General features: G+C 45.3%; 48 protein-coding genes and 1 tRNA gene (1 of these 49 only partly in view). 30 read left to right on the top strand and 19 right to left on the bottom strand.

The genetic code is table 11. The annotated features are described in order from the left end of the window. Positions 1–94: 94 nt before the first annotated feature. Positions 95–1,477 carry a phosphoglucosamine mutase gene (gene glmM / locus F1644_RS04065; protein ID WP_118302029.1) on the top strand — a complete coding sequence of 461 codons (1,383 nt, stop codon included), beginning with the start codon at positions 95–97 and terminating at the stop codon, positions 1,475–1,477. A gap of 58 nt (positions 1,478–1,535) precedes the next feature. On the opposite strand, the gene F1644_RS04060 is transcribed toward glmM, so the two are convergent. The 7 genes from F1644_RS04060 to F1644_RS04030 form a co-directional block, all read right to left on the bottom strand. Continuing rightward, the gene (locus F1644_RS04060; RefSeq protein ID WP_118302030.1) at positions 1,536–2,480 is read right to left on the bottom strand and encodes a hypothetical protein; all 945 of its coding nucleotides are present in this window, start codon (positions 2,478–2,480) and stop codon (positions 1,536–1,538) included. An 11-nt stretch (positions 2,481–2,491) separates the two neighbouring features. Beyond that, entirely contained in the window at positions 2,492–3,991 is a 1,500-nt protein-coding gene (locus F1644_RS04055; protein WP_118302031.1) for a RagB/SusD family nutrient uptake outer membrane protein, read from the bottom strand. A gap of 19 nt (positions 3,992–4,010) precedes the next feature. Continuing rightward, on the bottom strand, positions 4,011–7,445 hold the full coding sequence (locus tag F1644_RS04050) for a SusC/RagA family TonB-linked outer membrane protein (protein WP_118302032.1): 3,435 nt from the start codon (positions 7,443–7,445) through the stop codon (positions 4,011–4,013). Between the two features lie 17 nt (positions 7,446–7,462). After that, a complete protein-coding gene (locus F1644_RS04045) occupies positions 7,463–8,494 on the bottom strand; it encodes a hypothetical protein (RefSeq protein WP_118594272.1) in 1,032 nt (343 codons plus the stop codon). A 75-nt stretch (positions 8,495–8,569) separates the two neighbouring features. Further along, positions 8,570–12,214 carry a SusC/RagA family TonB-linked outer membrane protein gene (locus F1644_RS04040; RefSeq protein ID WP_158571857.1) on the bottom strand — a complete coding sequence of 1,215 codons (3,645 nt, stop codon included), beginning with the start codon at positions 12,212–12,214 and terminating at the stop codon, positions 8,570–8,572. Between the two features lie 120 nt (positions 12,215–12,334). After that, the gene (locus F1644_RS04035) at positions 12,335–13,468 is read right to left on the bottom strand and encodes a FecR family protein (protein ID WP_118302035.1); all 1,134 of its coding nucleotides are present in this window, start codon (positions 13,466–13,468) and stop codon (positions 12,335–12,337) included. A 379-nt stretch (positions 13,469–13,847) separates the two neighbouring features. Next, a complete protein-coding gene (locus F1644_RS04030; RefSeq protein ID WP_087422697.1) occupies positions 13,848–14,423 on the bottom strand; it encodes an RNA polymerase sigma factor in 576 nt (191 codons plus the stop codon). A gap of 168 nt (positions 14,424–14,591) precedes the next feature. On the opposite strand from F1644_RS04030, the gene F1644_RS04025 reads away from it, so the two are divergent. From F1644_RS04025 to F1644_RS04015, 3 genes are read left to right on the top strand one after another with little or no spacing between them, the layout of a single operon-like run. Beyond that, on the top strand, positions 14,592–15,956 hold the full coding sequence (locus F1644_RS04025; protein WP_087422696.1) for a TlpA family protein disulfide reductase: 1,365 nt from the start codon (positions 14,592–14,594) through the stop codon (positions 15,954–15,956). A 29-nt stretch (positions 15,957–15,985) separates the two neighbouring features. Continuing rightward, the gene (locus F1644_RS04020; RefSeq protein WP_118302036.1) at positions 15,986–17,065 is read left to right on the top strand and encodes a TlpA family protein disulfide reductase; all 1,080 of its coding nucleotides are present in this window, start codon (positions 15,986–15,988) and stop codon (positions 17,063–17,065) included. Positions 17,066–17,084: 19 nt separating this feature from the next. Further along, positions 17,085–18,479: a TlpA family protein disulfide reductase gene (locus tag F1644_RS04015; RefSeq protein WP_158571856.1), complete on the top strand. Its 1,395-nt coding sequence runs from the start codon at positions 17,085–17,087 to the stop codon at positions 18,477–18,479. Positions 18,480–18,513: 34 nt separating this feature from the next. Here the strand turns inward: F1644_RS04015 and F1644_RS04010 are convergent, their stop codons facing one another. Together F1644_RS04010 and F1644_RS04005 are read right to left on the bottom strand one after the other, a co-directional pair. Continuing rightward, the gene (locus tag F1644_RS04010) at positions 18,514–19,692 is read right to left on the bottom strand and encodes a class I SAM-dependent rRNA methyltransferase (protein WP_118258326.1); all 1,179 of its coding nucleotides are present in this window, start codon (positions 19,690–19,692) and stop codon (positions 18,514–18,516) included. Between the two features lie 149 nt (positions 19,693–19,841). Further along, positions 19,842–20,090: a DNA-binding protein gene (locus tag F1644_RS04005; RefSeq protein ID WP_087422692.1), complete on the bottom strand. Its 249-nt coding sequence runs from the start codon at positions 20,088–20,090 to the stop codon at positions 19,842–19,844. Between the two features lie 235 nt (positions 20,091–20,325). On the opposite strand from F1644_RS04005, the gene F1644_RS04000 reads away from it, so the two are divergent. Next, positions 20,326–21,630, top strand: coding sequence for a DEAD/DEAH box helicase (locus tag F1644_RS04000; RefSeq protein ID WP_118302038.1), 1,305 nt, complete (start codon positions 20,326–20,328; stop codon positions 21,628–21,630). Positions 21,631–21,879: 249 nt separating this feature from the next. Next, a complete protein-coding gene (locus F1644_RS03995) occupies positions 21,880–23,256 on the top strand; it encodes a tryptophanase (protein WP_087422690.1) in 1,377 nt (458 codons plus the stop codon). A 44-nt stretch (positions 23,257–23,300) separates the two neighbouring features. On the opposite strand, the gene tpx is transcribed toward F1644_RS03995, so the two are convergent. The 8 genes from tpx to F1644_RS03960 form a co-directional block, all read right to left on the bottom strand. Next, positions 23,301–23,804, bottom strand: a complete 504-nt coding sequence (tpx, locus tag F1644_RS03990) for a thiol peroxidase (RefSeq protein ID WP_118302039.1) — start codon at positions 23,802–23,804, stop codon at positions 23,301–23,303. Between the two features lie 166 nt (positions 23,805–23,970). Continuing rightward, complete coding sequence (locus tag F1644_RS22710) at positions 23,971–24,156, bottom strand: DUF6790 family protein (protein ID WP_373291461.1); 186 nt, start codon at positions 24,154–24,156, stop codon at positions 23,971–23,973. A 9-nt stretch (positions 24,157–24,165) separates the two neighbouring features. After that, positions 24,166–24,239: transfer RNA gene (locus F1644_RS03985), tRNA-Arg, on the bottom strand. Positions 24,240–24,933: 694 nt separating this feature from the next. Beyond that, on the bottom strand, positions 24,934–25,791 hold the full coding sequence (locus F1644_RS03980; protein WP_087422688.1) for a PhzF family phenazine biosynthesis protein: 858 nt from the start codon (positions 25,789–25,791) through the stop codon (positions 24,934–24,936). A gap of 103 nt (positions 25,792–25,894) precedes the next feature. Continuing rightward, on the bottom strand, positions 25,895–26,647 hold the full coding sequence (locus tag F1644_RS03975) for a methyltransferase family protein (protein ID WP_118302040.1): 753 nt from the start codon (positions 26,645–26,647) through the stop codon (positions 25,895–25,897). 58 nt (positions 26,648–26,705) lie between these two features. Beyond that, a complete protein-coding gene (locus tag F1644_RS03970) occupies positions 26,706–27,758 on the bottom strand; it encodes a sensor histidine kinase (RefSeq protein ID WP_229782484.1) in 1,053 nt (350 codons plus the stop codon). Continuing rightward, complete coding sequence (locus tag F1644_RS03965; protein WP_118302042.1) at positions 27,755–28,429, bottom strand: response regulator transcription factor; 675 nt, start codon at positions 28,427–28,429, stop codon at positions 27,755–27,757. Before F1644_RS03965 ends, F1644_RS03970 begins: the two co-directional genes overlap by 4 nt. Then, entirely contained in the window at positions 28,426–28,842 is a 417-nt protein-coding gene (locus tag F1644_RS03960) for an EamA family transporter (protein WP_118302043.1), read from the bottom strand. Before F1644_RS03960 ends, F1644_RS03965 begins: the two co-directional genes overlap by 4 nt. 211 nt (positions 28,843–29,053) lie before the next feature. Here F1644_RS03960 and F1644_RS03955 point away from each other — a divergent pair, with 211 nt between their 5' ends. From F1644_RS03955 to F1644_RS03945, 3 genes are read left to right on the top strand one after another with little or no spacing between them, the layout of a single operon-like run. After that, positions 29,054–29,350 (top strand): ArsR/SmtB family transcription factor, encoded by a 297-nt coding sequence (locus tag F1644_RS03955; RefSeq protein WP_087422711.1) that lies wholly within the window; start codon positions 29,054–29,056, stop codon positions 29,348–29,350. Between the two features lie 59 nt (positions 29,351–29,409). After that, positions 29,410–29,712 carry a thioredoxin gene (gene trxA, locus F1644_RS03950; protein ID WP_087422683.1) on the top strand — a complete coding sequence of 101 codons (303 nt, stop codon included), beginning with the start codon at positions 29,410–29,412 and terminating at the stop codon, positions 29,710–29,712. Between the two features lie 19 nt (positions 29,713–29,731). Beyond that, positions 29,732–32,182 (top strand): DsrE/DsrF/DrsH-like family protein, encoded by a 2,451-nt coding sequence (locus F1644_RS03945; protein WP_118302044.1) that lies wholly within the window; start codon positions 29,732–29,734, stop codon positions 32,180–32,182. A gap of 226 nt (positions 32,183–32,408) precedes the next feature. Here the strand turns inward: F1644_RS03945 and F1644_RS03940 are convergent, their stop codons facing one another. Next, a complete protein-coding gene (locus F1644_RS03940; RefSeq protein ID WP_118302045.1) occupies positions 32,409–32,939 on the bottom strand; it encodes a C40 family peptidase in 531 nt (176 codons plus the stop codon). A 145-nt stretch (positions 32,940–33,084) separates the two neighbouring features. Between F1644_RS03940 and F1644_RS03935 the strand changes: the two genes are divergently transcribed. The 3 genes from F1644_RS03935 (at position 33,085) to F1644_RS03925 (ending at position 36,396) form a co-directional block, all read left to right on the top strand. Beyond that, a complete protein-coding gene (locus F1644_RS03935) occupies positions 33,085–33,678 on the top strand; it encodes an acyl carrier protein phosphodiesterase (RefSeq protein WP_118302046.1) in 594 nt (197 codons plus the stop codon). Positions 33,679–33,700: 22 nt separating this feature from the next. Continuing rightward, positions 33,701–34,549 (top strand): mechanosensitive ion channel family protein, encoded by an 849-nt coding sequence (locus F1644_RS03930; RefSeq protein WP_087422679.1) that lies wholly within the window; start codon positions 33,701–33,703, stop codon positions 34,547–34,549. Positions 34,550–34,752: 203 nt separating this feature from the next. After that, positions 34,753–36,396: a B12-binding domain-containing radical SAM protein gene (locus F1644_RS03925; protein WP_118302047.1), complete on the top strand. Its 1,644-nt coding sequence runs from the start codon at positions 34,753–34,755 to the stop codon at positions 36,394–36,396. Positions 36,397–36,576: 180 nt separating this feature from the next. Here F1644_RS03925 and F1644_RS03920 read toward each other — a convergent pair whose 3' ends face one another. Further along, positions 36,577–37,176, bottom strand: a complete 600-nt coding sequence (locus F1644_RS03920; RefSeq protein ID WP_118302048.1) for an anthranilate synthase component II — start codon at positions 37,174–37,176, stop codon at positions 36,577–36,579. A 110-nt stretch (positions 37,177–37,286) separates the two neighbouring features. On the opposite strand from F1644_RS03920, the gene F1644_RS03915 reads away from it, so the two are divergent. The 18 genes from F1644_RS03915 to ftsZ (F1644_RS03830) form a co-directional block, all read left to right on the top strand. Then, complete coding sequence (locus tag F1644_RS03915) at positions 37,287–38,513, top strand: MFS transporter (RefSeq protein ID WP_147344458.1); 1,227 nt, start codon at positions 37,287–37,289, stop codon at positions 38,511–38,513. Between the two features lie 2 nt (positions 38,514–38,515). After that, on the top strand, positions 38,516–39,271 hold the full coding sequence (locus F1644_RS03910; protein ID WP_118302050.1) for a lysophospholipid acyltransferase family protein: 756 nt from the start codon (positions 38,516–38,518) through the stop codon (positions 39,269–39,271). Between the two features lie 14 nt (positions 39,272–39,285). Next, positions 39,286–40,275 carry an aminodeoxychorismate synthase component I gene (locus F1644_RS03905; protein WP_370818912.1) on the top strand — a complete coding sequence of 330 codons (990 nt, stop codon included), beginning with the start codon at positions 39,286–39,288 and terminating at the stop codon, positions 40,273–40,275. Positions 40,276–40,290: 15 nt separating this feature from the next. Then, a complete protein-coding gene (locus tag F1644_RS03900; protein WP_118302051.1) occupies positions 40,291–40,890 on the top strand; it encodes an aminotransferase class IV in 600 nt (199 codons plus the stop codon). Between the two features lie 422 nt (positions 40,891–41,312). After that, entirely contained in the window at positions 41,313–41,759 is a 447-nt protein-coding gene (mraZ, locus tag F1644_RS03895) for a division/cell wall cluster transcriptional repressor MraZ (protein ID WP_118302052.1), read from the top strand. A gap of 70 nt (positions 41,760–41,829) precedes the next feature. Further along, positions 41,830–42,744, top strand: a complete 915-nt coding sequence (gene rsmH, locus F1644_RS03890) for a 16S rRNA (cytosine(1402)-N(4))-methyltransferase RsmH (RefSeq protein ID WP_118302053.1) — start codon at positions 41,830–41,832, stop codon at positions 42,742–42,744. Positions 42,745–42,854: 110 nt separating this feature from the next. Next, positions 42,855–43,232, top strand: coding sequence for an FtsL-like putative cell division protein (locus F1644_RS03885; protein ID WP_118302054.1), 378 nt, complete (start codon positions 42,855–42,857; stop codon positions 43,230–43,232). A gap of 272 nt (positions 43,233–43,504) precedes the next feature. Beyond that, the gene (locus tag F1644_RS03880; protein WP_209279563.1) at positions 43,505–45,622 is read left to right on the top strand and encodes a penicillin-binding protein; all 2,118 of its coding nucleotides are present in this window, start codon (positions 43,505–43,507) and stop codon (positions 45,620–45,622) included. Between the two features lie 76 nt (positions 45,623–45,698). Next, positions 45,699–47,147 carry a UDP-N-acetylmuramoyl-L-alanyl-D-glutamate--2,6-diaminopimelate ligase gene (locus tag F1644_RS03875; RefSeq protein ID WP_118302055.1) on the top strand — a complete coding sequence of 483 codons (1,449 nt, stop codon included), beginning with the start codon at positions 45,699–45,701 and terminating at the stop codon, positions 47,145–47,147. A 3-nt stretch (positions 47,148–47,150) separates the two neighbouring features. Beyond that, positions 47,151–48,401, top strand: a complete 1,251-nt coding sequence (gene mraY / locus F1644_RS03870) for a phospho-N-acetylmuramoyl-pentapeptide-transferase (protein WP_087420588.1) — start codon at positions 47,151–47,153, stop codon at positions 48,399–48,401. 138 nt (positions 48,402–48,539) lie between these two features. Continuing rightward, the gene (gene murD, locus F1644_RS03865; RefSeq protein WP_118302056.1) at positions 48,540–49,883 is read left to right on the top strand and encodes a UDP-N-acetylmuramoyl-L-alanine--D-glutamate ligase; all 1,344 of its coding nucleotides are present in this window, start codon (positions 48,540–48,542) and stop codon (positions 49,881–49,883) included. A gap of 82 nt (positions 49,884–49,965) precedes the next feature. Then, on the top strand, positions 49,966–51,192 hold the full coding sequence (locus F1644_RS03860) for an FtsW/RodA/SpoVE family cell cycle protein (protein WP_087420586.1): 1,227 nt from the start codon (positions 49,966–49,968) through the stop codon (positions 51,190–51,192). 19 nt (positions 51,193–51,211) lie between these two features. Then, entirely contained in the window at positions 51,212–52,306 is a 1,095-nt protein-coding gene (murG, locus tag F1644_RS03855; protein ID WP_118302057.1) for an undecaprenyldiphospho-muramoylpentapeptide beta-N-acetylglucosaminyltransferase, read from the top strand. Between the two features lie 74 nt (positions 52,307–52,380). Beyond that, positions 52,381–53,748, top strand: a complete 1,368-nt coding sequence (gene murC, locus F1644_RS03850; protein WP_118302058.1) for a UDP-N-acetylmuramate--L-alanine ligase — start codon at positions 52,381–52,383, stop codon at positions 53,746–53,748. 150 nt (positions 53,749–53,898) lie between these two features. Continuing rightward, positions 53,899–54,555, top strand: coding sequence for a cell division protein FtsQ/DivIB (locus F1644_RS03845; RefSeq protein WP_229782483.1), 657 nt, complete (start codon positions 53,899–53,901; stop codon positions 54,553–54,555). 13 nt (positions 54,556–54,568) lie between these two features. Continuing rightward, entirely contained in the window at positions 54,569–55,735 is a 1,167-nt protein-coding gene (locus F1644_RS03840) for a cell division FtsA domain-containing protein (RefSeq protein WP_118302059.1), read from the top strand. A gap of 21 nt (positions 55,736–55,756) precedes the next feature. Continuing rightward, positions 55,757–57,127, top strand: a complete 1,371-nt coding sequence (ftsZ, locus tag F1644_RS03835; RefSeq protein WP_087420582.1) for a cell division protein FtsZ — start codon at positions 55,757–55,759, stop codon at positions 57,125–57,127. A 12-nt stretch (positions 57,128–57,139) separates the two neighbouring features. Beyond that, positions 57,140–57,671 carry the 5' portion of a cell division protein FtsZ gene (ftsZ, locus tag F1644_RS03830; protein WP_087420581.1) on the top strand. Its footprint extends 680 nt past the window's final position, so only the first 532 of its 1,212 coding nucleotides appear in the window; its start codon is at positions 57,140–57,142; its stop codon lies beyond the right edge, outside the window.

Raw genomic sequence — 57,671 nt, 5'->3', positions numbered from 1 at the left:
AAGGGGTAACGGATACAGTCCCTTTATTTTATTTCATGGTTGCAAAATTGAATGATCGTCATTTTCAATTTTCAATTTTCAATTCTCAATTGTTATGACATTAATAAAATCTATATCCGGTATCCGGGGAACTGTCGGTGGACGTCCGGGTGATAACCTAACTCCCTTGGATATTGTTAAATTTGTTTCGGCTTACGCTACTTGGTTGAAGACCGGGGCCGGGAAAACAAGAGCTAAAATCGTGTTAGGTCGGGATGCCCGTATTTCCGGGGAGATGTATGCTAAATTAGTGGAGGCTACTTTGTCCGGTCTGGGGCATGACGTGGTGAATATCGGTTTGGCAACTACCCCGACCACGGAGATTGCCGTTACTGCTGAACAGGCTGACGGAGGAATTATTCTAACGGCCAGCCATAACCCGAAACAGTGGAATGCTTTAAAATTATTAAATAACCGGGGGGAATTCCTCTCTGCCGAGGATGGTGCAAAAGTCCTTCAGATGGCAGAGCAGGAGTCGTTTGAATATGCGGAAGTGGACGAATTGGGTTCGATTACCCACAAGGATTACACGGATTATCATATTCAGCACGTGTTGGATCTAAAACTCGTGAACCGGGAAGCTATTGCCAAGGCGAATTTGAAAGTTGTCGTGGATGCGGTGAATTCCGTGGGAGGAACCGTGATTCCCGCTTTGTTGAAAGCTTTAGGTGTAAGAGAGGTGGTCGAGTTGAATTGCGAGCCCACGGGACGCTTTGCTCATAACCCGGAACCCATTCCGGAGAACCTGACCCAGATTTCAGAGAAGATCAAGGAGTGTGGGGCAGACTTGGGTATCGTGGTTGACCCGGATGTTGACCGTCTGGCATTAGTTTGCGAGAACGGTGAGATGTTCGTGGAAGAGTACACGCTGGTTGCGGTTGCTGACTACGTGTTGAAACATACACCGGGAAATACTGTTTCTAATCTTTCTTCTTCCCGTGCTTTGCGGGACGTAACGTTGGCTCACGGGCAACAATACAATGCCGCGGCCGTGGGGGAGGTGAACGTGGTGACTAAGATGAAAGAGACCAACACGGTGATTGGCGGTGAAGGAAACGGTGGAGTCATCTATCCGGAAAGCCATTACGGGCGTGATGCTTTGGTGGGTGTCGGTTTATTCCTTTCTCATTTTGTGGCAGAAGGAAAGAGTATGACCGCTTTAAAAGCAACTTACCCGCAATATTTTATCTCGAAGAATAAGTTAACACTTTCTCCCGATATGGATGTCGATAAGATATTGGAGGGATTGAAAAAGAAATATGCCTCGGAAGAAATTACCGATATTGATGGTGTGAAAATTGATTTCAAGGACGGGTGGGTACACCTGCGAAAATCCAACACCGAACCGATTATCCGGATTTATTCCGAATCAAAAGACGAGTCTGCAGCCAATCAATTGGCGGAAGATGTTATAAAAGTAGCGAAGAGCTTGTATTGATGGATAAAAAAGGAGCCTCGCAAAAGGCTCCTTTTTCGTTCTATTCTTTTCTCTTGAATTATAGTGTGATACCATGTTTTGCAAATGTTTCTAATAAATGATCACACTTCTTCTTAATCGGTGGATAATTTGTGTAAAGCGGGTTTGTATATAATTCCTCTCTTGTTTGTGTAAATATAAATTCTAAGAAAGAATAAAAATCATCGTCTTTGTCTGGTGCCGTCCAATAAAATGGTTCCCAGAAATACCAGTATGTGCCGTATTCTAAGAAACCTAATTGGTACAAGTCTTTTTCTTGATACCATCTATTCTTGCTGGAATAAGGATCTGTAACACCTTCTTGTGCAGATTGTTCTGATATAAGAGAATAGGCTCCGAATGTATTGATGATATTTTCATGATCTATTTTAGCGATAACATCATCTAGAGGGTTCATCAAAAATTGAATGAATGTTCGATTTATTGCAAGTTTCAATCTTTTCCTGTATTGAGGATTTTTTATTCGTTGGGCAAAATCTTTATCCACGTGGGGGAGAGTGATATGGTCAACACCTCTTACCATGTATCCTCTTTGAAAATCCAACCCTCCATCACTGATTGTATCCCAAAGTGGGACGTAGTTGTCTTGCGTGTATAGCATACCTGCCATCAGGATTTTAGATGGGAACAGATGTTTCTTAACTTCATCCGTATATAAATCAAAAAAATCCTCTTTTAAGAATTGTACAGCAGCACGAATTCCTTCTTCATCTGCTTCTTCACGAACATCATATTTTGCGTTAGACGTGAATTGGTAATTTATATCTGGATTGGAAAACTTATATAATACGTAAGTTCCATATTTATTATTCCATTCTACAATTTGATCATCAAAATCATGATTTCCTTGGGGAAGATCGAATCGATTTTCTTTTTTCTCGGAGATTACTACATCGTCTTCGTCATTACAAGAAAAGAGAAACAATGCACACAGTGCTAATATGTATAGATTTATTTTTTTCATAACTATCTATTTTAATTTAGAGCTGGATTACTTTCTTTATGTACCTGCATGATAGGTAATACCCATTTGGGGGTAGCTGTTCCAATTTCTACCGTGTATTCATCTCCGGTATTTGGAGATTCGTCAATATCGTGAGAAAAGGATTGCATTCCGTAACGTCGTAAATCGAACCAGCGATTTCCTTCAAAGCATAATTCCCGTCGACGTTCTGCCTTACACTCTTCGATAAGTTTGTCAGCATTGTGATTGAACGTACTGCTTGTCCAGGTTTGTGACGAATAGTTCTTGATACGTTTTTCTCTTAATGTATTCAAGTCGGAGATTGCCTTGTCCAAATATTCGCTCTGTCCTTCTTTAGCCATATGTGCGTAGGCTTCCGCTCTGTTTAAATAAGCTTCACTTAGACGTAAACATGCTCCGAATTCGAGATCGGTAGCGAATTTAGATGATTTTTCTCGCCCATTACGAGGACTAAGATAGCTTTTTAAGCGTTGATCGTCATTAGCGTAGCTATTTAATAATTCGTCTGATGCCATAAAACAATCAGAGCTGTAAATTGATTGTACCATACAATGTTCTGAATCTTCTGCATAAAAGAATAAGATTTCTGGATTATCCAGGGTAAATGGATGAGGAAAATCTAGACCATCTGTATTTGCCGGATAAGTTACTGTTGTAATATCAAAAAGGTAAAGATTTCCTCCCGGAATGGAAAATATCGCGTTAGCATGTTCAGCAGCTTTTTCCCAATTTTCCATGAAAAGGTAGTAACGGCTTGCTAATAAATGTGCTGTTCGGGTTCCGACACGAAATTTGGTTCCAACGGAACTAACTTCTGTCAATAGGTTAATACCCTTTTCAATATCATTAATAATGCTATTGTATACTTCAGCAACCGTACTACGTGAAACTGAATTTTGGTTAATAGCACTACTTAATTTTAACGGAATTCCGGCAGATTGTCCTTGAGGTGCATTAGGAGTATTATATGGGTAAGCGTAAAGATTTATGAGGTTAAAATAATAAAATGAACGTAATACAAGAGCTTCCCCCTCGACCCTTTTTTTCATGTTCTCCTCTCCATCAACCTCATTAATCATGTCAATAACGACATTACAACCGGCAATCATTTTGTAAAAGGTTGCGTATGAATCTACTTCAATGGATGTAATGCCGCTAGTTGGGTTGGGGAGATTGTTGAAATCTTCAAACATCTTTTCATTGCTTTCGGCAGAACGTCCACCCCATAAATATAAAGGGCTGTATTTCGTAACAATAGGATTTGCGTTACTGGATGTGATGTATTGGGTTACGTCATCATCTAGTAAATCCAGATATGGCATTAAGGAGAGATCTCGTCGGGGATATCCTTCGTATGCCAATAATTGATCCAAATCTTCTATTGTTGAGGGAATAACTTCGTCTTGTGATGACTCTTTAAGAAAGTCACTACAAGAGCATAGACTGATTGTAGCTAAGAGTATAATGCTTTTCTGTATAATATTTTTCATGGTAATTGAATTTTAAAATTTAGAAACCAAGACTTATACTTAACGAGAATTTGCGTTGGCGATCAACGACCGGAATGATTGTTGTTGCATCTGTACTCAAGGTCTCAGGGTCTTGTTTGCCAAGTCCTTTACTCTTGATGACAAAGGGGTCTGTAACAGTTAATGCAAATGTCAAGTTGGAAAGTCTTATCTGATCCAGAATATCTCGGGGTAAGGCATATGTTAGACAAATGTTGTTACACCTCAAGTGATTAGCTTTGACAACTCGTAGATCTGATAAATTATACATCTGGTAACGGTAGATTTCCCCGTTATTACTTAAACTAAGTGAATTGTCCGGAAGATAATTTGCCAGATTCTCGTCAGAAGATAATATTGCCGGTATATTCGTGTATTTTTCATCACCCGGTTGTCTCCACCGTTTATTGAGTTCTTTACTTGCATTTTTCTCTGGGTCGGGAATACGTAATTGTCCGATACCTCCACTTGTTGCTTGACTTCTCATGAAAGGGTTCAGGCGTTTGTGATGTCCTAATTGGAAATTGAAGGATGCTGATAACGTGAATTGTTTGTATCTGAAAGACGTGGATAACCCTCCGCTAAATACAGGATCTTTGACACCACTGTATATCATGTAGTCGAGTAGTGTTCCCGATTCAACCCTTGTTTTAGTTCCGGGAGTTTGGTCTATAATGGCGAATTTAGGTACACCTTGATCAGACAAGCCAATATACGGGAATGACCAGAAACTATTCAAAGCAAAACCATCAATAATGACACTTCCATTTGTAATTTTTTCGAGGGTTGCATTGTCTTCGTTATCTTTTACCTCGTTACGGTTAAAGCCGGAGGTTGCATTGATACTCCATCTCATATCTTTCGTTTGTATGGGGATAACAGTCAATGAAACATCGTAACCCTTATTAATGATAGAGCCGTTGTTGATTGCCATGTTGGGAGTTCCGTTTTCTATCGGAATGTTTACGTATGTGATTGCATCTATTGTTTTTTTGTAATAAAAATCAATACTTCCGTATATCCGGTCGTTTAGTATGGAAAGTTCAATCCCTCCGTTAAAGCTTTTGGTTTTTTCCCATTTTAAATCTTTATTCGGGAGATTTTTAATAGATAGAAATTGATCTCCGGTTAATATGTCCGGTGCAATATTGAAATTTGTAATTAAGTAAGGACTAATATCCGGAGCTTTCCCTTGAGAACCGTAGGATGCTTTCAAGGTCAAGTTGGATAACCAACCGAACTGACGCATGAAATTTTCTTCGCTTACATTCCATCTGACTCCGGCTGATAGCACGGGGTTAAAACGATTATTGGTGTTTTGTCCGAATTTATTGGATGCGTCTTGTCTAAAACTAAAAGATAACGTGTACTTGCTTGCATAAGAATAGCCTAATGTGGCGTAAAAAGACATATAATTTTCAATTTGGTCTGTAAGTGTAGTCGAATGACGATCATTATATGCCGGAACGTTAGCGGTTTCCCTGTAATTACAGTCTTTATAAATACTTAGAACGTAATATTTGTTTGCTTGTTGACTATAATTATAATCCACGCTTTTGCCTCGATTGGGCATATATCCATATTCAACTCCACTTTGGCCGATGTAGCTATTTCCCCTGACCTCATGACCTAATGCTACATTAAGAGCATGGTCACCTTCTCTATCAAGAAGTTTTCCATAGTTAAGTTGATTACGAACCGTGTAGCTTTGTTGGTTAGTTGAATTGTAGTTTAAAATCCCGCCATAAGGTAACACGGATGCCAAGGTTAACCATGAATCGGATTCTCCGGTTACAAGCTCTCCATAATTGGCTCCTCGGATTTTTGAAACTGCATAAGAATGGTCATCTGCCCAAACATTAGCTTCTGAACTATTTCTTGTAAATGCGGTTGTTAATTCATATTTGATTTCTGGTGTAATATTCCAGATCAAATTACCTGTGATTTGGAATTTAGTATTCTTATTCTCGTTTCCGGTATGTTCGAGTTCATTTAAGAAATTATAGCGAATATCTCTTTGGATCGCGGAGCCATCATCTAATTGAAAATAGGCTTTTGTTTCATTAATGGAGTACCATTCGTCCGGTCCTAAAATTCTACTGGTATTCAGTGCATAATCTTCCGGGTTAACTCCCGTGTAGTAAGCGTTCGTCTCGGATTGACTGGCAGAGAATTGGAATTTAGTACGTAAATTATCCCGTAGTTTTGCATCCACGCTGAAATTTATCGTTTTATTACTTTGGTCATTACCTTTATAGCTGCTCAATGATTTATTGAAACCCACGGAACCATAGAAATTGAGTTTATCATTTCCACCGCTTAGACTTAATGAATAATTCTGACTGACGGCATTACGAGCGAGAAGTTTAAACCAGTCTGTGTTTTGTTTTTCCATACGGGTTACTTTCTCGTTGAATTCTTCCATGGAAATCTCTTTGTTTATCAATTGAAGATAAGCTCCTTCGTAGCCTACATTTTGAGGGAATTGGCTAAAAGGGACTCCGGATTCCACAATTTCTTTAGATAAAGCAATACGGTCAGCAGAATTCATCCGGTCTGTCTGTCCATACGTTCTTCTGGGCGTTAGGGAAATATCCGTTCTGAAGTTAACGTTAATTCTTCCGTTCGTGTTGGAGCCTCTTTTGGTCGTGATCACGATCACCCCGTTGGCAGCCTTTACCCCGTAAATAGCCGTGGCCGACGCGTCCTTCAAGAACGTGATGCTTTCAATGTCATCCGGGTTTAGGCCGGAAATACTACTCCCGGAAATACTTGCCATAGAGCTACTGAGGTCGCCGGAACTAAGAATGTCATTTAACTGTGCTCCGGCAAAGGGGAGAGGATCTTCTTGAATGATACCGTCAATAACCCATACCGGGGAGGCATTTCCGATGACAGTGGAAGTTCCGCGAACTCTCACTTGAGGGGATGTTCCGATCATTCCCGAAGGAATCGTGATGCTCACTCCGGGGACAACTCCTTGTAGTGCGGCATCAATACTGGTCACTCCGGCAACACGTATATCATCGCCTTTCACTGTGAATGTCGAGCCGACAACTTCATGTTTTTTTAACGTTTGATACCCGGTAACGACTACTTCTTCCAAAGCTTTGGTATCTTCTTTCAAGGTGATTTTGTAAGGAACCTGTTTGGCATTTACAACTACTTCCTGTGATTTCATGCCCACGAACGAGAAGATAAGCGTGCTACCTTCCGATACCGTGATGGTAAATTTTCCGTTATTGTCGGAAAGAACCCCCACGCCTTTTTGTCCTTTCACGGTAACGGTAACAGAGGGGAGCGTGATTCCGGTTGCGTCATATATTGTTCCCGTTACTTTTATTTCTTTATTCTGTGCGAACACGTTGTTCGACAAGGCGAACAACAGGATAAATAATATCCGGGTTACGGATGGTTTTATATATGTGAGTTTCATTTGAACTTTCGTTTAAATTAATAAAGGTATTTGGGTGAAGCCTTAACTTCCAGGGTAATATATCCGTCTTTTCCGGGTACTAATTCTTTGACACGGAAAACTGCTTTGTTTGTGTCATAGAGGTCTCTGTCAGGCCATTGACTAAATCTTTGCAAGTTAATGACATAAATACCTTCCCATGTCGGGTGTGTACTTTCTACTATGCTGACTCCACGTGTAATGTCCGTCGTGTATTTATATACATCGATGTAAGTTTCAGATGCTGAGATTGTAGATTGAATAAATCCAAATTTGTTTTGTGCGTAACCTCCTTCTGTAATGGCATCATTTAAGGTCGGGATTCTATAAGGAGCCATAAGGTCATATCTATTCATGATGAAGGCCCAACTGGTGGAAGAATTGTACGTCCCGAGTAAGGGATATAAGCGTTGCTCACGATAGTACGTTTCCACTTCATCTTCTTCTCCATAGAAATAACACAATTCGATCTCCATGAGTTCTTCCATGCTCATTTGTTGAACTTGTTCTAGGGTGAAAACCTCTCCGGTACAAAATTTAAGAAAATGACCATGTTCCGTGTTTCCTTGCGCCCCTAAGGTGACTGTATAGGATTTTAATTCATCGGCAACCAAGATGGTAATGGTTTTATTAATCAACTGTTTCGGTTGGTTATTGTCTTTACACACCACTTGAAAATTGTACGTTTGGTAATGTGATCCCTCTTCCGGCAGGTAATCATTTGCCCGAAACGAATAAGAATACTGGCTCTTGTTGTGTAACTCGGTCGAATCCATCGTCAGCGGGAAACCTTTTAAATATGTTCCGGCATTATCCTTGACGTACACTTCTTGGATGAATCCTTGATTTGCGATAAAGTCGATGTCAATTTTGATCTCTTCTCCGGGGGCGATAACAATTGAATCTTTTTCCACCCCGTTTAATTTCACAACGAGACTCGGGCGAGGGGGTAGCTCGTGGAGTTCTTTGACGCATCCTTGGCAGAATGTCAAGAAGAGGCAAATGATTAACAGATAGTTTCTTGTTCTCATAAAATTGGTTTTAAGGTTTAATGATTGGTCTGATAATTTTTCTGTCATTAAATTGATTTTGGTTTATATTATTGTTTAAAAAATAAATTCTGCACTGATTGAATAATTCTGTTGTCGTTTCATCGTCGGGGTGTACGAATCTGCATTCATGCTCATCACTTCGGGATCTTGATCTCCCAAACGACGATTCTTGATGATAAACGGGTTAGTTACCGTTATACCCAAGTTTATTTCTGTGATACGAGAAATTCTCGTTTGATAATTTAACGAGATCCGGTTGCAGCGTAAATGACTGGCGGACACCACCCGCTCCGTACTCCGGTTATATAGTGAATAACGATACACGGCGCCATAATTTCCAAGACTCAACGAATTGTCCGGTAAATACTGGGATACATCTTCATCCCGAGTGGATAGTGCGGGAATACGAGTGTGTGTTTCGTCTCCCGGCTGTTGCCAGCGGGTCAATAGTTCCGTGGAGGCGTTCATGTCGGCTCCCGGAATGGACAACATTCCATTATTGGAACTTGTGATAAACGGGTTAAGACGCTTGTAGTGTCCCAGTTGATAATTGAACATGGCGTTCAGCGTGAAACGTTTATAACGTACGGTTGTACTGATACCACCTGAAACACGGGGTTCACTATCCCCGCTGTACACGAGGTAATCGAGCAAAGAACCGGACACCTTCTGCATTTCGCCCCCGACTTGATCCATGACGGCAAATAGCGGGGCCCCGTTTTTAGGCGATAGCCCGATGAAGGGAATCGACCAGAAACCTGATACCGGAAACCCGTCCAGTGCGGCGTTCCCGTTCGTGAAACGCTCTAAGGCAGGCTCATCCGTGTAGCTCCTTTTTAAAATGTCTTTCATATAGGCAGCCGTGAAATTGACTGTCCAACTCCAAGCACGTGTGGAGAGTGGTGATAACTTGACCTGTAATTCATATCCCTCGCTATCGATGGCACCGCTGTTAATGTACATTTTGCGGAACCCGTTCTCAATCGGGATCTCTTTTTCCACCACGATGTCAGAGGTCTCTTTCTTGTAATAATCGAATGAAATCTCCATGTTATTCTGAAATAGCGATAAATCAATCCCGACATTCCAAGATAATGTCTTTTCCCATTTCAAATTTGGATTGGGAAGTTGTTCCAATTGCAGGTAACTCTCGTTTGTGATCGGGTCACTTGGCACGTGACTGACAAGTGTTTTCGGTGACACGTTGGCTACCACGTTTCCCTGTTTTCCATAAGAAACCCGTAACGTACTTGCGTTCAACCACGGTTTGGCCGGGTACCACTTTTCTTGGTGCATATCCCAGCGAACACCGGTGGACCAGACGGGATAGAAACGATTGTTCGTGTGTTCTCCGAAACGGTTGGATGCGTCGTTTCTGACATTGATACAGATCGTGTAACGACTGTCGTACGTGTAACCAATCGTGCCATACTCGGAGAACGTGTTTTCCACCCGGTCAACGAGCGTCATATCATGCTCGGTTTGGGATATATCGGATGATTCGACAAGTCCAATTCCGGGGAATTGCTCCTGTACTTGTTGAAACTTATCTGACGGGGAACGGTAATCGTGTAATAATGTGTTCCTTTTCCCTCGCACGTAACCCCATTCAATCCCTTGTTTCCCGTCGTATTTATTTTTCCGGGTTTCGACACCGAGCGTGGCGGTTACCGAATGGAATGTTTCTTCTCCCCATGTTTTCCGAAAATTGATTTGCCCCTTCACGGTAAGAGAACGGCGGGTGTTTCGTGTATAATCCAATATACCGCCTGTTGGGAGTGGGCTGATGTATTCCATGAGATTCTGTATCTCTTCGGAAAGGGTGGCGTTATAGTCGCATCCCCGGAGTTGGGCGACATTCCAAGATTGTGCGTCTGCCCACAACTGGCTGTCGTTCGTCCCTTGCGAGTATGCGGGTGTAACCGATATATTCAGATAGGGCAGGAGATTCCATGTGAATTGTGCATTTAGATTAACTTCTGAAGTTTTATTATCGTTTCCCGTGTGTCGTAATTCATGTAGCATGTTGAAGTGAACACGATTTCTGACGGATTGATATGTTCCGTTTTTTTGATATGATAGTAAAGTAGCCTTACCTTTCGTGTAAAACTGATCGCTGGTAATCGTGCGACTGGTTGTCAGGGCATATTGTTCCGGGTTAATTCCCGTGTAATAGCCGGAAGTTATGATGTGATACCCGGAGAGGTTTACTGCGATTTTAAATTTCGGAGACGAGTTGTAATTAAAATTCAACATCCCGGTAAAGGTTTCCCGGTCATTCCCGACGTATGCGCTGTTTTCCTTCCGGTACCCGAAAGATGAGTAGTAAGCCATCCCGTCCTTCCCCGAGTTGAAACTGACGTGGTAATTCTGGCTGATGGCGGTTCTGCCTAGTGCTTTAAACCAGTCGGTGTTTGTTTTCTCCAGTCGGGTAACTTCCTCGTTAAATTTAGTGTAAGAAATCTCTTTATTGATCATTTTCAAGTAGGCGGCCTCGTACCCGATTTCTTCCGGGAAACTGGGTATGGGGATGCCTGCCTCGATCATTTCTTTTGACAATTCGACCCGTTGTGCCGAGTTCATTACCTTGGCATTGTGATATGTGGGTACCGGGCTAAACGTGATGTCACTTCGGAATCTCACGCCCGGTCGAGTGGAATGGCCTTGTTTCGTGGTGATGACAATCACCCCGTTGGAGGCCCGGATCCCGTAGATGGCCGTGGCAGAAACATCCTTTAACAGTGTGATGCTGGCAATGTCATCCACGTTTATTCCCGACAAGTTGTTGCCCATGATGCTGGAACGTGCCGAGTTGCTGAGATCGTTCTCATTTAACAGGTCGTAAAGTGTATTCCGGTCAAAAGGCCAGATGTTTTCCCGGATGATTCCGTCCACTACGATCAGTGGTTCCGGGTTACCGATAATCGTTGAAGTTCCCCTCACTTTCATGCGTCCCGTGGACCCGATGTTTCCGGACGGGATCATGATTTCCAATCCGTTCAATGCTCCTTGGAAGGCGGCCTCCAAGGAGGTTGCTCCCGGAGTGCGAATGTCTTTGGCGTTAACCGTGGAAGTCGCCCCGGTCATTTCGTTTTTGGCGATGACTTGGTAACCGTTCACGATGACATCTTCTACCTCTGAAACATCCGTCAGTAGGGTAATTGTGTATGAATTATCTTGCGTGATCGGGGTGTAGCAGGTCTTTTTTCCCACGTAACTCGTGATGAGTATCGTGTTTTCTCCTTCCGGAATCCGGATTGAGAATTGTCCGTTTTTGTCTGAAATGGTACCTCGGCTACTTCCTTTTACTAGAATGGTGGCCGAGGGGAGTATGATTCCGTCTTCGTCTCGGATGACTCCTTTTATGGTGCGCATCGCGGGAAGGGGAACCGTGTTTTTTTTCGTGATAATGATGGTTTGATTATAGATGTGGAAATCTAACGGGAGTCCTTGCAGGCAGAAGGCCAGGACTTCCTGCAATTCCGTTTCGTCAAAATGAACGGATTGGCGGCTGTCGATTTCTTTTACATCTTTCATCTGGTACATCATGTCATATTTGGTCTTTTTCTTGATCTTTTTCAACACCTCTTCCAGCGTGGCGTTATTCATGTGAATGCTGATTTTTTGAGCCCATGCTTCCCTTGAAGTCCCTAACAGGACCACAAAAATTGTCAAGAGAATGAATTTTCTAGCACCCATCACCATCGTTTATTAGGAAAACACTAAATTATTTCATAGCTTTGTAATGGTTTTAAGGTTAATTTATTGGTTAATATTTTAATCTGTTATAATTGAGGGATGGTGTCAACATTCCTCAATTTATTTATATACCCGGATTTCGTTTCCGTCCTTTTTGAACTTAACACCCGTGGCCATGTGAATAATTTTCAAAATGTCTTCATATCCTTTGTCGCGTTGAATAGAGATAAAGCATTTTATATCTTGTAATTCCGGGTCATCGAAGGTAACGTTTAGGGCGAAACTTCTCCCGATAATGGTCATGATGCTGCCTAGATTGACATCCTCGAATGTAAATTCACCTCTTCGCCAAGCTGTTTGCTCTTCCACGTCAACGGAATCTATTTGTAACACACCTTCCCGTGGTTGGAAACGGGCTTGTAGTCCGGGTGTCAGCACGGTTGTGTGTGTGGTTGTGTCTGTTTGTGAATGACAGGTGACGGCAACTTTCCCGGTCAACAAGGTGGTAGACACCACGGGATCTTCGGGATAAGCTGTCATGTTAAATGTGGTTCCAAGTACTCTGACATCCATTGATTTACTTTTTACAATAAAGGGGATGTCGGAATGTGTCACATCAAAATAACCTTCCCCGGAGAGTTCAACGACTCGGGCGTTTTTCTCGAATACGGACGGGAAGACCAGCGTGCTACCTGCGTTCAGATGGACATTTGTTCCGTCACTTAGCTGGAGCGAGTACTCTGTGCCTTCCGGAATGACCAGTTTGTTGGGAGTTGAGGAAAGGAATTCTTTCTCATGTTGAAATGAAACTTTTCCTTCATCTGTGTTGATGATTCTCAGACCGTTATAGTCCATTTGTATTTGCTGATTTAATTCAACCTGTTTGCCGTCATCGAGTACGAGATAGGCGCTTTGTGCCAGCAATCGGGATGGAGTGTCTCTTGTTCCGGCATTTTGGTAAAAATAGTAACCTACACCCAGTATCATGAGGCAAGCCACAGCTGCCGCGTATTTGTAGAACACCGGTAACCGTCGTGTGGGACGGGTGGCGGTGATGAATTTGTTCAATGCTTTTTCCGTGTCGAAACTATCGTGTCGTTTTATATTTTCATGTAGTCGTGCGGGTATCCCCACTTCCTCTCGGAGCCGGGGAGAATCGGGAGCCACTTGTTCCCAGTTCCCATCCGATAGCGCCTGTTCTATTTGTCGGGCGATCCTTCGGGCTTTTTTTATTTTATCTTCGACTTTTTTCATCTCTGTTGATTTTGTTATTAAAACAACTCATGTCGGGAAAGTGTCTAAAGAAAAATGATATTTTTTTATTTTTTCGTGTTTTTGTTTCATCCGGACGTGTGTCGGAGGTTTGGGATAAATAGAGGCAATGTTTGGGATACACTGGCGTGTGGGGTGCTTGTTGAGTGACTGTTGGGCGGTTGTTAGGCGCTGTCGCCGCCTTATTGCCGCCTTGTCGCCCGCATATCGCCGCCATTTTAAGAGAGTTTAAGCAAATGTAACATACAACTATGGTACGGTAGTTTGGGTAATCCTATTTCTACGGGTTTGTAATTGAAATTAAATAGGTTAGTTTATCTCCAAATGTTCCCTAGTACAAGGGATACGTGTTGAATTGGGGTTAATTATTTTGTTGTAGGAAAAGTACGAGTAGCGTATATAGTTCCGGGGAAACCATTTTTTTCAATAGCGATATACCCCGTTGTTTTTGTGATCTGACCGTACTGGAAGAGGCTCCGGTCAGGGTGGAAATCTCGGTGCTGTTGTAACCTTGCATCACGAGTTCCATGATTTTGGCACACTCGCCCGGAAGGTGGCGGATGTAGTCTGATAATAAACTGATAATTTCACTCTCGACAATCGTGTCCCATGTCTGCTCGTCGGTTTCTTCTTGGACGAGATTTTGAGCGTGTTCGAGTACGATGTTATGATGCTTGATGTAGTTCAGGCAACCGTTACGGGCAGAGAGGTAAAGGTAGGATTTTAGTGCAAGATAATTCTCGAAATAGTTCTCTTTTTCCCATAACCGGATGAACACGTCTTGGGCGACATCTTCGGCAACATCCGTGTCTTTCAGAATTTTGCTGGAATAGTAGGCAATATCCTGAAAATATTCCCGGAATAGTTGTTTGAATGCCTCGTGATCACGGGCGTTCAGTTTGTTTAAGAATGTTATGTCTGTTTCAGATGATTTCATACCACTGCAAACTTATAGATTTTTAGTCGATCTTGTATGAATTGTTATTGAAAAAATGTGGTTAGGGGTTGATTTATTATTTTTTGATTGTTTTAGACACTTTCACTGGGTAAATTGTTTTTACGATATGATTGAATAAATCAACCTTAAAACCAAATTGATTTTTTTATGAAGAAAGTATTGTTTTGTATTGTATGTTTGAACATGGCCTTGCTGTGTTTCGGGCAACCGGTGAAAATAAAACTGGTGGCGGAGCGGGAGGCTTTTGTTTTGTTCGGGGACGAGCGTTATGATTTGAAAAAAGGTGAAACCCGTTGGATTACCTTGGAGGGTGAGAATATGTATGGAAAAAGGTTATGGTCTAACGAGGAGTGTTTCTTATTTCTTGAGGCCGGGGATTCATTGGAAGTCGTTTTACATGAAAACAACGAGCTGGAATTGAAGGATGACGGAAGTGTGTGTGCGGCCCGGAATAACTGGTTACGGAAAGCGGATTTGTTGAAACAGCGATTGAAGTATGCCCGGTTAATCCCGCAAATGTTACCCAAGGAGTACGAGGGGCTGAATTTGGAAAGAGTTTGTGATTCTATGAATGTTTGGTTGGCTACTTATTTGAAAGAATATCCGGCCGATCGGAAGAATTTCGAGAAGGTGATGCGGACGGAGTTCAAATACTACCGTTTGTTGGAAGAAAATGGTATTAAGTCTTCAAAGACAACTTTCCAAGAGTTTCCCGGAGAGGTTCTGGCCCAGTTTGCCGAAGTGATCCCGGATGCGAAAGATGACCGGGTGGTTTATTCTCCTTCCTACTGGCGGATGGTTGAAGTGTACGTGGATTATTTACGGATCGAGGATCCCGGTAAATTACAGGGAAAGGGGGACCGGATATACGAGAACGAGGTGAAGTTGGCAAAGTATTTTCCGAAAGGAGCGGTGAGGGATAAAATAGCTTACACGAATTTGGATAATATCCTTTATTGGGTGCGGCCGGATGGTCGGGGTGATTTTGATAAATGCGTGGAACGATTGGCTCCTCGTTATGCCGGTGTGTTACGGGAAAAATTGATTAAGCAGGATGCTGACCGGAAGGATCGGAAATTGGTGCCGGAGAATTTGTATCCCTCGTTGTCGGGAGAGACCGTGAACGGGGAGCGGGTGGATTTGTCTTCTTTCAAGGGGGCGTGGATTTTACTGGATGTGTGGGCCACCTGGTGCGGGCCGTGTTGTAATGAAATACCTTTTTTGGCAGAGATGGAAAAACGCTTGCAAGGGCGAAATATAGAATTCGTGTCCTTGTCCGTGGATAAGTTGGCCGATCGGGAAAAATGGGTAAAAATGGTGCGGGAGAAAGAGATGAAGGGGGTACAGTTGCGACTGACAGGTAAGAAAAGCGAGTTGAATGAGATGTTGTGTATCAGCGGAATACCGCATTTTGCTATTATAAATCCTGCCGGAGAACTGGTGTGGAACGGTTTACCCGGCGTTTCTTACGGGTTGATATACCGGATTCTGAAAGAGGTTCCGGTGAGATAAAGTGTAAATATATTTTTAATTGATTTTTCATGAAACTTATTATATTTTTATTAGGGTGTTTGGGATGTCTGTTTATGGGATGTTCCGATCCTACCTATCGTTTAACTGTTTCTATCTATGGAAACGGAAGTTTACCGGGAGACACGGTTTACCTGTATCGCTTTAATGAGCAGGCATTGGAATTTGAAAAAGGGGATTCCGCTATATTGGATGACCGTCAGCAGGTTTGTTTTACCGGGAAATACACGGGACCGGAGTACGTGGGTGTGGGTGTTAAGGAGAAGGCGGTGTCGAAGTTTTTCATGTTGGATTCCACGGAAGTGTTTGCCTATAATGTTTTATTACACGAGGAGCCTAATTTCTTTAATCCTTCCGGGTATAAACTTACAAAGAAGTATATGATCGTGGAGGGGGGACGTGAATCGGCTATTCTGGATTATTATCAGGGGATGGAACGGTTGACATTGATTCCTTTGCGGTATGCGAACAATGATACGTTTAAAAATGACGTGATTATGGATATGTTGGTAAAGTTCCCGAATTCGAAAGCGATGTTGATGATTTTGGATAGTGCGAGAAAACGTTTTTCGATGGATCAGCTGGGAGAGGCTTTACATTTGTTTGATACTCCGGAACTGGTGGGACATCCCTTGTACAAGGATTTGGTGGCCTACCGGGAGTCGGTGATAAAAACGGCCGAGGGGCAGGTGATTCCTGATTTCTCACTACCTTCTTTGAACGGGGAAGAAGTAGCGATTAGTTCTTTCCGGGGAAAATATGTGTTGTTGGATTTTTGGGCATCATGGTGTGGCCCTTGTATCGGGGAGATGCCAAACGTGCATAAAGCTTATGATTTGTTGCATGATAAGGGATTGGAGGTTGTCTCGGTTTCCACGGACAGGAAGGAGTCCGACTGGCGAAATGCCGTGAAGGAGAAACAGATGGAACATTTCGTGAATTTACGGGATACGAAAGGGGTGCTACACGAGATATTTAGTCGGGATGCGATTCCTTTCATCCTGTTACTCGATCCGCAAGGTCGGATCGTGGCGAAAGAGTTGCGGGGAGAGGATATTTACAAGGTGGCGATCGAAAGTATAAATAAGTAATTGATTAACGATGAGTGCTATGAATATATTGAAATATAGTCTGCTGTGGGGGGTACTGATCTGTACGATGGCGGCGAGAGGACAAAAAATTGAAATTCTCCATGAGGGAGAAGAACCGGTATGGTTGTCGGAACAGCATCAGTTTGTCTGGGATAAGGTGATTCCTTTACATTTTAAAGCGGGGAAAGCCGTGTACGAGGTACATCACGCTCCGAAAGTGTTTCGCTTGGCAACCGAGTTGGGGTATTCGTCGTGGTTTTTTGTCGGGGATAAAGATCATGTTACGGTGACCGTGTTGAATACGGATCCTTTGAATATTAAGGTAGAAGGTGATATTGCTGGTACGTATTTTTATGAACTGGAGAATGTCAGCCGGGAATACACGAGGGGTAAATTGGAGATGACAAGTGATTACATGAAGGCGTGGTTGGATAAGGATGCTACTTTGATGAGGGAGGTGAATCAACAATTGGAGCGATTAAAGATGAACCGGGATTCAGCATACATGGACGTGGTGAACCGTATGATGGAAAAAGGGCGTTTGGAGGAAGTGTTGGTGAAAGCAAATATGCCGTTGATGCTGAAGAGAATGATCGTGCAGAATTTGGAAAAGGAAGGGAAATTTTCAGGCAGGTTGATGGAAGAGTTGGATTTGTACACGAAAATGTATACCCCGGATTACGTGTATTATTTTTATTATTACCCGTACGTGTGGCGGGAACAGATTAACTCGTTAGATTCGGGTGAAGAGAAAGGAGGACGATTGATGAACGAGGTGTATCGGATTATGAATCAGGAGTTTTATAACACGGTATGTAATCGGTTGGGAGAGGACATGACCCGGGAGAAGTTGATTGATTATGCGAGAAGTGTCTCTGACTTCGATTATTGCATTGGGTTGCATATGGAACTGGACGAGCAAATGAAGCGGGATACCGCATTGAATAAGTTTTCTGAGCGTATGGAAAGAATGTACATGACGAGAGCGGGAAAGGTGATGGGGAATTTTTCTTCGAAAACATCGGAAGGTAGGAAGGTGAGTTTGGCAGATTACCGGGGAAAGTACGTGTTACTTGATTTTTGGGCTTCGTGGTGTGGGCCTTGCAGGGGATTGTTGCCGACAATAAAGAAGTTGTACGAAAAGTATCATGCTACCGGGAAGTTTGATATTTTGGGGGTTTCCAAAGATGCGGATCGGGCAAAATGGTTGAAAGCGTTGGAAGAGGAAGGAATGGCGTGGAATAATATCTTGGCAAAAGAGGCTAGTTTGGAAGATCCGTCTCAATTTGAGTCCGTGACAGGATTACCGCAGATGGTGGTGGTAGATCCGGAGGGAAATATCGTGTTGAGTGTTAGTGGAGCAAATAATATAGACCGGGTGATCAAAACGTTGGAAAGTGTGTTAGGGAAGTAGAAATAACGGAGTGCCATCTTTGGCACTCCGTTATTTATTCCACGTACAATACTAATCCTTTTAAATATTCTCCTTCCGGGTGATAGATGCTGATCGGGTGATCGGCTGGCTGCGTGAGTTGGTGCAGGATTTTGACTTTCCTACCCGTGTTGGCTGCCGCGGTGAAGACCGTTTGGCGGAAGAGGTCCTTCGTCATAACCTGTGAACAGGAGAAGGTGAAGATTAACCCACCGGGTTTTACAACCTCGATTCCCTTACGGTTCAGCTTTTTGTATCCTTGAATGGCATTGTCCAGCACGTTTTGGTGTTTGGCAAATGCGGGAGGATCAAGGATGATCAAGTCATATTTGTTGTGTGATTTATCAAGGAATTTGAAAGCGTCTTCCACGAATGCCTCGTGACGTGTGTCACCGGGGAAGTTGAGTTCCACATTTTGGTTGGTTAGCTCGATGGCTCTGGCCGAGGCATCCACCGAATGTACGAGTTTTGCCCCACCTCGCATGGCGTAGAATGAAAAACCACCCGTGTAACAGAACATGTTGAGAACATTCTTGTCGTGGGCGTATTGTTCGAGCAAACGTCGATTTTCCCGTTGATCGACAAAGAATCCGGTCTTTTGACCTTCCAGCCAGTCCACGTTGAATTTTAACCCGTTTTCGATGGCCGTGAAGTTGTCGGTGTGACCGTATAGGTAGTCATTCTTGGGGTTAAGTCCTGCCTTAAAAGGAAGGGTTCCTTCCGACTTGTCGTATATGGCAATGAGTTTATCCCCCATGACTTCCAACAGGGCTTTCGTGATCTCTTCCCGAACTTTATACATTCCCACGGAATGGAATTGCACGACGGCAACCCCCGCGTAATAGTCAATAACAAGTCCGGAAAGATCGTCACCTTCCCCGTGAACGAGGCGGTACACGTTGTTGTTCGGGTTGGTCGCCAAACCGATGGCTACACGTGTCAGATAGGCCTGTCGGATGCGCTCCACCCAGAAGTTATAGTCAATTTCTTCTTCCTTGAACGTGAGTACACGCACGGCGATACTCCCGATCTGGTAGTGGCCCGTGGCGAGATATTCGTCGTCACTGTTATACACTTGAACGACGTCACCTTCCTGCACGTCTCCCTTGATTTTGGCTATTGCTCCCGAGAAAACCCACGGGTGCAGTCTGTATAAAGATCTTTCTTTACCGGCTTTTAGAACTATTTTGCTCATACTTATTCGTGTCGCGATGCGACGTTACTGGTTACAAGTTTACAAGTTACAGGTTTGTCTGTGACTTGATGGAGCAAAAGTAGATAAAAAAGCGGTAAAAAAATACCGGGAATGCTATTTTGCAATTTCCCGGTGTTAAAATCTTTTTGCTACACGTTCAAAAGTTCCTTTGCCTTGTCCAGAATGGCCGTGTCATCCAGAACGACAAGTCCGCCGTCAGGGCCTTGTTCAACATGTATTCCGGCGCTTGATCCCCCGTTGTCATAATTATCGGCTCCGAAGTAGTTACGTACGGTGTCTGTACTGATACCCAAGTCTTCTGCAATTCTCTGCATACTTCCGTGAGGTAGCATGTCTTTGATTTTTCTCAGCTCGTTAAAAGTAATAGTATAAGTCATAACGTAGTAATTTTAGAGGTTTTATGTGCAATAAATTTAGAAATATATTTTGATAAAAGCAAATGAAAAGTTTATCATTCTCGTTTTTGTTACAAAAGTATTTCTGTGTATTATGTTGAGTGTTAGTGGTTTATTTTGGGTATTTAGATGCAATTTATTTTATAAATAAATTTATTTCGTGCGAGACACTACTTTTTGTACCTTTGTAACCGTATAGTTTAAAAACGTAACATGTATGGGATTTCAGGATTTAAATGTAAGTAAGCAAATTTTGATGGCGTTGGAAGAGGCTGGTTTCGAGAACCCGACTCCTATTCAGGAAGAAGTATTTTCAATCAGTCGTTCCGGGAAGGATTTGATCGGTATCGCCCAGACCGGTACGGGAAAGACGCTGGCTTACCTGATCCCGATGTTGATGAAACTGCATTACGCGCAGGGATTGGTTCCGCGGGCATTGGTGATTGTTCCCACGCGGGAATTGGTGGTGCAGGTGTGTGAGAGCGTTGAATTGTTGACGGAGTTCATGGACATTCGTTGCGTGGGTGTGTACGGGGGAACGAATATCCGGACACAACAGGATCGGGTGTTCGAAGGAGTGGACTTGCTCGTGGCTACGCCGGGGCGTTTCATGGATATATATTATAACGGTATCATCCGTACGAAAATGATCAAGACGGTCGTGGTCGACGAGGCCGATCGGTTGATGGATTTGGGTTTCCTTCCGCAATTGAAAGGGATTTTTGAGGTGTTACCGGAGAAACATCAGACGATGTTGTTTTCCGCTACTTTCTCGGAGGCCGTGGAGAGTCTGTCGCATGATTTCCTGAATGATCCGGTACGGGTGGAAGTGGCTCGTCAGGCAACTCCCGTGGAGAACGTGAAACAATATCGTTATGATGTGCCGAATATTTCGACGAAGATCAATTTGTTGAAATTGTTGCTTACTGATAAGGAGAATTTCAAGAAAGTGATGATCTTTACCGAGACGAAGAAAAATGCGGATCGTATCGTGGAGCGTTTGGCTGATCACTGGAAAGGTGAGTTGAGTGTTATTCACTCGAATAAGGCGCAAAATACCCGTTTGAAAGCGTTGAGGTCATTTAAGGAGGGGGAGACCCGTATCATGGTGGCCTCTGACGTGGCTGCCCGCGGTATTGACGTGCAGGATGTGAGTCACGTGATCAATTTTGATATACCTTCTTTGGCGGAAGAGTACGTGCATCGAATCGGGCGTACGGCTCGTGCGGGAAAAGAAGGAGCTGCGATCAGTTTCGTGTCGGAAATCGAGGAGGATCGTTTCATGGATATAGAACGTCTGATTAATCAAGAAGTTGAAATACTTGATTTGCCTGAAAAGTTGGAAATTTCTCAGTTACTGCTGGAAGAGGAACAGGTGCAGACCAATAATATTGTTTACCAACGAGGGAAACCGCAAGGAGGCGGGGCTTTCCACGCTAAGAAGGCGAAAAATACATATACTGCCGAGGATAACCGGAGAAACGTGATGAAGAAACGAATGGCAAAGAAAAAGAAGAAGTAATAAAAAAAGATCAAGAATTCCTTGGTCTTTTTTTTATTTTTCCCAAATTTGCTACGATGAAAGATAAAAGCGTCATATTAGTCAGTAAACTTTTCTTGAATATTAAGAAACGCGACACCTTTGTTTGTTAAAGGTGGAGGTCTTTCGTACCCCCATTTACATGCTTATGTTATTAATGGCCTTCCGGTCATTTCTTGAGAATTATATTACAATTAATTTATATCATTAACTATTTAAAGTTTAAAGATTATGGAATTACCTTTTGCAGAATCGTGGAAGATTAAAATGGTAGAACCCATTCGTAAAAGTACTCGTGAAGAGAGAGAACAATGGATTAAAGAGGCACACTATAACGTGTTCCAATTACGTGCAGAACACGTGTATATTGACTTGTTGACCGACTCGGGAACCGGTTCTATGACAGACCGCCAATGGGCCGGAATGATGTTGGGTGATGAAAGTTATGCCGGAGCATCTTCTTTCTTTAATCTGAAAAACATGATTACCCGTTTGACCGGATTCGATTACGTGATCCCGACTCATCAGGGACGTGCAGCCGAGAACGTACTTTTCTCTTATCTTGTAAAAGAGGGTGATATTGTACCGGGTAACTCTCATTTTGACACGACGAAAGGTCACATCGAAGGTCGTAAGGCTATCGCTTGGGACGTGACGATCGACGAGGCAAAAGATACCCAGTTGGAAGTTCCTTTTAAAGGAAATCTTGACCCGAAGAAATTGGAAAAAGTACTGGCAGAACATGCTGACAAGATTCCGTTTATCATTGTAACTGTAACCAATAACACGGCTGGTGGACAACCTGTTTCTATGAAGAATATCAAGGAAGTTCGTGCTATCGCTGATAAATATGGCAAACGTGTATTGTTCGATTCTGCTCGTTTCGCTGAGAATGCTTACTTCATTAAAACTCGTGAGGAAGGTTATCAGAACAAGACGATTAAAGAGATCGTGAAAGAAATGTTCGATAACGCAGACGGTATGACTATGAGTGCGAAGAAAGATGCAATCGTGAACATGGGTGGATTCATCGCAACTCGTCACCAAGACTGGTTTGAGGGAGCTAAAGGTTTCTGCGTACAATATGAAGGTTACCTGACATACGGAGGTATGAATGGTCGTGATATGAACGCTTTAGCTATCGGTTTGGATGAAAATACCGAATTTGATAACTTGGAAACTCGCATCAAACAAGTAGAGTATTTGGCAAAGCGTTTGGATGAGTTCGGAATTCCTTACCAACGTCCTGCAGGTGGTCATGCATTGTTTGTTGATGCACCTAAAGTGTTGACTCATGTCCCGAAAGAAGAGTTCCCGGCCCAAACGTTGACTGTTGAATTGTACTTGGAGGCAGGTATTCGCGGTTGCGAGATCGGTTATATTTTGGCTGACCGTGATCCGGTAACTCGTGAGAATCGTTTCGGTGGTTTAGATCTTCTTCGTTTAGCTATCCCGAGAAGAGTGTACACGAACAACCACATGGACGTGATTGCCGTTGCTTTGAAGAATGTATTTGATCGTCGTGAGCAAATTACTCGTGGTTTCCAAATTACTTGGGAAGCACCGTTAATGCGTCACTTCACTGTTCAATTGGAGCGTGCTAAATAAAAAGAAAAGGGGCGAAAGCCCCTTTTTATTTTAAAGTTCATAAACTATTTCTTTAAGCTGGCTAAAGCAGCATCATAGTTAGGTTCGTGAGTGATTTCCGGAACGAGTTCTTCGTAAATGATCTTTCCGTTTTCATCAATAACGACAACGGAGCGAGCCAATAATCCGGCTAAAGGTCCATCTACCATTTCCACTCCATATTTGTCACCGAAAGCATGATCTCTGAATGCAGAAAGAGGAATTACTTTGTCAATTCCTTCTGTGGTACAGAAACGAGCGTGTGCAAAAGGAAGATCTTTAGAGATTGCCAATACAATCGTATTGTCCATTTCAGCAGCAAGTTTATTGAACGTACGTACGGATGTTGCGCATACGCTGGTGTCAAGACTGGGGAAAATATTTAGAACAACGCGTTTACCTTTTTCGCTTGCCAAGGTTAATTCAGATAAATCCGTTTTTACTAATGAGAAATCGGGTGCTACAGAACCAACTGAAGGTAGATTACCTTTTGTATTTATACTATTGCCTGCTAATGTTATTTTTGCCATAGTGTTTTAAATTTTAATGTTTGACTTATTATCGTTTTTCAAATATATAATTTTAATCTTGTTTCGCAAAAAGAAAATTCATAGCTTGTTTTACGGGAGTTTTGAAATAAAGTTTTACGAAAGCGAATGAAATTTTGTCTTTGTTAAGTGTTGTTTTATTATAGAGTTATTTAGAATAGAATAAAGATATGAGCGTGAGGGGAATTAGGAAGTCTGGTAATATAATCCACGTGTTACCCGGGTTGAGGTTTCGTTTTTTATATATCTCCTTCACGTGTAATGATCCGCCATTGATTAGAAATGTTGAAAAAGGAATAATGGTTACTAGCAAAAAAGCGACTACTTTCGTAATCGCCTTTTGTGATCCGGTTGGGATTCGAACCCAAGACCTACGGCTTAGAAGGCCGTTGCTCTATCCAGCTGAGCTACCGAACCGAGTGTCATTTATTTTTGACGGTGCAAAGATAGCGGTTTATCGTATAAATACAAACTTTGGAAAGCATTTTTTTAGTTTAAACTAAGAACTTGTTGAAATTTCGTGTTGATAAGATAAAAATGTTGGGTGTTAGGTATTCAAAAGCTAGGTCATTCAAAGATTTAAGATTACCGCATCATTAAATGACCATGAATAGGATTTATCTAACGACCTTGCAAGAAGAGGAATTTTCGAGCCCATATGTCTTTTTTAAGATCAACTACCTCAACACAAGTAAGTTAACGCAATAAGAGAGTCGCTACTCCTATAATACGCTGTTACACTATTGTTTGGCTAGGTCTTCTCCGTGCTTTCTCCGTGCTTTCTCCGTGTCACTTGCGAGTGATCGCCGGAGAAAATACATTTGAGTGCGGCACGAATCGAGACGGAGACATATAGGAACATTGAAGGAACATTGGCATGACCTAGAGGTGATCAAACAACGACGAGATTTTGTTCAACAAAATTTAAACAGGCTTTAAACTTTTGCGAGAATAAATATACCAATATTTCTGTGGAGGGGTTCAATGCTCAAATTGAAACTTTAGATCTCTATTAGAGGAGTAAAGCACATTCCATACTTCTTGTTTTAGACCTACGAATATTTATGCTTGAAGCCCTTAAAATGCAGGTTGATCCAGAATAGTTGGTTAATTAAGATATAATATCTTTGTCCAGTATGCCTTCTATAATCCCGTCTCCACCAACTCTGACGCCAAGAATATCAGAATCCGTCTTTAGCTCAACAATGATTCTGGAAACACTAGAAAGATTATGTCCTTGTTCAAAGATGTACCTTTGTGGTCTTATCCCAAGATTGTGAAGGTAACAAGCTAAGGCGCAATTGGAGGTTCCTGTTGCGGCCTCTTCGTTGATACCGTAAAGTGGAGCGAAATTCCGGCAAACGGCTGTGGATGCATTGTCTATATCAGATTCCGTGAGTGCGAAACAGTGAATACCAATGCATTTCATTTCTTTGCTCAAAATAGATATTTCATTGAAATCCGGGACCATAGTTTCCAATACATTCGGTGCTGAAATCGGCATAATTATATCTCTCAATCCGGTTGAAACGATACGTACCGGAAAACGTTCGTCTAAAGAAAGAGGATGGAAACATCGGACAAGTCGTTCATTAGAAATAATATCGAAAAAGGAGGGCTTGTTCTGTTCCATAAAGATAAGCCCGTCATCGTTTATCCACACTTTCAATCGTCCTGCGGCAGTTTCAATAATGTATTCTGTTTTTTGTAGTCTTCCGAGATTCCGAAGAGCGACAAAAGAAGCAATAGTGGCATGACCACAAAGAGGTACTTCACCTTTAGGAGTAAAATACTCCAATTTGAAGTCAGCTTTGTTGGAGGCAGATAAGAAAACTGTTTCTGAATAACCGAGACTTGCTGCTAATGCAATTTTTTTACTAGAATCGGGAATAAACTCATCGAGTAGGACGCCGGCTTTATTTCCTCCGGAACCATTCATGCTGAATGCACTTACCACGTATATTTTCATCGCATAAATAATTGCTTAATATCTATTGCGAAGTTAAAAACTTTTTTGGGAATAGATGGTTTACCCCGTGATAAACAAATAAACACGGGGGTTTGTGGTGTTGTTAGCGTCCTTTTTCGTCTAGTAGTCGGGTCTGTTTCTTTAAATATTTTAAAATACAGTAGAGGATGCCGCTTGCGATGGCTAGTATTATTAGAAGATAATTGTATTGGGTACTTTTTTCCAGCCATACCTTGATGCAGTCAAATCCCATGAAGATAAGACATAAGGCGAAGAGACCGTTTTTCTCTTTCTTCAAAACCTTCTTCCATGAAAAAGGCAGGGTGGGTGGGACGAATGATTTGAAATTAGGTAAGATCGTTGGTGTTATTTCAGCCCAGTTGATATAAGCAACACCAAATTTGTTTCGTAAAAATTGTTCTTCCGCGTACATGATACGTTCGTAGTAAAGCCAGTAGGCCAGTACGAAAATGGCGATAAACCCGATATTGCAGGTTAGTAAGGAGATCCCCAACCACATTAGGAAGTTACCCAAGTAAAGCGGATGACGGACGATAGAATATATACCCGTTTGATTTAAGCTATCTGCTACTTGGTTTTGAGTGTTTCTGCCCGAAGTGCCGGCGGGAGTGTGTCCGACCGTGTACACCCGGATAAAGATTCCTGCTAAGCTGATAAATAAGCACAGGTTTTCGTAGTGGTGCCAATAAAATTCGATTTTATTGAAGAGTGTTCCCGGAGCATGGATCGTGTAGATATAGACCAATACTCCAATACTTAAAATTGTGATCGGCAAGATACTTCTGTATCTGAACAACCAGTTTCCTTGTAATTCTAATTCTTCTTGTAAAGCCATAATAAATTTATTTTATGGCAGTAAAAGTAGAACCTGATTTTGTGGGAAATTTGAAGATTTAAAAGTGTACTGTAAAATAATGTTTATTATTTTCGTGGTGATACTGGATGCTCCAACTGTGGTAGTCACAGATTGCTTTCACGATAGCTAGTCCCAGTCCATTTCCCTGTATCTTTTCAGTGGGGTGATAGAAACGATTGAATATAAGTTTACTATCTAAGGGCATCTCGTTGGAAGTATTGGAAATGGTTAACTCGTTTTCTTTTATCGTGATGGTTATTTCTCCCTCCGGTAGATTGTATCGGACGGCATTAACAATCAAGTTGTTAATCATGCTTTCCAGTAAGGATTTATTCCCGTTAACGATCAATTCCGGGATTTGAAAATCCTTGCGAAGCGTGATTCCTTCGGTCATATTTTCCAAAAAGGGAAGAAGTTCTTCTAAGGTTGTCATCACATTGATAACACTCATCTGATTGTACTGTTTATTGTCTATTTTAGCTAATAACAAAAGATTTCGGTTCAGGCGTGATAAGCGGCCGGATATTTGGTATAATCCCTGCATCATTTCCGCTTGTTGTTCCGTCAGATCGGGGAACTGGAGCAGAACATCCAGTTTGCTCTGAAAAGCTGCTAATGGGGTTTGGAGTTCGTGCGAGGCATTTTCGGTGAATTCTTTTTGGACTTTATAGCTTTTTAGACTGTTGGTCATCATTCGGTTTAACGATTGATTCAATTGGTTGAATTCCTTGATGTCGCTGGCGGGTAACAGAGGGATAGTTTCGCTTTCCAGCTTGAAATGTTCAAGTTGTTTTAGCGTATCTTCGAAAGGTTTCCATAAACGTTTGGAGACGAAACGGGTCATGAGTATAATGGCAATGCCTAATACCCCGCTGATTAAGGCGAATTGTATCATCACGCCTTGCATGATGTCCTGTTCCAGATCGAGTTCCGGAATGGGTTGATTTTGTTGCGTGGCCTCTATAATATCAATCATGTCTTCCGCGTAATAGTGCTTGGTCAAGAGATAAAACAGGGGTGTCGCCAGCAATAAAATGATGATGGTACACACGATGAACTGTGTCAATGTTTTGTTGAGGAGGCTTTTCATTCTAACCATTTGTATCCGGTTCCATAAACGTTTTTAATCGATTCTTTGCAACCTTTTTCGGCCAGTTTGGCTTTTAGGTTTTTGATGTGCGTGTAAACAAAATCGTGACTATCCAACATATCAGCCATGTCACCGCTCAAGTGTTCGGCAATGGCGCTTTTGGAAATGACTTTGTTTTTATTACTGATAAAGAAAAGTAATAGTTCATATTCCGTGCGTGTCAGTATGATGAGTTGGTCGTTTACCGACACGGACTTGCTCAGCAGGTTGATCGTGATGTTATTGCTTTGTAAGAGGTTGTTGCTGGAAAATTCTTTCCGGCGTATGATGGCGTAAATACGCATACTTAATTCCGATAAGTGGAATGGTTTGGCGAGATAATCATCTGCCCCGATTTCCAAACCGTTTATTTTGTCGTCCAAAGAGTCTTTGGCAGATATGATGATTACCCCAACCGGGTTGTTTTTATGTCTTATTTCCCGAAGGACATCAAGCCCGTTTCCACCCGGTAGCATCAAGTCCAGAAGTATGCAGTCGTAGTCGTATAAATTGATTTTGTCTTTTGCCTCATTATACGTGAATGCTTGTTCGCATAGATAATTTTCTGAACTGAGATAGGTCACGATGCTGTTTGACAAATCCCGTTCGTCTTCAATGATTAGTAGTTTCATTTGATAAGCATTAGAACACTTCCACCCGTGATGAGTAAAGCACCGATGATGACCTTTAAACTAACCGGTTCTTTTAATAGGATAAAAGAGAGGAAAATGGTGATGACTACGCTTAATTTATCTATCGGGGCAACACGTGATACTTCCCCGCTTTGCAATGCTTTGAAATAAAAGAGCCATGAAAGCCCGGTAGCTATCCCGGAAAGAATTAGGAATACCCAAGCGTGACGGCTGATGTCTTTTATCTCTCCCATGTGTGTGCCGAACAACACTATACCCCAAGTTATCACTAGGATGACGGAGGTACGGATGGCTGTTGCCAGATCTGAATTTATGTCTTTTACCCCGATCTTTGCGAATATTGCTGTTAATGCAGCAAAAAGGGCCGATAATAATGCGTAATATTTCCACATAAGTCAATGATCATTTGTTGGTTACAAAATTACGGATTTTAGCGAGATAACTTTATTATATATTGTTTTTTATGACAAAATTAGGTGGGAATATTGTAGAAATTTTGAAGATGGAGAGATATTTAAGGCAAATGAGGCGTGTTAAAGATTCTTTATAGTGTTGTATATTCAAATGTATATTTATATATTTGTGTATTCAAAAAAGGAGAATATGGAAACAGAATGTTTTACACAGGAAGAATTGGAAAAGTTGGCGTACGTGTTGAAAGCAGTGGCACACCCGAATCGGTTGAAAATTATATGCTTACTCTCGAAAAACGGTGAGATGAGCGTGTCGGATATATGTGACAGGATGGGATGTAGTCAGGCGTTGATTTCGCATCACCTGACAGATATGCAGGCGAAGGGAATTCTACTGATTCGGCGGGAGGGGCGTAATGCTTTTTATAGTATGGCGAGTGATCATGTCACGGAGGCCATGCGGTGCATGATGAAATGCACGAAGTAAGTCCGTGAACTTTACGGGGGAACGGACGTTATAAGTAATATAAATTAAAACGTGATATTATGGATAAATTCAATGAGTTGATTAATGGAGAAAAGCCAGTATTGGTGGACTTTTTTGCCACGTGGTGCGGGCCGTGTAAGATGATGCATCCGATTTTGGAGGATGTGAAAAAGAGGCTGGGGGATAAGGTAATCATCTTGAAGATAGACGTGGATGTGCCAGCTAACCGGCAACCGGTGTATTTGTATCATATCCAGTCGGTACCCACGTTGATGTTGTTTAAACAAGGAAAGGTGTTGTGGAATAATAGCGGGGTGGTTCAAGCATCACAGTTACAGGAAATAATTGAAAAGTATATATAACCCTAAAATCTAAGCGTGTATGAAATATTTGATTGTTGGTGGTGTGGCGGGTGGTGCCTCGACGGCAGCCCGTTTGCGTAGGCTTGATGAGAGTGCTGAAATTATTATGTTCGAGAGAGGTGATTATATCTCTTATGCCAATTGCGGTTTACCTTATTATATCGGAGAGGTGATTTACGAGCGGGAGAAACTTTTCGTGCAAACACCGGAAAGTTTTGCCGCACGATTTAATATTGAGGCTCGGGTGCGTTCGGAGGTGGAGCGTGTAAACCCGGAAAAGAAAACAATTACGGTACATAATTTGGATTCGGGAGGACTTTATGAAGAGACGTATGATAAATTGATTTTGTCTCCGGGAGCGGCTCCGGTGCGTCCACCGTTAGAGGGGATTGACACGGAAGGAATTTTTACCTTACGTAACGTGAATGATACGGATCGGGTGAAGGAGTATATCGAGGAGCATGACGTGAAACGGGCACTGATCGTGGGGGCCGGATTTATTGGGTTGGAGATGGCGGAGAACCTGCATGAATATGGGATTCAAGTGTCGGTCGTGGAAATGGCTGATCAGGTGATGACTCCGGTGGATTACGAGATTGCTACTGCAGTACACCAGCATTTTAAGTCGAAAGGTGTCGGGCTGCATTTGCAGGAGGCGGTGACAGCGTTCCGCCCCGTGGAGGACGGTATTGACGTGGTGTTGAAAAGCGGGTTGGTGTTGCAGGTTGATATGGTTGTGCTTTCTATCGGGGTGCGCCCGGATGTGAAACTGGCACGTGAGGCTGGGTTAGAGATCGGGGAGATGGGAGGAATTAAGGTGAACGAGTTCTTACAGACTTCCCAGCTGGATATTTATGCCGTGGGTGATGCAATCGAGTTCCCGAATCCGGTGAGTGGTCGTCCAGCTCTGGCGTTTTTAGCGGGACCGGCCAATAAACAGGGACGTATCTGTGCGGACAACGTGGTGAATGGTAATCATCAAAAATATAAAGGCTCTATCAGTACGGCCATTGCCAAGGTCTTTGACTTGACCGTAGGGGCAACCGGGTTGTCTGCAAAGATGTTGGATCGTCTGCAAATTCCTTATAAAGAGGCTATCGTGCATGGAGCATCTCATGCCGGGTATTATCCGGGTGCGATTATGATGGATATAAAGATTAACTTCTCTCCGGAAGATGGAAAGTTGCTGGGCGCCCAAGCCGTGGGTATTGATGGGGTAGATAAACGGTTGGAAATGATGTCAGCCGTAATTCGGAATGGTGGGACGATTTATGATTTGATGGAATTGGAACAAGCATACGCGCCACCTTACTCGTCGGCGAAAGACCCGGTGAATATGGCCGGATTCGTGGCGGATAATATGCTGAGTGGAAAAGTGAAGATGATTAGTTGGCGGGAATTGAAAGATATGGACCGATCCAAAGTGATGCTAGTGGACGTGCGTACGGCCGAGGAGTTTGCGATGGGAAGTATCGAGGGGGCCGTGAATATATCCTTGGATGGTTCACGGGGAGAATATCAGAAACTGCCGAAGGATCGGACAATCGTGGTATTCTGTGCCATCGGGTTGCGGGGGTATATTGCAGCCCGGGTATTGATGCAACACGGTTATGATGTGGTGAACTTGAATGGAGGTTACAAGACGTATTCAACGGCGATGGCGGAACAATGTAACCCGATAAAATATTCGGAACCGGAACCGAAAAAGTCGGTGGAAGTGAAAGCTCCGGAGAAAGTGGTGGAGAAGAAATCCCTCACGATAGATGCTTGCGGCTTACAATGTCCGGGACCCGTGATGAAGTTGAAAGGTGGGATGGAGCAATTGAAGGTTGGGGAACGTTTGGAGATTAAAGTGACCGATCAGGGATTTTCCCAGGATGTGGCATCATGGGCAAAAATGACGGGCAATCAGTTGGTGGATGTGAAGGAAGAAAAGGGTATAATTACGGCCGTGTTGGAGAAAGGGGCAGGAGTTTGTCCCGTGGTGAAGGAAGGGGCGGGGAACAACAAGACGCTGATCGTGTTCAGTGATGATCTGGATAAGGCGTTGGCGTCGTTTGTTATCGCGAACGGGGCGGCATCGACGGGACGGAAGGTGACGATGTTTTTCACTTTTTGGGGGTTGAACGTGATCAGGAAAGAGCGTGCCGATGCCGTGAAGAAAGACACGATGGGCAAGATGTTCGGAATGATGATGCCTGCCGGAAGTCGTAAGTTGTCTTTGTCGAAGATGAATATGATGGGGATGGGAACTCGGATGATGCGGAAGGTGATGCGTAATAAACAAATCGATTCGCTGGAGAGCTTGATTGAACAGGCCCGGAACAATGGAGTTGAATTTATTGCTTGCCAGATGTCCATGGATGTGATGGGGATCACGAAAGAGGAGTTGATTGATGGGGTGAATGTTGGAGGTGTGGCGACTTATCTGGAGCGGGCGGAGGATGCAAACGTGAATCTGTTTGTTTGATTGAAGGTTTTATTATATGAAAGGGGGGAGTGTCAAAAGTCATTTTTCAAACTCCCTCCCCCCTTCGGGGTACTCCCTCTATAAACAGAGGGAGAGCTGAAATACTCCCTGTCTTCGGGAAGAGTCGCCAGCTCCTCCTCTGTTTATAGAGGAGGTGGCACGAAGTGACGGAGGAGTTTTTTGAGGATAAAAAAATGTTGACACGCCCCCTTTATTTATACTTAATCTACCATACCCTGCCGGATTTACGCCACCCTTTTTTATAGTAATTTTCGCTTAGGTGGTTGACCATGACACCTTTTGATGTGCTGGCATGAGCGAAGTAACCGTTTTTGAGGTAGATTCCCATGTGATTAAGGGTTCTTTTCTTCCGCTTGGAGAAATTGAAAAAGACAAGATCACCCGGTTTCAAACGGTGTTTCCCGATGCGCTGGCAGTCCTTGTTGTAGATATTAACGACTGTGCGTTGTAGGGATTTGTGGTAAACGTTTTTATACACGGCTCCCACGAATCCCGAACAATCGGCACCCGTACGAGTGGTTCCACCATACCGATAGGGAGTTCCTAGCCATCGACTGACTTCTTCCAGTAAGGGTAGATCATCTTTCCGATTCACCGTGAATCCTAATTTACGGGATAGCTGTGCGGTTTTACTTTTTTGGATAGCGAGTTGTTTGGATGAGGTACAGGACGAAAAGGCGAGGGTCAGTAAAAGAATCCCGATATATAACGTGTTAAATTTAAATGTTCTATTCATATTCAATTAGTTACCAATAATGTCAACAAAGATAGAGAATTCGGGAGAAGGGTTCGTCTTTTTTGTTATTTTTGTTTTTAGATCGGTGTTAAAAAAAGTCCGAAAAACTTGAAACTTGTTATAGGGTAAAAACGTAAACCAAGGAATGAATTATTTAGCACATATATTCCTCTCGGGAAATAATCGGAAAGTTCAGATCGGGAACTTTGTTGGGGATGCTGTTAAGGGGCGGACTTACGAGAATTATCCGTCGGGTTTTCGGGAGGGTATTCTGTTACACCGGGAAATTGATGATTACACGGATCATCATCCCGTGGTTCGGGAGGCAATAGATATGTTGCGAGGTGATTTCGGACGTTATTCCGGCGTTTTGACGGATATTTATTTTGATCATTTATTGGCAAGGGATTTTCGACGTTATTCCGGGCGGTCGTTGAGGTGGTTTGCCTGTGGTTTTTATGGGGCGTTAGTCTTGAATTATCGTCATTTGCCGGAACGGTTTAAAGGGTTCCTTTGGCATTTTATCCTGACAAATCGGTTGGTGCGTTATGCTTCCCTTTCCGGGATTAAGCGTTCGCTGGAAATCATGGTGGAGTACAAGAATCTGGGAGTTGACCCGGAGGCGGCCATCGTCTTTTTCGAGAGGAATCAGGATCGGTTACAGGAGTTGTTCGATCGTTTCCTGCCGGATGTTCAAGAGAAATGTCGTATGATGTTGGAGGCGGATATAAGTTGTTAATCATTAATATAAATTTAGGTGTATGGAAGAATTATTGACAAGTCCTTCTAATGTGTCATTAGATGTGTTCTTAACTAAGATGATCGATTTGGGAATATCGGTCGGTTCTAAGATTTTGTTGGCTATCGTGGTGTTCCTTGTGGGACGCTGGATTGTCCGGCGATTGAACAAGTTGTTGGCGAAGATATTGGAAAAACGTCATGTGGAGGCTTCTTTGTCTACGTTCGTGAAGAGTTTGGTGAATATCACGTTAACGTTGTTGTTGATTATCGTGGTGATTGGAGTGTTGGGTATCGAGACCAGCTCGTTTATAGCCTTGTTTGCATCTGCCGGTGTTGCCATTGGTATGGCATTGAGCGGTACGTTACAGAATTTCGCCGGAGGGGTAATGATTTTGTTGTTCAAGCCGTTTAAGGTCGGAGATACGATCGAGGCTCAGGGACAGAGTGGTACGGTGAGGGAGATTCAGATATTTAACACGATTCTGGCGACTCCCGATAATAAGATTATCATTATCCCGAATGGCGGTTTGTCAACGGGGTTGATGAAAAACTATTCACGGGAGGCTACTCGCCGTGTGGATTGGGAGTTCGGAATTGCTTACGGGGATGATTACACGAAGGCGAAAGCCGTGATTGCCCGTTTACTGGATGCGGATGGACGTGTGTTGAAGGACCCGGCTTATTTTATTGCCTTGACTTCTTTGGGAGAGAGTTCGGTGAATATCGTGGTTCGTGCTTGGGTGAACGCCGGGGATTACTGGGGTGTTTATTTTGATATGAACGAGAAGGTGTACAAGACGTTCGCCGAGGAGAATCTGAATATTCCGTTCCCACAGTTGGATGTGCATTTGCATAAACAGGCAGAATAGGATTTTGCCGTTACAAGTTAACGGGTTACAGGTTACAAGTTATTTAAATAGAAGTGGTAGTGATTGGAAAATAACTACCACTTTTTTGTGTTGTTCTGGAACTTTTTTTCTTATGGAAAAAGCGTTAGCTTTGCGGGGTTGGGAAGGAGAGGGGAAAAGGAACTTGTAACTCGCCGGAGGCGAACACTAAAATTGAAATTGTTATGTTACTTCTTTGGTTGGATTTGAATTCTTCGTATGCTCATTCTTCATTGGCTCTTCCGGCTATTCATGCTCAAGTGGAAGGAAAGGAGGGGAATGTGGAATGGAGGAAGGTTTCAGCGACGATCAATTCAAATGTGGGGAGTGTGGTGGCCGAGATCGTGGCGGCCCGGCCCGATGTGGTGGCGGCGACGGCGTGGTTGTTCACGCATGAGGTGTTGTTGAAGATCACGGCTCGGGTGAAGGCGTTGTTACCGGAATGTACCATTATATTCGGGGGACCGGAGATGTTGGGGGATAATGAGGAGTATTTGCGTCGGAATCGGCACGTGGCTTGCGTGTTTCGGGGAGAGGGTGAGTTAGGATTTCACGAGTGGCTAGGGGTGTACGATTGTCCTTCCCGGTGGAATGAGGTTGTGGGGCTGTGTTGGTTGGATGCGGAGGGTGTGTATCATGATGGGGGATTAGCGAGGGTGATGGAGTTCGATCAATTGATGATTCCGGAACGCAGTCGTTTTTTCGATTGGACAAAGCCATTCGTACAGTTGGAAACGACGAGGGGGTGTTTTAATACTTGTGCTTTTTGCGTGAGTGGGGCGGAGAAACCCGTGCGGGTGTTGTCTGTGGAGCGTATTCGGGAACGCCTGACTGTTATTCGGGATCATGGTATTCGGGATATTCGGTTGTTGGATCGTACTTTTAACGGGTCTTCCCGGAGGGCGATCAGTTTGCTGGAGTTGTTCAGGGAGTTTGCTCCGGGGATGCGTTTTCATTTGGAGATTCATCCGGCGTTGCTTTCTGATGAGGTGAAGGAGTTGTTGCGGGAGTTGCCTGCCGGGTTGTTGCATCTGGAGGCGGGAATTCAGAGTTTACGGGAGAATGTGTTACAGGCTTGTCGGCGAATCGGTGATTTACAGGCGGCTTTGGATGGGCTGCGTTATTTGGCGTCATTATCTAATTTGGTGGTACACGCTGATTTGATTGCCGGGTTACCATTGTATTCTTTGGAACAGATGGTCGAGGATGTGCGGGTATTGGCTGGTTTCGGAACGGGAGAGATCCAGTTGGAGTTGTTGAAATTATTACCCGGAACAGCGATGCGTGCGGAGGCAGAGGCTTTGGGAATTGTTTATTCCCCGGACGTGCCGTACGAGGTGTTGCAGACGAAAGCGATGTCGGTGGAGGATTTGCGTCAAGCCCGGTTGTTGTCTCGTTTGCTGGATGGTTTTTATAATGCTTTGGCATGGCAGGAGGTGACCCGTAAGTTGATCGGGTATGATGAATGTTTCCTATCGGATTTTCTACGTTGGATGGAGGAACGGGAGTTGTTGGAGCAACCGCTTAGTTTGGAACGACGGGGGGCGTTGCTGTACGAGTTTTGCGAGGAACGGTACCCGATGTTTCTGACTGATATTTCGGTAGCGTGGATTGTTGCGGGGATTCCTTTTGCTAAGGAACCGAGTAAGCGGCTGAAACCGTGGAGTAAAGATGTTCCGGGGGATGTGGTGAACGTGATGGGGGAATACGAGAGTGTGATGCGGGTGTATTATTTATCGGGGGAAAAGGAGGAATTCTGGTTCGGTTTCGATCGGGGGAAATCGGCGTCAAGACCATTGTACGTGGGGAAAAAACTGAGGGGATTTTAGATTCCGGTTGCGGGGGCAAATGATTGGGGTTCATAAAGTTCATAAAGTTCATAAAGTTTATAAGGTTCATAAAGTCACGGGTGTCCTTCGGACAATGTTTTAACGGCAGTTCAAGCTGCCGTTGACAAAGCGCCCCGCAGGGGTCCATAAACCTTATGAACCTTATAAACTTTGTAAACCTTATAAACTCTTTTCTTCGTTTATCCAGTTATTAATCATTTGGCAGCCTTGGCGGGTGATGATGGATTCGGGGTGATATTGAACGCCTCGGATGGGGAGGGTTGTGTGGTAGAAGGACATGATGTGACCTTCTTCGTCGAGGGCGCTGATGCGGAGGCATGAGGGGAGCGTGTGAGGGTTCACGATCCATGAGTGGTACCGTCCTACTTGCACGGGATAGGTGAGGCCGTGGTAGAGAATGTCGGTGGGATCGACGATTGTGAGGGGACTTTCGTGGCCGTGTTTGGGGAGAGGCAGTTGTTGCAAGCTGGCACCGAAGGATTCGGCGATGGCTTGGTGGCCGAGGCATACACCGAGGATGTCGTGAGTGTTTTTACAATGCTCGATGAGTGCGAGAAGTTCTCCGGCCTCGGCTGGAATTCCCGGTCCGGGAGATAATAGGATCTTGTCGTAGCGGCTGAGCGAGGAAAAGTCGATTTGGTCGTTATAAACGATGTCGAATTGGCAGTGTTCGTTTTCCCGGAGGATTTGGACGAGGTTATAGACGAACGAGTCATGATTATCAATGACAAGTATATTTTTTATTTTTGAATTCTCCATGCCGTGGCTTTCTTTGTGAGGTGGATGACCTGTTTTCTCCCGCGAAAGTAGGAATTCGGGGGAAAATAAACTACTTTTGGCTGTTGTGTTTTATCATATAAGTTGTGATTATGGCGAAGAGAAAGAATTGGTTTTCCCTGTTTTTCACGAATTATCTGGGAGTTTTGAATGATAATTTCCTGAAGACGCTGGCGTGTTTTATTTGCATTGCTTGGGTGGGGAAGGAGAACGAGTCGATGGTGGTGACGCTGGCATCGGCGGCATTGGTGATACCGTATTTGCTGTTTTCCCCGTTGGCGGGACGATTGGCGAAGATATATAAAAAGCGAAAGATTGTGGTTTGGGCGAAGTTTGCCGAGATGCTGATTATGGTCGTAGCTGCGGCCGGGTTCCTGACGCACTCGACGGGACTGGTGTTGTCATCCATTTTGTTGATGGGATTGCAGAGTGCGCTGTTTTCTCCTTCGAAGTACGGGCTGATTCGTGACATCGGGGGTGAAGAGGGGATTTCTTACGGTTCCGGGGCTATGGAGATGTTCGCTTTCGTGGGTATTCTGACAGGGACGTTGATGGCGGCCTTTTTGTCGGAGAGCGTGACGATCCCGGTGCTGTGCGTGATCCTGTTCGGGGTGGCGTTGTTCGGTTGGTTGTCGAGTCTGACGATTCGAGCGAACGAGAGCGAACCGATGAAGGAGAGCCACGAGACGTTGAATCCCGTGAAGTTTGTGAAAGATATGTTCGTGCGGGCGTTGGCGTTCAAGGGGTTGAATCTGGTGGTTGTGGGACTGGCCACGTTTTGGTTTATCGGTTCGATGATCCAAATGGTGCTTATCGTGTACTGCCGTTCGGATTTGGGGATGAACGATTCGGAGACGGGTATCGTGATGTCGTTGGCTGCCGTGGGAATCGGGGCGGGATGTTATCTTGCCGGGGTGTTGTCCCGTCGGGACGTGGAGTTGGGATTGGTGCCGTATGGAGGGATCACAACGGGATTGACGTTGCTGGCGATATTCGTTTTTGACGCTCACGGGGTGACGTTCGGTGTACTCGTGTTCCTCGCCGCGTTTTTCAGTGGGATGTTCAAGGTGCCGCTGGACGCTTGGATTCAAGCGAACGTGAAGGGGCGGGAGCTGGGGGATATGCTGGCTTACTCGAACCTGATCACTTTTCTGTTCATGTTGATGGCATCGGGGTGTTTCGGGGGAATGACGATGTTTTTCGACACGAAGTACGTGTTTATTTTTCTTGCCGTGCTGACGTTCGCGATCACGATTATTTTGTTCTCGTGCGTGGAGGAGGTGAGGGTAAGGTTTAAGAAGTTTAGACTAAAGAATTAGATATGGGTTATAAAAAGGTAGTGGCGGCCTTTTACCGGGGTGTTTTGAGCGCCCGTTACCGGGTGCGCCTTGAGGGGGCGGGGTTACTGGCCGAGCGGCGGGCAACGTTGTTTTTGCCTAATCATCAGGCGTCGGTCGATCCGCAGATTGTTTGTTCTCAGTTGTTGCGTTACGTGGATGTGTCGCCGTTGGTGACGGAAGGGTATTTTAAGATCCCGTTGGTGGCTCAGGTATTGCACTTGATGAACGCGGTGCGGGTACCGGATTTGGAGAAGAGCCGCCGGGGGGTGGAGATCGTGGCGGGGTTGAACCGGGTGGTGATTGATGCTTTGGTGGCGGGGCATAACGTGTTGCTTTACCCGGCCGGGCAGTTGACGAATGGCGGGTTGGAGCGTGTGGGGAACAAACAGGGGGCTTGGCAGGTGTGTCACCAGTTGCCGGAGGGTACGCGTGTCGTGGGTATGCGTATTCGGGGTTTGTGGGGGAGCATGTGGTCAAGAGCCAAGACGGGGCGTTCACCGAATTTTGCGTGGACTTATCTGAAAGGGATATTTTATGTGCTGGCGAACTTGCTGTTTTTCGTGCCTCGGCGTGACGTGACGATTACTTTCGAGGATATTACCGACGATGCGGTGCGTTATGCCGCGGAGGGACGGCAACCGTTCAATCGTTTTTTGGAGAGTTTTTATAATGCTCCGGGTGAGGAGCAACCTTTGTTTTTAAAACATTTCTTTTACGTGAGGGGTCGGGGGTACTGACCGTTTTTTGGGTTATGAATATGATTACTGCTAACGAGGTCCGGGCGTGCATGAATGAGGCGGGAGCCCGGCGGGAACCGTTTTTGTTCGGTGTTGATTTCGAGTTGTCGGAAGGCTTTTTCGTGTCCGATCCGCTGGGACAGCAAGAGATTCTTTTCGAGGCCGGAGGTGTCACTAATTCCCCGGTGGGGGAAGGGATGCCGGGGGAGGTGTCGGAAAAAGTGTTTTCTCCGAATCCGGTGGCATTCGAGGTTTACCGGGAGAAGTTTGCCGTGGTGCGGGAGGGATTGGCTCGTGGCGATTCTTTTTTGTTGAACCTGACGGTGGCGACGGGGTTGGAGACTGACTGGACGTTGGAAGAGATTTTCCACCGGGCCTGGTCGCCTTACCGTTTGTTGGTTCCGGGGCGATTTGTCTGTTTCTCGCCGGAGATTTTCGTGCGGGTGGATGAGGGGGTGATTTCTTCTTACCCGATGAAGGGAACGATTGATGCCTCGGTGCCTGATGCGGGGCGGGTGATTCTGGAGGATTACAAGGAGCGTTCGGAGCATAACACGATCGTGGATTTGATCCGGAATGATCTTAACCGGGTGGCGGAACGGGTGGACGTGCGGCGTTTCCGGTATATCGATCGTTTGCGGGTGAGCCGGGGGGAGATTCTCCAAGTGAGTTCGGAGGTGACGGGACGGTTGACGGGGGATTATTATTCCCGTTTGGGGGAGGTGGTTTTCGGGATGTTGCCTGCCGGGTCTATTTCGGGTGCGCCGAAACCTTCGACGTTACGTATTATTGCCCGGGCAGAGGGTGAACGGAGAGGGTTTTACACGGGTGTCTTCGGGTATTTTGACGGGAAGAGGTTGGATTCGGCGGTGATGATTCGCTATATAGAGGTGCGTGACGGGCGGTATTATTTCCGTAGTGGCGGGGGAATCACGATTAACAGTGAGTGCCGGGCGGAGTACGAGGAGGTGCTGGCAAAGGTGTATCTTCCGTTTGATAAGTGATTTAAATAATTTGTTATGGAGCGTTTTATCGAGACGATCAAGGTGCTGGACGGGCAGTTTTATAATCTGGAAGCCCACGAGCGAAGGGCTAGGGTGACGGCGGAGGCCTTTTTCGGGAAGCCTCTCGCGTGGGAGGTCGGGCGGATGGTTATTCCGGCCACGATGTGTTCCGGGTTGGTGAAGTGCCGGGTGGTGTATGATTCGGAGGTCCGGGAGGTGAGTTTTCAGCCTTACGTGATGAGGCGGATCAGGAGTTTACGACTGGTGAACGGGGATGGTGTGGATTACCGCTACAAATCGACGGATCGGTCGGTGTTTGCCCGTTTGCTGGAAAAGCGGGGAGAGTGTGATGACGTGTTGATCGTGCGGGATGGGTGGGTGACCGATACCTCTTTTACGAACGTGGTGTTCGAGGATGCGGGTGGCGGCCTTTACACGCCGGAGACTTGTTTGCTTGAGGGGACTAGGCGGCAGAGTTTGTTGGACGAGGGGAGGATTCAGGCGTGTCCGATTCGGGTGGAGGATATTCGCTATTTCCGGAGGGTGTTTCTTGTGAATGCAATGATCGGGATAGAAGATGAAATTAGTGTTCCAGTGGTGAATATTGTGGAGTAAGAATTTCGTGGTTCTGACACGGGTTTATTGTAAACTTTTTTCAGGATAATACACGGTGTTTACCCGTTGCATATTCGATGTACTTAGGGGTTAAAGACGTATCAACTTCGTTACAAAGACGTATCAAAGACGTTCATGAGTGTGTTTGTATCGAAGTTAATAGGTTTTTACTCTATAATTATCTGGTGATTATCTTAGGTATTCATCCTTTCTTCATTTGATGATGTGTGGTGATATTATATTCTCACACTTGATGAATGTATAATTGTTATAATTTATACTTTTCGTTTTGTTGAATATAATATGGTGATCTATATACATGGTTTTTAGTGTATTGTTGTTTTTGTTATAAAAAAGTGGGGGAAAGTGGTTTAAAGTGGGAAATAATTTTATAACTTTACATCACAAATTAGGGAAGTAATATGTTGTCATTTATTGGAGATTATACATGCAAGCTAGATAGCAAGGGACGAGCTGTTGTTCCGGCTGTTTTCCGGAAGGAAATGCAGGCGGCGGGAGAGGTGTCGTTTGTGATGCGGCGGAATATTTTCGATGAATGTATTGACGTTTACCCGAAGGATGAGTGGTTGAAGTTGATCGCGGGATTGAGGGAGAAGTTGAGCCAGTTTAACCGGGAACAGGTGCGTTTTTTTCGGGAGTTTTTCCGGGGGGCGCAGGAGGTGGAACTGGACGGGAACGGGCGCGTGTTGATTCCGCGTAAGATGCTGGATAGTATCGGTATCGAAGGAGATGAGATCGTGATGGTAGGGCAGGATTCGAAAATCGAGATTTGGGGTAAAATAAAGTATGAAGAGAGTACGATGAATACGGATGAATTTGTACTTTTGACGTCGCAAATCGGTTTGTAGGGCTGATGGATTAATTGCCTATCGACGAGATGTTTATGTTTTTATTTTTTAACTTTAAATTTGTGTAACCATGTATCACGTGCCGGTATTGTTGGAAGAGTCCGTTTCGGGGTTGAATATTGATCCGGATGGGGTGTATCTTGATTTGACTTTCGGGGGCGGTGGTCATTCGAGAGAGATATTAAAACGATTGAAGGATGGTTGCCTGATCGGTTTCGATCAGGATTCCGACGCGCTGGCTAACGTGCCGGATGATAGTCGGTTTATTTTCGTGAATCATAATTTCAGGTATCTGCGGAATTTCTTGAGGTACTGCGGGTACGACGAGGCAGACGGGATTCTGGCCGACTTGGGCGTGTCGTCGCACGAGTTTGACGAGGCGGGGCGGGGGTTCTCCTTCCGGTTTGACGCAGAGTTGGACATGCGGATGAACCAGCGGAGCCGACTAAAGGCCACGGATATTCTGAATACATATAGCGAGGAGGATTTGACCCGGATTTTCAGGAACTACGGGGAGGTGGATAACGTGAGACGGTTGGTTGACCTGATCATGAGGGCCCGGACGGAGAAGATGATCACTCGCTCGGAGGAGTTTTTGCAGGTGATCGCTCCCTGCGTGCCGAAACAGAAGGAGAAGAAGTACTTGGCTCAGGTATATCAGGCCTTGCGTATCGAGGTAAACGGAGAGTTGGAGGCGCTGGAGGATATGTTGAAGGAGGCGGAGCGGGCGTTGCGTCCCGGAGGTCGGTTGGTGGTGATCACGTATCACTCGCTGGAAGACCGAATCGTGAAGAACTTTTTGAAGAGCGGTAATTTCGAGGGAAAGGTGGAGAAGGATTTTTATGGTCACGTGAAACGGAATTTTGAGTTGGTGAACCGGAAGGTGATCGTGCCGTCGGAAGAGGAGATCGAGAGAAACCCGAGAGCGAGAAGTGCAAAGTTGCGGATCGCAGAAAAACGGAAAGACGATAAAGTGATTGAGTGATTTATGATTGAGTGATTAAGGGATTGATGAAGTGATTTTAATCACCCAATCATCGAATCGGCAATCACGGAATCTTTTTCATTTTAAACTTTAAATTTTAAATGAATTGAATGATGTGGTTTAAGAAAAAGAAGGTAAAGGATTTTGTGCCACCGTTGCAGGAACAGAAGGAGGTGCTGGGGGATTCGATGAAGGAGTTGCTGGATGGGCGTTTGTTGGCGGATACCGTGTTGCGTAAAAACATCGGGTTTATTCTTTTCCTGACTTTTTTGGGAATCGTTTATATCGCTAACGGGTATGCAACGGAGAAGTTGTACATGAAGAAGGTGAGCATGGAGAAGGAGTTGAGCGAGTTGCGTTTCGAGTCGATCACGACAGCCTCGGAGTTGATGAGGATCAGTGTTCCCTCGGAGGTGGAAAAACGGATTCAGGAGGCGGGGTTGGATTTAGTGCAGAGTAAGGAACCGCCTACCAAAATCACGAGGTGATTTTGGTAGATAAAAGATAAAAACTAAAAGATAAAAGTGGAAGAAACTACCCCCTCCGGCTCCCCCTTACACAGGGGGAGAGTTGATTACCAAGCGGTTTTTCCCCTTGTGCAAGGGGGAGTTAGTGGGGGTAGTTGGAAAGATGAAAACTAAAAGATAAAAACTAAAAACTAAAAGATGAAAGATAAAAGATATAATAACAGGTTAAGGACTATCAGGTTTTACGATGGGTATGAACTTTTAGTTTTTAGCTTTTAATTTTTAACTATAACATGGCAGCATCTATAAAACATGAATTGGCCGGGCGGTTGGGACTTGTGTACCTGATCGTGATGGTGATTGCTGCCCTAATCGTAATAAAGGCACTGCACGTGCAAATATGGGAAGGGGATAAGTGGAGGAAGATGGGACGTTCGGTGTCGTTCAAAGATTTTGAAGTGGCGCCGAACCGGGGGAATATATACGCGGATGACGGGCGAATTCTGGCGAGTTCGGTTCCTTATTATTCGCTGAGACTGGATTGCAAGGCGATTCCGGACACGCTGTTCCGGAAGAAGGTGGATAGTTTGTCGATGATGTTGTCCCGCTTTTTCAAGGACGCCCCGACGGCAGAGTACCGGAAGAAGTTGTGGCAGGGAAAGTACGGGGCAAAGCCGAATCGTTATTTGCTTGTGAACAAGAAGAAAATTTCTTACACCGATTTATTGGAGGTTAAGAAATTTCCTATTTTTCGGGAAAGGGGTACGAAGAGCGGTCTGATTCTGGAACGGGAAAACGTGCGTTTGCAGCCGCACAGGGATTTGGCCTATCGGACGATCGGTTACTTGAACGAGGCGAAGGATGGTAGTTTCGAGGGACGCGTGGGGATTGAAGGGGCTTTCGAGAAACAGTTGCGGGGAGAACCGGGACGGAGTATCAGGCAGATGATGTCGGGACGGTGGGTTTCGGTGACGGTGGATGATCCGGTGGACGGGAATGACGTGGTGACGACGATTAACGTGGAGTGTCAAGATATTGTGCAGGGAGCTTTGACCCGGCAGTTGGAGCATTACAAGGCTAGTGCGGGGACAGCTATCTTGATGGACGTGAAGACGGGAGATATAAAGGCCATCGCGAACGTGTCGAAGACGGCGACAGGGTACCGGGAGGTATTGAATAACGCTATCGGGGATGCTGCGGAACCGGGTTCGGTGATCAAGGCGGCAACGATGGTGGCTCTGTTGGAGGACGGGTATGTTCACCCGGAGGACACGGTTGACTTAGGAAAAGGTATTTACACGCATAACGGGGTGACGTTGAAGGAGGCGAGGTCGCCGATCGGTAAGGTGACGGTGCAGGGGATTTTCGAGCGTTCGCTGAACGGAATCACGGAATTAGTATATGAGCATTACAGACAACAGCCGGAGAAGTTCGTGAACCGGTGGTACGCGATGGGGTTGAATAAAAAGGTGGGGATCGAGTTGGCGGGAGAGGCGGATCCTTATATTAAGTATCCGGGGGATAAGACGTGGAGCGGTACCACGCTGCGCTGGATGAGTTTCGGGTACGAGTTGAAGATCACGCCTTTGCAGGTGTTGGCTTTTTATAATGCACTGGCAAATGACGGGAAACGGATGAAACCGCGTATCGTGAAGGAGATTCGTAACGGGAGCCGGGTGGTGGAGCGGTTCGAACCGGAGGTGGTGAGTAGTCATATTTGCAGTCGGCAGACGGTGGCTTATATGAAACAGATGATGGAAGGGGTGGTAGAGAACGGCTCGGCGAAGAATTTGAAGAATGCGGCCTGCAAGATTGCGGGGAAGACTGGGACGGCAAAGGTAGCCGCGGGGTCGAAAGGGTATAATTCCGAACCGAAGTACCGGGCCAGTTTCGTGGGGTATTTCCCGGCGGACAAGCCGATGTACTCGTGTATCGTGGTGGTGGATAACCCGTCGCGGTCGGTGGGGTATTATGGAAACGTGGTTTCGGGTAGCGTGTTCAAGGAGATTGCCGATAAGATTTACACGATGGCATCGTTGATGGGGGATAATGACGAGGGCGAGGAGGAGAAAGACGAAACGTTGCCGATCAGTCAGAACGGGTTGAAGAGTGATTTTCTGGAGATATATGACGAGCTGGGGATTAACGTGACGGAAGATGAGGCGGAGCGTGCCGATTGGGTGATGACTTCGCGGGATAAGGAGGGGACGGAGTTCGTGTTGAAAGCTCGGAGTGTGGATATGACACTGGTGCCGAACGTGAAGGGAATGGGACTGAGGGATGCGCTGTACTTGTTGGAGAATAGCGGGCTGAAAGTCGGGGTGAGCGGGGTTGGTACGGTGAGCCAGCAATCGTTGACTCCGGGAGGGAAGGTGAGAAGGGGGAGTTATGTGCATATTGAATTAAGATAAAAGATAAAAACTAAAAGATAAAAGTTAAGAGCTAAAAGATAAAAACTAAAAAGTTGGTTTTGTAATATATTTTGAGATGAATTTAAGAGAGCTGTTAGACGGGGTTGCCTGCGAGGTCGTGCAAGGGAGACCGGATGTAGAGGTTAAGATGATACACTTCGATTCGAGAAAGGTCGGAGAGGGAGATTTGTTTGTTGCCCAAAGGGGAGTGAGTGCGGATGGACACGGGTATATCGGGAAGGCCGTGGCGGCAGGAGCCGTGGCGGTTGTCTGTGAGGAGGTGCCGGGAGAGTTGAAAGAGGGGGTAGTTTACGTGAAGACGGGTAACTCTTCGGAGGCACTGGGGGTGATGGCCTCTAATTTTTACGGGAACCCGTCCCACCGGATGAAGGTGGTCGGGGTGACCGGGACGAACGGGAAGACGACGACGGCGACGCTGTTGTACGAGCTGTTGCGCTTGCTGGGAAGGAAAGCGGGGCTTTTGTCAACGGTGTGTAATTATATTGGGGACGAGAGGGTTCACGCTACTCACACGACTCCGGATGCGATGGAGATTAACGAGCTGATGGGGCGGATGGTGGATGCTGGGTGCGAGTATTGTTTCATGGAGGTGAGTTCGCACGCTATTGACCAAAGACGGATTAGCGGGTTGGATTTTGATGGGGCGATTTTCTCGAATATCACGCACGATCATCTCGATTATCACAAGACTTTTAAAGCGTATATCGAGGCGAAGAAGGCGTTTTTTGACCGCTTGCCGAAGAAGGCTTTCGCGTTGACGAACGGAGATGACAAGAACGGGATGGTGATGTTGCAGAACACGGTAGCTCATAAATATACTTATTCTTGTAAGCGGATGGCGGATTTTAACTGCAAGACGTTGGAACGGCATCTGGATGGGACGTTATTGCTACTGGACGGCAGCGAGGTGTGGACGAGGTTCGTGGGGGATTTTAATGCTTATAATTTGCTGGCGGTTTACGCAAGCGCACGGTTGTTGGATTTCGGGAAAGAGGAGTTGTTGCCCGTGATGAGTATGCTGGTGCCGGTGTCGGGACGTTTCGAGACGATTTTGTCGAATGAAGGGGTAATGGCTATTGTAGATTACGCGCACACGCCGGATGCGTTGGAGAACGTGTTATCGACGATTGAGGGGCTGAAGAAAGAGGGGACGGTGATCACGGTGGTGGGTGCCGGGGGTGACCGGGACCGGACGAAACGGCCGGAGATGGCGGAGGTTGCCTGTCGGTTGAGTGACCGGGTGATTCTGACGTCCGATAACCCGCGAAACGAGGAGCCTGCCGCGATAATAGAGGATATGCGAGCCGGGGTGCCGGACGAGGCGGCGAGCCGGGTGCTGGCGATTACCGATCGGAAGGAGGCGATTCGTGCGGCGTTGATGTTGGCGAAGAAGGGGGATATTGTGCTGGTGGCCGGGAAAGGACACGAGGATTACCAAGAGATAAAGGGTGTGAAACATCATTTTGATGATAAAGAGGTTATTAAGGAAATATTTAAGTTGTAGGTCATGTTTTATCATATCTTTGATTATTTAGAACAGTTTGATTTCCCGGGAGCGGGAATGTTTCAATACATCACGTTCCGGTCGGCTTGCGCGGTGATTTTGTCATTGTTGATTGCCACGGTGGTGGGAAAGCGTATTATCCGTATTTTGCAGAAGCAACAGGTCGGGGAGGAAATCCGGGACTTGGGGTTGGAAGGGCAGATGCAGAAGAAGGGAACACCGACGATGGGCGGGGTGATTATCCTGCTGGCGATTTTGGTTCCGGTGGTTTTGTTTGCCCGGTTGGATAATGTGTATATCCAGTTGATGATTGTTTCGACGATCTGGTTGGGGCTGATCGGTTTTCTAGATGATTATATCAAAGTGTTCCGGAAGCACAAGGAGGGGTTGAAGGGACGTTTCAAGGTGATCGGACAAGTGGGTCTGGGGCTGATCGTGGGAGTAACTCTTTACGTGAGCGATGACGTGCTGATCCGGGAGAAGGTTTCCATTTCGGAAGTCGGGGTGGTGACAAGTACAGTAGATGAAGGTTTTGTGTCCGAGACGAACCAGACCGTTTTGACGAAAGATATTAAATCGACCAAGACGACGATACCTTTTTTCAAGAATAACGAGTTTGATTACGCTTGGTTCGGGGCGCTTTTCGGGGACTATGCCGAGGAGATCGGTTGGATCGTGTTTATTATTATCACGATCGTGATTGTTACGGCTGTGTCGAACGGGGCGAATCTGACGGATGGATTGGACGGTCTGGCAACGGGGACTTCGGCTATCGTGGGGGCGACGTTGGGTATTTTGGCGTACGTGTCGGGTAATATGGTGTATGCGGATTACTTGAATATCATGTATATTCCACATTCGGGGGAGCTGGTGGTGTTTATTGCCGCGTTTATCGGGGCGACGATCGGGTTCCTGTGGTATAACTCGTTTCCGGCTCAAGTGTTTATGGGTGACACGGGGAGTTTGTCGCTGGGGGGAATTATTGCCGTGTTCGCAATCATGATTCATAAAGAGTTGCTGATCCCTATCCTGTGTGGTATTTTCCTCGTGGAGAATTTGTCTGTGATGATGCAGGTCAGCTATTTTAAATATACAAAGAAGAAGTTCGGGGAGGGACGACGGATATTCCTGATGTCCCCGTTACATCACCATTTCCAGAAGAAAGGGATTCCGGAACCGAAGATCGTGACCCGGTTCTGGATCGTGGGAATCGCGCTGGCGGTGATAACGATTGTGACGTTGAAAATACGATAGAAGAAATTTAAAATAAAGAGATTCAGTGATTGGCGATTTAATGATTCAGAGATTGAAAAGAGTATTGGATCGAGAGCGGGAATCACCTAATCGGAAATTACTAAATCATTTAATTCGTAAGATTTAAAATCTAAAATGATGGAACGGTTGGTTATTTTAGGCGGAGGAGAAAGTGGAGCGGGAGCTGCCAAGTTAGGAAAGAAGTTAGGGTATGAGGTTTTTTTGTCGGACAAGGGGAAGTTGGCCGACAAGTATAAGCGTGTGTTGGAGGAATTGGGGGTAGAGTATGAAGAAGGGCAACACACGGAAGGACGCATTTTCGCCGCAGATTTGGTGGTGAAGAGTCCGGGCATTCCGGATAAGCTGCCGATGATCGTGGGGCTGAGGGGGAAGGGAATCGAGGTGATTTCCGAGATCGAATTTGCGGGACGGCACACGGATGCGAAGATGTATTGTATCACGGGGAGTAACGGGAAAACTACTACTACTTTGTTGCTGTATCATATATTGGAGAAGGCCGGGTATGACGTGGGACTGGCCGGGAACGTGGGAAATAGTCTGGCGGCACAGGTAGCTGACGATTTGCACCGGGTGTACGTGGTGGAGTTGTCTAGTTTTCAGTTGGATGGGATGTTCCAATTCCGTTGTGACACGGCGATATTGACGAATATTACACCGGATCATCTGGATCGGTATGATTATAAATTTGAGAATTACGCGAATTCGAAGTTCCGGATATTGAATAATATGCGGAAGGAGGATTTGTTTATATATGGTTATGACTGCGAGGTTGTGCGGGAGAGAGTGGAACGGGGGGATATTGTGCCGGAGGCAGTCGGGTTCACTTACTCGGATTACGCCGGGGTGAATGCTTACATGGATGGGGACACGGTGGTGGCCCACTGGGGAGATCGGGAGTTCCGGATTGCCAAACAGGAGATCTCGATTCAAGGACGGCATAACGTGTATAATGCGATGGCAGCAATATTGGCCGCTTTGAAGGCCGGGGTGAGTGACGAGGATTTGAGGAAGGGATTGACAACATTCCCGCAGGTGGAGCATCGTTTGGAGACGGTGGACGTGGTGAATGGTGTCACTTATATTAATGATTCAAAGGCAACAAACGTGGATTCTGCTTGGTATGCTTTGGATAGTATGCACGCTCCGGTGGTGTGGATTGCGGGAGGAACGGATAAAGGAAATGATTACAGCGTGTTGTTTGATTTGGTGAAGGAGAAGGTGAAGTTGTTGATTTGTATGGGCGTGGATAATAAGAAGTTGATCGAGGCGTTCTCGCCGATCTGCGAGGTGGTGGATACTCATAGTTTGGATGAGACGATGGAGGTGGCTTATCGCCGGGCAGAGGAGGGGGATGTGGTACTGCTTTCTCCTTGTTGTGCTAGTTTTGACTTGTTTAAGAATTACGAGAATCGGGGGGAGATGTTTAAGGAGAAGGTGAAAAAGTTAAAAACTAAAAGATAAAAACTAAAAGTTGAAAGATAAAAAACGTTGATTTTGTGCGGCTGGAATCACTTAATCATAAATCATAAATCAAGAAATCCGTATGTTGAATCTAAAGAATAAGGTGGTATTTAAGGGGGATCGGACGTTGTGGTACGTGGTCATCGGGTTGATGCTGGCCTCGTTGATCGTGGTGTATTCTTCGACGGGGAGTCTGGCGTTTCGTGTGCGGGGAGGGAATACCAGTTATTATTTGATTAAACAGTTGTTTTTGATGTTCGGGTGTATGGTGGTGATTCTGACATTGCAGTCGTTTCATTACAAGTACTTCCTTTCGTTTGCCAAGATCGTGCTGGGAATGTCGTTGATATTCCTGTTGTGGGCGAAGTTTGCGGGTACGACGTTGAATGATGCGGGGCGTTGGGTGACGATTCCGGGAATCGGGTTCACGTTCCAGCCTTCGGAAATGGCGAAACTGGGGATTATTATGTACTGTGCCCGTGCGATTGCTTTTGAACAAACGGAGGAGTGTTGTAGCAATAATGTGTTATGGCGGATGACGTTAGTGGTGCCGGTGCTGTTCTTGATTTTTATGGAGAATTTCTCGACATCGGCATTGCTGGGCGGGGTTTGTTTGGTGATGTTGTTTGTCGGACGTTTATACTGGAAGACGTACGCGAAGTTGATCGGGGTGATTGTGGGGTTGATGATTTTGATGCTGGCGGTTGTTTTTATCGTTCCGGAAAAGCATTTGAAGTCTGCGGGACGTTTGTTGACGGTGAAAAGCCGTATCGAGCATTTCGTGAACCCGAGCGAGACGGACAGTGACGATTCGTACCAATCGGATCAGGCGAAGATTGCCGTGGCAAAAGGAGGATTGATGGGACTGGGACCGGGAAATAGCGTGCAGAGGAATTTCTTGCCTCACCCGTATTCGGATTTTATATTTGCTATTATTGTGGAGGAATATGGGCTGGTTGGGGCCGGGATCGTGATGTTGCTTTACCTGATTATTTTGTACCGGGTAGGGGTGATCGTGCGACGTTGCACGAGGATGTTCCCGGCGATTCTGGTGGCCGGATTGGGGCTGTGTATCGTGTTTCAGGCATTGATTAACATGGGGGTTTGCGTGGGACTTTTCCCCGTGACCGGACAGCCGTTGCCGCTGGTGAGTATGGGGGGTACCTCTCTGTTGTTCACGAGTGCGTCTTTCGGGATGATATTGAGTGTCAGTCATACTTTCTCGGAAGAGGGAGAACGGGAAGAGAAGGAGAAACTAAAGATGGCCGCTCAAGGTATAAACGAGGAAGAAGAGAACGAGGAAAATTGAACATGAAGATATTTGAGATATGAAGAAAGTAATTATTAGTGGAGGCGGAACGGGAGGACATATATTTCCTGCCCTTTCTATTGCGAATGCGCTGAAACGGTTGAATAAGGATATAGAGATTCTGTTCGTGGGGGCAGAGGGGAAGATGGAGATGGAGAAGGTGCCGGAAGCCGGGTATAAGATCGTGGGATTACCGGTGAGAGGGTTACAACGTAAGCTGACGTTGAATAATCTGAAAGTATTGTGGAATTTATGGCGGAGTTTGAAGAAGGCCAAACGAGTGGTGCGGGAGTTTAAACCGGATGTAGTAGTTGGTGTTGGGGGATATGCTAGCGGGCCGATTGGAAAGGTGGCCACGAACGCGGGTATTCCGTTGGTGTTGCAGGAGCAAAATTCATACGCCGGGGTGACCAATAAGTTGCTGGCAAAGAAGGCTGCCAAGATTTGTGTGGCTTACGAGGGAATGGAACGTTTTTTTCCAAAGGAAAAGATTATATTTACGGGGAATCCGGTGCGGAAGGATTTGTTGAATGCCGTGAATGAACGGGTGGAGGGGATTGCTTTCTACGGGCTGGATGCGAATAAGAAAACGGTGCTGGTCACCGGAGGTAGTCTGGGTGCCGGGTCGATTAACAAGGCTATGGTGAGATGGTTGGAGAAGATTGCGGGGTGGAAGGACGTGCAGGTGATTTGGCAGTGCGGGAGTTATTACCACAAGGAGCTGGAAGAACAATTGAAGGGACGTATGCCGGAAAACGTGAAGTTTATGCCGTTTTTGAAACGGATGGATTTGGCGTATGCTTGTGCTGATTTGGTGGTGGCAAGAGCGGGTGCGGGTACGATTTCTGAGTTGTGCTTGCTGGGAAAAGCCGTGGTGTTAGTGCCCTCGCCTAACGTGGCAGAAGATCACCAGACAAAGAATGCTATGGCGCTGGTGAATAAACAAGCTGCCGTGATGGTGAAGGATGCCGAGGTGGTGGAGCGTTTGGGAGAGGTGATGGAACGCCTGTTGCAGGATGACGGGGAACGGAAAAGTTTGTCCGAGCATATCTTGACGCTGGCAATGAAGGATTCGGATGAGGTGATTGCGAGGGAAATATTGAAGATAGTTTAAAGTGTAGAATGTAAAATTTAGAATTGAATGGTCTGCCATTTTAAATTTTAAATTTTAAATTTTAAATTCATGGTATGGATATTAAGAATATAAAGGCGGTGTATTTCGTGGGTATCGGGGGGATTGGAATGAGTGCGTTGGCTCGTTATTTTAAGGTGATGGGTTACGAGGTGGCAGGATATGACCGGACATCGTCACCGTTGACACGAAAAATGACGGACAAAGAAGGGTTTGAGATTACTTACGAGGATGACGAGAAGGGAGTTCGGGAGGTTTTCCGGGATAAGGAGCATACGTTGGTGGTATATACTCCGGCGGTACCGCAGGAAAATCGTATTCTTAGTTTTTTCCGGGATAACGGGTACGCTTTGCATAAACGGGCGGAGGTGCTGGGATTTTTGTCCCATAGTAAAAAAGCGCTTTGCATTGCCGGAACGCATGGAAAGACGACGACCACGACGATGCTGGCTTTTCTGTTGAATCGTTCGCACGTGGGATGTAGTGCTTTCCTAGGGGGAATTTCCTCTAATTTCGGCACGAATTTATTGATTGATAAGGATTCGGATTACGTGGTGATTGAGGCGGACGAGTATGATCGTTCATTTTTGCATTTACATCCGGAGATTGCGGTAATCACGGCTATGGATGCGGATCATCTGGATATATACGGGACGCACGAGCATTTGATCGAGGCTTTCGAGGAGTTTGCCTTGCAGACACGAGGTGAGTTGTTTTTACGTAAGGGGTTGGAATTGAAAAAAAGAACGATTACCGGGTATTATGCTGCCGGGGAGAAAGCGGATTATTATGCCGATCGGTTGCGGGTGGATAACGGGAGTTACTTGTTTGATTATATCGGGAAAGATGTGGAGATAAGGGATTTGAGAATATGTTTTCCGGGGCGGGTGAACGTGGAGAACGCGACGGCTGCAATCACGGTGGCTTTGTATGCAGGAGTGACACCGGAAGAGATTCGGGTGGCTTTGCCTTTGTTTAAAGGGGTTTCCCGTAGGTTTGACGTACACGCGAAGGGTGACCGATTGATTTATATTGACGATTACGCTCATCATCCGCGGGAGATTGAGGCGTCTCTTTCTTCTATTCGGGAGATGTGGCCGGATAAGAGGTTGACGGTAGCTTTTCAGCCTCATTTGTACTCACGGACAAATGATTTTTACCCGGAGTTCGCGAAGAGTTTGAATCTCGCGGATCAGGTGATCCTGCTGGATATTTACCCGGCACGGGAACAACCGATTCCGGGGGTGACGTCGGGGTTGATTGCCGATCGACTGACGGTGCCATTCGTGCGGGTGACGAAGGAAGAGTTTCCGGAGTATGTGAAGGAGAACGTGAAGGAGGGAGTTTTTATGACCGTGGGTGCCGGGGATATAGATCGTTTTATTCCGATTTTCACGGAGATGTTTGGAGGGACGGATTGTTGATCGGGGTTACAGGTTTGGATGTAATGGATAAGAGACGAGAATTTGAATTAGAAATTTTAAATTTGTAGGCAGGGAATAGAGATGAAACGCATTTTACCTTACATATTATCTTGCATTTTGCTTGTATACCTGATAATTGTGCTTACCTTTGTGGCGACAAAATCGGGGGAGGTAACATGTAGAGGGGTACGGGTGGCTGTCAAGAATACGGATGTTAACGTGTTTGTCGACGAGGAGGATGTTATGAAGGCGATAAAGAAGGGGTACGGAGACATTATGGACAAAAGTATATTGGCGGTGAATAAAGATAGTTTGGAAAGGGTGCTTGTCAAGAATCCGATGATTAAATCGGCTCAGGTTTACTACAGTTTAGACGGTTATATTCATGTAAATATCCAACAACGTGAACCTGTTTTGAGAGTACTAACGGGTGAAGGGTATTACGTGGATCGTGACGGGAGAGTGATGCCGTTGTCTTCTAAGTTTACTTCCAGGGTTGTTGTAGCAACCGGTGATATAAATAAGAAATTCGCTTGCGAGAAACTGGGTCCTTTTGCGATGAAATTGAAGAATGAACCATTTTGGGACGCGTATATCGAACAACTGGTTGTGAGGTCGAACGAGGATGTTGTGATGATTCCTAAAGTGGGGGATTTCCGGATCGTGTTGGGAAAGGTGGATGATTGCGAGGCGAGGTTGGAGAAGTTGATGTTGTTTCTGAAGGACGGTATCACGAAAAAAGGGTGGAATCGTTACAAGGAAATCAATTTGAAGTTTGACAACCAAGTTGTTTGTGTTAGAAAATAAAATATTAGATATTATGGGGTTTGTAGCTTCTTTGGATATGGGGTCTGGAAAAATGGTGATGGCTCTCGGAGAAAAGTCCGGGAGTGATTGTCGTTTGGTCGGTGTCATAAGTATTGCCTCACAAGGAGTTAAACGGGGCAAAATTGTTGATAAACTTCGGGCGAAAGCGTGTATCCAGCGTTTGTTGGATCGTTTTAAGAGCGAGTATGAGGTTCATATTGATGCTTTGAATGTCGCTTTGAGCGGGGCGTGGGTGAAACAGATTGAAGACCGGGAGAATATCAAGTTTTCCCGTCCGAAGAGTATAGACCAAGGGGATTTGCAGGAGATGGAGAAAAAGTGTCGGAGCGTGGTGGGGGCCGGTGATGAGGAAGTGGTGGATGTCGTTCCGTTCGCTTATTACGTGGATAAGGAGAGTGAGGTGAACCCGGTGGGAGTTACGGCGAAACGGTTGGATGTCCATTATCACGTCTATGTGGCAAGGAGTAGTGAGTTGAGGGATTTGAGGGATATGTTTGCCAATCTAGGGGTTGATAAGATAGATTTTTATTCGATGGCCGGGGCCGCGCAGAAGGCTTTGATCACGGCAGGATCGGATATGTTTAATTTCGCTTTGCTTGATTTGGGTGCGGATAGTATCAAAGTACAGGTTTTCCAAGACGGGCTTGTTTATTTTGACGAGGAGTTGCCATTGGGATGCAGCACGATTGACGGGGATATAAATACAGCATTTTCGATTAATGATATGGAGAAGGCACGCAAGCTGAAAGAAGAGTTCGGTATGGCGTTGCGGGCATCGTGCAAGAACCGGAAGATTATGATTCCCGATACGAAGTATTGTATTGATAGTCATGATTTGGTACACGTGGAGCAATCCCGTTTGGAGGAGTTGTTGGAGGGGGCTATTTTCCAAATGCAGGAAAGTGGTTGCTACGAAGATTTGGATGACGGAATTTTGTTGACTGGAGGCGGTTGTCAGGTGGCGGGGATCGAGGTGTTGTTGTCCAAGTTGTCGGGACATTCGGTCGGATTTGCAAAGGTGGCAAGTGTTAAAGCGGATCGGGAGGCTAGTTTGAAGTCCCCGGCGTATTTTACGGCTTTGGGACTGTTGCAATGTGAACGTCGGGAGGTGAGAAAGCCTAAATCCGGTGGATGGTTTAGTAATTTTTTTAAAGAATAAATGATATAAGACCTTTCAGCTATGCTTAATGAAGATGATTTATTGGTTGTGAATATTCCACCACAGGAAGAATCGATTATCAAGGTGATCGGAGTGGGTGGAGGCGGTAGTAATGCCGTGAACCATATGTGCCGTCAGGGTATTCGGGGCGTAGAGTTCGTGGTGTGTAACACGGATATACAGGCGTTGCGGATTAGTCCCGTGAAGAATCGTATTCAGATCGGTAAGGAGCTTACCGAGGGGCGTGGAGCGGGAAGTTTGCCGGAACGCGGTAAACAGTCGGCTATTGAAAGTCTGGATTATATCAAAACGATATTGGAGCGTAACACGAAAATGGTGTTTATCACGGCAGGTATGGGGGGTGGAACCGGAACGGGTGCCGCACCTATTATTGCTAAACAAGCTCGTGAGTTAGGTATTTTGACTATCGGAATCGTGACGATCCCTTTCAGTTTTGAGGGACGGAAACGGGTGGAGCAAGCTATGGAGGGTGTTGACGAGTTGTCGAATTACGTGGATGCCCTGTTGATTATATGTAACGAGAAGTTGCGGGATATGTACGGGGATTTGAAGTTGTCGAAAGCGTTCGAGATGGCGGATAACGTGTTGACGATTGCGGCTAAGAGTATAGCGGAGATCATCACGCTGAAGGGATTCGTGAACGTGGACTTTGCGGACGTGGAGGTGGTGATGCGGAATAGTGGGGTGGCGCTGATGGGTGCCGGAGAGTCGGTTGGTGAGAATCGTGCGCTGGAGGCTGCGAAGATGGCATTGGAATCGCCCTTGTTGAATAGTAATGATATTCGGGGGGCATCTAATATATTGTTGAATATGTTGTACGGTAGTAAGGAGATCACGATGGATGAGATTACCTTGATTACCGATTACGTGAAGGAGTTGGTCGGGAACGATGTGGACGTGATTTGGGGGGCTGGTAAGGATGATGCTCTAGGTGATGAGTTGCACGTGGCTGTGATTGCTACCGGGTTTAACGGTTCACCGATCGAGAGAAAGAAGACGAATATTTCTTTCAAGGTGGAGACCGTGGAAGATTTGGAGATGCAGACGGTGGATGCCCGGAAGTTGGAGGAAGAGGAGCGGATGCGCAAGCAAAAACTGGAGGAAAGTCGTCGATTACGTCAACAACGAGGAGAACAGCGGCGAGATGTCGGGAAACGTCAACGGGCTATCGTGTTTGACGACGATGATGACGATGAACCGGTTCGGGAAGAGGAGACTCATCGGAAACGGATCGAGGAGTACGACCGGGAATTTGAACTGGAGAACGGACGCAAACGGGGAAAGAATGAGGTGCCGGATGTAGATAGTTGGTTCAAGCGTAAGCTGGGGAATATGTTCAACGAGGATATGAATAGGGATTCACAAATGTAATAATGGACGATCATGGTAGATGGATTGATAAATTTTAACCAGTTTGAGATTACTACCCCGATTATTAAGGTGATCGGAGTCGGAGGTGGTGGCGGTAATGCTGTGGAATACATGTACAGGCAAGGGATCTGTGACGTGGATTTCGTGTTGTGTAATACCGATTCGCAAATATTGGAACATAGTCCTATTCCGACCATTATTCAATTGGGGAAGACCCTGACTGAAGGACGGGGAGCGGGGAACCGACCGGAAATCGGAGAGGCTGCCGCTAACGAGAGTATTGATGATATAAAAGCGTTGTTGAGTACCAATACGAAGATGGTGTTTATCACGGCAGCAATGGGGGGTGGTACCGGGACCGGTGCGGCACCCGTGATTGCCAAGGTTGCCAAGGATATGGGTATTCTGACGGTGGGTATTGTGACGATACCTTCCCGCTTCGAGGGGCCGAAACGTTTGGATCAGGCTCGTGAAGGGGTAAAAAGATTAAAAGAACACGTGGATTCTTTGATTATCATAGATAATGAGAAGATACAACGGATAT

Source organism: Butyricimonas paravirosa, from assembly GCF_032878955.1.
Classification (GTDB): domain Bacteria; phylum Bacteroidota; class Bacteroidia; order Bacteroidales; family Marinifilaceae; genus Butyricimonas; species Butyricimonas paravirosa.
Note: the sequence above shows the minus strand (reverse complement) of the source record. Positions and strands in the feature narration are given on the sequence as shown.

Coding starts and splice junctions, on each gene's coding strand:
- F1644_RS03975 (WP_118302040.1), bottom strand. CDS start 26,647: ATGGCTTTACAAGAAGAATTAGAATTACAAGGAAACTGGTTGTTCAGA.
- F1644_RS03980 (WP_087422688.1), bottom strand. CDS start 25,791: ATGAAAATATACGTGGTAAGTGCATTCAGCATGAATGGTTCCGGAGGA.
- F1644_RS03920 (WP_118302048.1), bottom strand. CDS start 37,176: ATGGAGAATTCAAAAATAAAAAATATACTTGTCATTGATAATCATGAC.
- F1644_RS04060 (WP_118302030.1), bottom strand. CDS start 2,480: ATGAAAAAAATAAATCTATACATATTAGCACTGTGTGCATTGTTTCTC.
- F1644_RS03875 (WP_118302055.1), top strand. CDS start 45,699: ATGAATTTAAGAGAGCTGTTAGACGGGGTTGCCTGCGAGGTCGTGCAA.
- F1644_RS04035 (WP_118302035.1), bottom strand. CDS start 13,468: ATGAAAAAAGTCGAAGATAAAATAAAAAAAGCCCGAAGGATCGCCCGA.
- F1644_RS04040 (WP_158571857.1), bottom strand. CDS start 12,214: ATGGGTGCTAGAAAATTCATTCTCTTGACAATTTTTGTGGTCCTGTTA.
- glmM (WP_118302029.1), top strand. CDS start 95: ATGACATTAATAAAATCTATATCCGGTATCCGGGGAACTGTCGGTGGA.
- F1644_RS03930 (WP_087422679.1), top strand. CDS start 33,701: ATGGAAGAATTATTGACAAGTCCTTCTAATGTGTCATTAGATGTGTTC.
- rsmH (WP_118302053.1), top strand. CDS start 41,830: ATGTATCACGTGCCGGTATTGTTGGAAGAGTCCGTTTCGGGGTTGAAT.
- F1644_RS03925 (WP_118302047.1), top strand. CDS start 34,753: ATGTTACTTCTTTGGTTGGATTTGAATTCTTCGTATGCTCATTCTTCA.
- F1644_RS04055 (WP_118302031.1), bottom strand. CDS start 3,991: ATGAAAAATATTATACAGAAAAGCATTATACTCTTAGCTACAATCAGT.
- trxA (WP_087422683.1), top strand. CDS start 29,410: ATGGATAAATTCAATGAGTTGATTAATGGAGAAAAGCCAGTATTGGTG.
- F1644_RS03945 (WP_118302044.1), top strand. CDS start 29,732: ATGAAATATTTGATTGTTGGTGGTGTGGCGGGTGGTGCCTCGACGGCA.
- F1644_RS03900 (WP_118302051.1), top strand. CDS start 40,291: ATGGAGCGTTTTATCGAGACGATCAAGGTGCTGGACGGGCAGTTTTAT.
- F1644_RS04015 (WP_158571856.1), top strand. CDS start 17,085: ATGAATATATTGAAATATAGTCTGCTGTGGGGGGTACTGATCTGTACG.
- F1644_RS04030 (WP_087422697.1), bottom strand. CDS start 14,423: ATGAAATCATCTGAAACAGACATAACATTCTTAAACAAACTGAACGCC.
- F1644_RS03940 (WP_118302045.1), bottom strand. CDS start 32,939: ATGAATAGAACATTTAAATTTAACACGTTATATATCGGGATTCTTTTA.
- F1644_RS03905 (WP_370818912.1), top strand. CDS start 39,286: ATGAATATGATTACTGCTAACGAGGTCCGGGCGTGCATGAATGAGGCG.
- mraY (WP_087420588.1), top strand. CDS start 47,151: ATGTTTTATCATATCTTTGATTATTTAGAACAGTTTGATTTCCCGGGA.
- F1644_RS03960 (WP_118302043.1), bottom strand. CDS start 28,842: ATGTGGAAATATTACGCATTATTATCGGCCCTTTTTGCTGCATTAACA.
- F1644_RS03910 (WP_118302050.1), top strand. CDS start 38,516: ATGGGTTATAAAAAGGTAGTGGCGGCCTTTTACCGGGGTGTTTTGAGC.
- murG (WP_118302057.1), top strand. CDS start 51,212: ATGAAGAAAGTAATTATTAGTGGAGGCGGAACGGGAGGACATATATTT.
- F1644_RS03970 (WP_229782484.1), bottom strand. CDS start 27,758: ATGAAAAGCCTCCTCAACAAAACATTGACACAGTTCATCGTGTGTACC.
- F1644_RS03860 (WP_087420586.1), top strand. CDS start 49,966: ATGTTGAATCTAAAGAATAAGGTGGTATTTAAGGGGGATCGGACGTTG.
- F1644_RS04020 (WP_118302036.1), top strand. CDS start 15,986: ATGAAACTTATTATATTTTTATTAGGGTGTTTGGGATGTCTGTTTATG.
- F1644_RS04045 (WP_118594272.1), bottom strand. CDS start 8,494: ATGAGAACAAGAAACTATCTGTTAATCATTTGCCTCTTCTTGACATTC.
- ftsZ (WP_087420582.1), top strand. CDS start 55,757: ATGCTTAATGAAGATGATTTATTGGTTGTGAATATTCCACCACAGGAA.
- F1644_RS04000 (WP_118302038.1), top strand. CDS start 20,326: ATGGGATTTCAGGATTTAAATGTAAGTAAGCAAATTTTGATGGCGTTG.
- F1644_RS04025 (WP_087422696.1), top strand. CDS start 14,592: ATGAAGAAAGTATTGTTTTGTATTGTATGTTTGAACATGGCCTTGCTG.
- F1644_RS03955 (WP_087422711.1), top strand. CDS start 29,054: ATGGAAACAGAATGTTTTACACAGGAAGAATTGGAAAAGTTGGCGTAC.
- mraZ (WP_118302052.1), top strand. CDS start 41,313: ATGTTGTCATTTATTGGAGATTATACATGCAAGCTAGATAGCAAGGGA.
- F1644_RS03915 (WP_147344458.1), top strand. CDS start 37,287: ATGGCGAAGAGAAAGAATTGGTTTTCCCTGTTTTTCACGAATTATCTG.
- F1644_RS04010 (WP_118258326.1), bottom strand. CDS start 19,692: ATGAGCAAAATAGTTCTAAAAGCCGGTAAAGAAAGATCTTTATACAGA.
- F1644_RS04005 (WP_087422692.1), bottom strand. CDS start 20,090: ATGACTTATACTATTACTTTTAACGAGCTGAGAAAAATCAAAGACATG.
- F1644_RS04050 (WP_118302032.1), bottom strand. CDS start 7,445: ATGAAACTCACATATATAAAACCATCCGTAACCCGGATATTATTTATC.
- F1644_RS03965 (WP_118302042.1), bottom strand. CDS start 28,429: ATGAAACTACTAATCATTGAAGACGAACGGGATTTGTCAAACAGCATC.
- F1644_RS03840 (WP_118302059.1), top strand. CDS start 54,569: ATGGGGTTTGTAGCTTCTTTGGATATGGGGTCTGGAAAAATGGTGATG.
- F1644_RS03885 (WP_118302054.1), top strand. CDS start 42,855: ATGATGTGGTTTAAGAAAAAGAAGGTAAAGGATTTTGTGCCACCGTTG.
- murD (WP_118302056.1), top strand. CDS start 48,540: ATGGAACGGTTGGTTATTTTAGGCGGAGGAGAAAGTGGAGCGGGAGCT.
- F1644_RS03880 (WP_209279563.1), top strand. CDS start 43,505: ATGGCAGCATCTATAAAACATGAATTGGCCGGGCGGTTGGGACTTGTG.
- F1644_RS03935 (WP_118302046.1), top strand. CDS start 33,085: ATGAATTATTTAGCACATATATTCCTCTCGGGAAATAATCGGAAAGTT.
- murC (WP_118302058.1), top strand. CDS start 52,381: ATGGATATTAAGAATATAAAGGCGGTGTATTTCGTGGGTATCGGGGGG.
- tpx (WP_118302039.1), bottom strand. CDS start 23,804: ATGGCAAAAATAACATTAGCAGGCAATAGTATAAATACAAAAGGTAAT.
- F1644_RS03995 (WP_087422690.1), top strand. CDS start 21,880: ATGGAATTACCTTTTGCAGAATCGTGGAAGATTAAAATGGTAGAACCC.